General features: G+C 68.5%; 52 protein-coding genes and 12 pseudogenes (2 of these 64 only partly in view). 37 read left to right on the top strand and 27 right to left on the bottom strand.

Translation table 11 applies throughout. From position 1 onward, the window contains the following. A protein-coding gene (locus tag ACHMW8_RS11330; RefSeq protein ID WP_395445604.1) for a glycosyltransferase family 2 protein crosses the window boundary here: on the top strand, window positions 1-559 show its 3' portion. It extends 281 nt beyond the left edge of the window; 559 of the gene's 840 nt are visible here — the last part of the coding sequence; the start codon falls outside the window, past its left edge; the stop codon is at window positions 557-559. A gap of 167 nt (window positions 560-726) precedes the next feature. Here the strand turns inward: ACHMW8_RS11330 and ACHMW8_RS11325 are convergent, their stop codons facing one another. Further along, a complete protein-coding gene (locus ACHMW8_RS11325; protein WP_395445603.1) occupies window positions 727-930 on the bottom strand; it encodes a hypothetical protein in 204 nt (67 codons plus the stop codon). Window positions 931-1,076: 146 nt separating this feature from the next. Between ACHMW8_RS11325 and ACHMW8_RS11320 the strand changes: the two genes are divergently transcribed. Further along, window positions 1,077-1,349 carry a hypothetical protein gene (locus ACHMW8_RS11320; RefSeq protein WP_395445602.1) on the top strand — a complete coding sequence of 91 codons (273 nt, stop codon included), beginning with the start codon at window positions 1,077-1,079 and terminating at the stop codon, window positions 1,347-1,349. Between the two features lie 8 nt (window positions 1,350-1,357). Here ACHMW8_RS11320 and ACHMW8_RS11315 read toward each other — a convergent pair whose 3' ends face one another. Next, window positions 1,358-1,483: a hypothetical protein gene (locus ACHMW8_RS11315; protein WP_099581400.1), complete on the bottom strand. Its 126-nt coding sequence runs from the start codon at window positions 1,481-1,483 to the stop codon at window positions 1,358-1,360. Between the two features lie 92 nt (window positions 1,484-1,575). Next, window positions 1,576-3,025: pseudogene (locus tag ACHMW8_RS11310) on the bottom strand (protein adenylyltransferase SelO). Between the two features lie 289 nt (window positions 3,026-3,314). Here ACHMW8_RS11310 and ACHMW8_RS11305 point away from each other — a divergent pair. From ACHMW8_RS11305 to ACHMW8_RS11295, 3 genes and pseudogenes are all read left to right on the top strand, one after another. Further along, entirely contained in the window at window positions 3,315-4,295 is a 981-nt protein-coding gene (locus tag ACHMW8_RS11305; RefSeq protein ID WP_395445601.1) for a TonB-dependent receptor, read from the top strand. Next, entirely contained in the window at window positions 4,207-5,703 is a 1,497-nt protein-coding gene (locus ACHMW8_RS11300; RefSeq protein ID WP_395445950.1) for a TonB-dependent receptor, read from the top strand. The genes ACHMW8_RS11305 and ACHMW8_RS11300 overlap by 89 nt, the downstream gene beginning before the upstream one ends. 191 nt (window positions 5,704-5,894) lie before the next feature. Then, a pseudogene (locus ACHMW8_RS11295) lies at window positions 5,895-8,312 on the top strand (M28 family metallopeptidase). Between the two features lie 4 nt (window positions 8,313-8,316). Here ACHMW8_RS11295 and ACHMW8_RS11290 read toward each other — a convergent pair. From ACHMW8_RS11290 to ACHMW8_RS11280, 3 genes are all read right to left on the bottom strand, one after another. Beyond that, window positions 8,317-10,179 (bottom strand): AMP-binding protein, encoded by a 1,863-nt coding sequence (locus ACHMW8_RS11290; RefSeq protein ID WP_395445600.1) that lies wholly within the window; start codon window positions 10,177-10,179, stop codon window positions 8,317-8,319. Window positions 10,180-10,267: 88 nt separating this feature from the next. Then, a complete protein-coding gene (locus tag ACHMW8_RS11285; RefSeq protein WP_125159212.1) occupies window positions 10,268-10,531 on the bottom strand; it encodes a hypothetical protein in 264 nt (87 codons plus the stop codon). After that, window positions 10,528-10,737 (bottom strand): hypothetical protein, encoded by a 210-nt coding sequence (locus tag ACHMW8_RS11280; protein WP_125159213.1) that lies wholly within the window; start codon window positions 10,735-10,737, stop codon window positions 10,528-10,530. The genes ACHMW8_RS11285 and ACHMW8_RS11280 overlap by 4 nt, the downstream gene beginning before the upstream one ends. A 298-nt stretch (window positions 10,738-11,035) precedes the next feature. Between ACHMW8_RS11280 and ACHMW8_RS11275 the strand changes: the two genes are divergently transcribed. Continuing rightward, the gene (locus tag ACHMW8_RS11275) at window positions 11,036-11,281 is read left to right on the top strand and encodes a hypothetical protein (protein WP_395445599.1); all 246 of its coding nucleotides are present in this window, start codon (window positions 11,036-11,038) and stop codon (window positions 11,279-11,281) included. Window positions 11,282-11,325: 44 nt separating this feature from the next. Here the strand turns inward: ACHMW8_RS11275 and ACHMW8_RS11270 are convergent, their stop codons facing one another. The 4 genes from ACHMW8_RS11270 to ACHMW8_RS11255 form a co-directional block, all read right to left on the bottom strand. Beyond that, a complete protein-coding gene (locus tag ACHMW8_RS11270; protein WP_010918311.1) occupies window positions 11,326-11,508 on the bottom strand; it encodes a DUF3606 domain-containing protein in 183 nt (60 codons plus the stop codon). Next, on the bottom strand, window positions 11,508-11,699 hold the full coding sequence (locus ACHMW8_RS11265) for a hypothetical protein (RefSeq protein WP_125159214.1): 192 nt from the start codon (window positions 11,697-11,699) through the stop codon (window positions 11,508-11,510). The genes ACHMW8_RS11270 and ACHMW8_RS11265 overlap by 1 nt, the downstream gene beginning before the upstream one ends. 977 nt (window positions 11,700-12,676) lie before the next feature. Continuing rightward, window positions 12,677-14,116 (bottom strand): aldehyde dehydrogenase family protein, encoded by a 1,440-nt coding sequence (locus ACHMW8_RS11260; RefSeq protein ID WP_395445598.1) that lies wholly within the window; start codon window positions 14,114-14,116, stop codon window positions 12,677-12,679. 89 nt (window positions 14,117-14,205) lie between these two features. After that, a complete protein-coding gene (locus ACHMW8_RS11255) occupies window positions 14,206-14,676 on the bottom strand; it encodes an NUDIX domain-containing protein (protein ID WP_395445597.1) in 471 nt (156 codons plus the stop codon). A gap of 90 nt (window positions 14,677-14,766) precedes the next feature. On the opposite strand from ACHMW8_RS11255, the gene ACHMW8_RS11250 reads away from it, so the two are divergent. The 9 genes from ACHMW8_RS11250 (at window position 14,767) to ACHMW8_RS11210 (ending at window position 19,760) form a co-directional block, all read left to right on the top strand. Next, entirely contained in the window at window positions 14,767-14,847 is an 81-nt protein-coding gene (locus ACHMW8_RS11250) for a hypothetical protein (protein WP_125157318.1), read from the top strand. Between the two features lie 3 nt (window positions 14,848-14,850). Continuing rightward, on the top strand, window positions 14,851-15,237 hold the full coding sequence (locus tag ACHMW8_RS11245) for a dihydroneopterin aldolase (RefSeq protein WP_395445596.1): 387 nt from the start codon (window positions 14,851-14,853) through the stop codon (window positions 15,235-15,237). Beyond that, window positions 15,234-16,004 carry an SDR family oxidoreductase gene (locus ACHMW8_RS11240; RefSeq protein ID WP_395445595.1) on the top strand — a complete coding sequence of 257 codons (771 nt, stop codon included), beginning with the start codon at window positions 15,234-15,236 and terminating at the stop codon, window positions 16,002-16,004. The genes ACHMW8_RS11245 and ACHMW8_RS11240 overlap by 4 nt, the downstream gene beginning before the upstream one ends. Window positions 16,005-16,193: 189 nt before the next feature. Beyond that, entirely contained in the window at window positions 16,194-16,709 is a 516-nt protein-coding gene (locus ACHMW8_RS11235) for a 6-pyruvoyl trahydropterin synthase family protein (protein ID WP_395445594.1), read from the top strand. 14 nt (window positions 16,710-16,723) lie between these two features. Further along, window positions 16,724-17,146, top strand: coding sequence for a dihydroneopterin aldolase (gene folB / locus ACHMW8_RS11230; RefSeq protein WP_395445593.1), 423 nt, complete (start codon window positions 16,724-16,726; stop codon window positions 17,144-17,146). Between the two features lie 3 nt (window positions 17,147-17,149). Next, window positions 17,150-17,701 carry a hypothetical protein gene (locus ACHMW8_RS11225; protein ID WP_395445592.1) on the top strand — a complete coding sequence of 184 codons (552 nt, stop codon included), beginning with the start codon at window positions 17,150-17,152 and terminating at the stop codon, window positions 17,699-17,701. Between the two features lie 119 nt (window positions 17,702-17,820). Further along, window positions 17,821-18,207 carry a DUF4870 domain-containing protein gene (locus ACHMW8_RS11220; RefSeq protein WP_125156664.1) on the top strand — a complete coding sequence of 129 codons (387 nt, stop codon included), beginning with the start codon at window positions 17,821-17,823 and terminating at the stop codon, window positions 18,205-18,207. 4 nt (window positions 18,208-18,211) lie between these two features. Then, window positions 18,212-18,616 carry a hypothetical protein gene (locus ACHMW8_RS11215; protein ID WP_125156665.1) on the top strand — a complete coding sequence of 135 codons (405 nt, stop codon included), beginning with the start codon at window positions 18,212-18,214 and terminating at the stop codon, window positions 18,614-18,616. 175 nt (window positions 18,617-18,791) lie between these two features. Further along, window positions 18,792-19,760, top strand: coding sequence for a tetratricopeptide repeat protein (locus ACHMW8_RS11210; RefSeq protein WP_395445591.1), 969 nt, complete (start codon window positions 18,792-18,794; stop codon window positions 19,758-19,760). A gap of 61 nt (window positions 19,761-19,821) precedes the next feature. Here ACHMW8_RS11210 and ACHMW8_RS11205 read toward each other — a convergent pair whose 3' ends face one another. The 5 genes and pseudogenes from ACHMW8_RS11205 to ACHMW8_RS11185 form a co-directional block, all read right to left on the bottom strand. Further along, complete coding sequence (locus ACHMW8_RS11205) at window positions 19,822-21,228, bottom strand: glycoside hydrolase family 30 beta sandwich domain-containing protein (RefSeq protein ID WP_395445590.1); 1,407 nt, start codon at window positions 21,226-21,228, stop codon at window positions 19,822-19,824. Further along, window positions 21,228-23,532, bottom strand: a pseudogene (locus tag ACHMW8_RS11200) (beta-glucosidase). Before ACHMW8_RS11200 ends, ACHMW8_RS11205 begins: the two are co-directional and overlap by 1 nt. Window positions 23,533-23,554: 22 nt before the next feature. After that, window positions 23,555-25,084 (bottom strand): tryptophan halogenase family protein, encoded by a 1,530-nt coding sequence (locus ACHMW8_RS11195; protein ID WP_395445589.1) that lies wholly within the window; start codon window positions 25,082-25,084, stop codon window positions 23,555-23,557. A gap of 113 nt (window positions 25,085-25,197) precedes the next feature. After that, complete coding sequence (locus ACHMW8_RS11190; RefSeq protein WP_395445588.1) at window positions 25,198-28,062, bottom strand: TonB-dependent receptor; 2,865 nt, start codon at window positions 28,060-28,062, stop codon at window positions 25,198-25,200. Window positions 28,063-28,280: 218 nt separating this feature from the next. Then, a complete protein-coding gene (locus ACHMW8_RS11185) occupies window positions 28,281-29,321 on the bottom strand; it encodes a LacI family DNA-binding transcriptional regulator (protein WP_395445587.1) in 1,041 nt (346 codons plus the stop codon). A gap of 481 nt (window positions 29,322-29,802) precedes the next feature. Between ACHMW8_RS11185 and ahpC the strand changes: the two genes are divergently transcribed. Both ahpC and ahpF read left to right on the top strand, forming a co-directional pair. After that, a complete protein-coding gene (ahpC, locus tag ACHMW8_RS11180) occupies window positions 29,803-30,366 on the top strand; it encodes an alkyl hydroperoxide reductase subunit C (RefSeq protein WP_395445586.1) in 564 nt (187 codons plus the stop codon). 142 nt (window positions 30,367-30,508) lie between these two features. Next, window positions 30,509-32,095 (top strand): alkyl hydroperoxide reductase subunit F, encoded by a 1,587-nt coding sequence (gene ahpF / locus ACHMW8_RS11175; protein WP_395445585.1) that lies wholly within the window; start codon window positions 30,509-30,511, stop codon window positions 32,093-32,095. A 31-nt stretch (window positions 32,096-32,126) separates the two neighbouring features. Here ahpF and ACHMW8_RS11170 read toward each other — a convergent pair whose 3' ends face one another. From ACHMW8_RS11170 to ACHMW8_RS11155, 4 genes are all read right to left on the bottom strand, one after another. After that, entirely contained in the window at window positions 32,127-32,657 is a 531-nt protein-coding gene (locus tag ACHMW8_RS11170) for a helix-turn-helix transcriptional regulator (RefSeq protein ID WP_395445584.1), read from the bottom strand. Between the two features lie 10 nt (window positions 32,658-32,667). Continuing rightward, window positions 32,668-33,291, bottom strand: coding sequence for a cytochrome b/b6 domain-containing protein (locus ACHMW8_RS11165; protein ID WP_395445583.1), 624 nt, complete (start codon window positions 33,289-33,291; stop codon window positions 32,668-32,670). After that, entirely contained in the window at window positions 33,278-33,538 is a 261-nt protein-coding gene (locus ACHMW8_RS11160) for a hypothetical protein (protein WP_395445582.1), read from the bottom strand. The genes ACHMW8_RS11165 and ACHMW8_RS11160 overlap by 14 nt, the downstream gene beginning before the upstream one ends. A gap of 120 nt (window positions 33,539-33,658) precedes the next feature. Next, window positions 33,659-34,549, bottom strand: coding sequence for a branched-chain amino acid aminotransferase (locus tag ACHMW8_RS11155; protein ID WP_125156676.1), 891 nt, complete (start codon window positions 34,547-34,549; stop codon window positions 33,659-33,661). A gap of 80 nt (window positions 34,550-34,629) precedes the next feature. Between ACHMW8_RS11155 and ACHMW8_RS11150 the strand changes: the two genes are divergently transcribed. The 3 genes from ACHMW8_RS11150 to ACHMW8_RS11140 are packed head-to-tail and all read left to right on the top strand — an operon-like array spanning window position 34,630 to window position 37,191. Next, window positions 34,630-35,133: a MarR family winged helix-turn-helix transcriptional regulator gene (locus tag ACHMW8_RS11150; protein WP_395445581.1), complete on the top strand. Its 504-nt coding sequence runs from the start codon at window positions 34,630-34,632 to the stop codon at window positions 35,131-35,133. A 12-nt stretch (window positions 35,134-35,145) separates the two neighbouring features. Then, on the top strand, window positions 35,146-35,847 hold the full coding sequence (locus ACHMW8_RS11145; RefSeq protein WP_125156678.1) for a response regulator: 702 nt from the start codon (window positions 35,146-35,148) through the stop codon (window positions 35,845-35,847). Between the two features lie 3 nt (window positions 35,848-35,850). Continuing rightward, the gene (locus tag ACHMW8_RS11140) at window positions 35,851-37,191 is read left to right on the top strand and encodes a HAMP domain-containing sensor histidine kinase (RefSeq protein ID WP_125156679.1); all 1,341 of its coding nucleotides are present in this window, start codon (window positions 35,851-35,853) and stop codon (window positions 37,189-37,191) included. A gap of 140 nt (window positions 37,192-37,331) precedes the next feature. Here ACHMW8_RS11140 and ACHMW8_RS11135 read toward each other — a convergent pair. The 5 genes and pseudogenes from ACHMW8_RS11135 to ACHMW8_RS11115 form a co-directional block, all read right to left on the bottom strand. Next, window positions 37,332-37,883: pseudogene (locus ACHMW8_RS11135) on the bottom strand (TetR family transcriptional regulator); the annotation flags it as partial. Window positions 37,884-37,923: 40 nt separating this feature from the next. Further along, window positions 37,924-38,707: pseudogene (proC, locus tag ACHMW8_RS11130) on the bottom strand (pyrroline-5-carboxylate reductase). 154 nt (window positions 38,708-38,861) lie between these two features. Further along, the gene (locus ACHMW8_RS11125; protein WP_395445580.1) at window positions 38,862-39,212 is read right to left on the bottom strand and encodes a YbjN domain-containing protein; all 351 of its coding nucleotides are present in this window, start codon (window positions 39,210-39,212) and stop codon (window positions 38,862-38,864) included. Continuing rightward, window positions 39,107-39,367, bottom strand: coding sequence for a YbjN domain-containing protein (locus tag ACHMW8_RS11120; protein ID WP_395445579.1), 261 nt, complete (start codon window positions 39,365-39,367; stop codon window positions 39,107-39,109). Before ACHMW8_RS11120 ends, ACHMW8_RS11125 begins: the two co-directional genes overlap by 106 nt. A gap of 132 nt (window positions 39,368-39,499) precedes the next feature. After that, window positions 39,500-39,766: an accessory factor UbiK family protein gene (locus ACHMW8_RS11115; RefSeq protein WP_395445578.1), complete on the bottom strand. Its 267-nt coding sequence runs from the start codon at window positions 39,764-39,766 to the stop codon at window positions 39,500-39,502. A 113-nt stretch (window positions 39,767-39,879) separates the two neighbouring features. Between ACHMW8_RS11115 and lgt the strand changes: the two genes are divergently transcribed. The 10 genes and pseudogenes from lgt (at window position 39,880) to ACHMW8_RS11065 (ending at window position 48,027) form a co-directional block, all read left to right on the top strand. Continuing rightward, window positions 39,880-40,794 (top strand): prolipoprotein diacylglyceryl transferase, encoded by a 915-nt coding sequence (lgt, locus tag ACHMW8_RS11110; protein ID WP_395445577.1) that lies wholly within the window; start codon window positions 39,880-39,882, stop codon window positions 40,792-40,794. Further along, window positions 40,781-41,857 (top strand): annotated as a pseudogene (locus tag ACHMW8_RS11105) (class I SAM-dependent methyltransferase). The gene lgt and the pseudogene ACHMW8_RS11105 overlap by 14 nt, the downstream one beginning before the upstream one ends. Then, window positions 41,854-42,641 (top strand): annotated as a pseudogene (pgeF, locus tag ACHMW8_RS11100) (peptidoglycan editing factor PgeF). The pseudogenes ACHMW8_RS11105 and pgeF overlap by 4 nt, the downstream one beginning before the upstream one ends. A gap of 128 nt (window positions 42,642-42,769) precedes the next feature. Beyond that, window positions 42,770-43,707, top strand: a pseudogene (locus tag ACHMW8_RS11095) (ribose-phosphate pyrophosphokinase). A 139-nt stretch (window positions 43,708-43,846) separates the two neighbouring features. Continuing rightward, window positions 43,847-44,902, top strand: a complete 1,056-nt coding sequence (locus ACHMW8_RS11090) for a hypothetical protein (RefSeq protein WP_395445576.1) — start codon at window positions 43,847-43,849, stop codon at window positions 44,900-44,902. Between the two features lie 157 nt (window positions 44,903-45,059). Continuing rightward, complete coding sequence (locus ACHMW8_RS11085) at window positions 45,060-45,659, top strand: 50S ribosomal protein L25/general stress protein Ctc (protein ID WP_395445575.1); 600 nt, start codon at window positions 45,060-45,062, stop codon at window positions 45,657-45,659. Window positions 45,660-45,749: 90 nt separating this feature from the next. Next, window positions 45,750-46,367, top strand: coding sequence for an aminoacyl-tRNA hydrolase (gene pth / locus ACHMW8_RS11080; protein ID WP_395445949.1), 618 nt, complete (start codon window positions 45,750-45,752; stop codon window positions 46,365-46,367). Window positions 46,368-46,369: 2 nt separating this feature from the next. Continuing rightward, window positions 46,370-47,119 (top strand): tetratricopeptide repeat protein, encoded by a 750-nt coding sequence (locus ACHMW8_RS11075; protein ID WP_125156691.1) that lies wholly within the window; start codon window positions 46,370-46,372, stop codon window positions 47,117-47,119. A 57-nt stretch (window positions 47,120-47,176) separates the two neighbouring features. After that, on the top strand, window positions 47,177-47,779 hold the full coding sequence (locus ACHMW8_RS11070) for a DUF2975 domain-containing protein (protein ID WP_395445574.1): 603 nt from the start codon (window positions 47,177-47,179) through the stop codon (window positions 47,777-47,779). Continuing rightward, on the top strand, window positions 47,779-48,027 hold the full coding sequence (locus tag ACHMW8_RS11065) for a helix-turn-helix domain-containing protein (RefSeq protein ID WP_395445573.1): 249 nt from the start codon (window positions 47,779-47,781) through the stop codon (window positions 48,025-48,027). Before ACHMW8_RS11070 ends, ACHMW8_RS11065 begins: the two co-directional genes overlap by 1 nt. 32 nt (window positions 48,028-48,059) lie before the next feature. Here the strand turns inward: ACHMW8_RS11065 and ACHMW8_RS11060 are convergent, their stop codons facing one another. Next, a complete protein-coding gene (locus ACHMW8_RS11060; RefSeq protein ID WP_395446089.1) occupies window positions 48,060-48,218 on the bottom strand; it encodes a hypothetical protein in 159 nt (52 codons plus the stop codon). Between ACHMW8_RS11060 and ACHMW8_RS11055 the strand changes: the two are divergent. Beyond that, window positions 48,192-48,653: pseudogene (locus tag ACHMW8_RS11055) on the top strand (alpha/beta fold hydrolase); the annotation flags it as partial. The gene ACHMW8_RS11060 and the pseudogene ACHMW8_RS11055 sit on opposite strands and share 27 nt — an antisense overlap. Before the next feature lie 263 nt (window positions 48,654-48,916). Here the strand turns inward: ACHMW8_RS11055 and ACHMW8_RS11050 are convergent. Then, on the bottom strand, window positions 48,917-49,747 hold the full coding sequence (locus ACHMW8_RS11050) for a pirin family protein (RefSeq protein WP_395445572.1): 831 nt from the start codon (window positions 49,745-49,747) through the stop codon (window positions 48,917-48,919). A gap of 131 nt (window positions 49,748-49,878) precedes the next feature. On the opposite strand from ACHMW8_RS11050, the gene ychF reads away from it, so the two are divergent. From ychF to ACHMW8_RS11020, 6 genes and pseudogenes are all read left to right on the top strand, one after another. Further along, window positions 49,879-50,979 (top strand): redox-regulated ATPase YchF, encoded by a 1,101-nt coding sequence (gene ychF, locus ACHMW8_RS11045; protein ID WP_395445571.1) that lies wholly within the window; start codon window positions 49,879-49,881, stop codon window positions 50,977-50,979. Between the two features lie 66 nt (window positions 50,980-51,045). Next, window positions 51,046-51,727, top strand: a pseudogene (locus ACHMW8_RS11040) (dienelactone hydrolase family protein). Then, a pseudogene (locus ACHMW8_RS11035) lies at window positions 51,727-52,406 on the top strand (dienelactone hydrolase family protein). Before ACHMW8_RS11040 ends, ACHMW8_RS11035 begins: the two co-directional pseudogenes overlap by 1 nt. A 31-nt stretch (window positions 52,407-52,437) precedes the next feature. Beyond that, window positions 52,438-52,956, top strand: a complete 519-nt coding sequence (locus ACHMW8_RS11030) for a histidine phosphatase family protein (protein WP_395445570.1) — start codon at window positions 52,438-52,440, stop codon at window positions 52,954-52,956. A gap of 101 nt (window positions 52,957-53,057) precedes the next feature. Continuing rightward, a pseudogene (locus tag ACHMW8_RS11025) lies at window positions 53,058-53,826 on the top strand (hypothetical protein). Beyond that, entirely contained in the window at window positions 53,766-54,296 is a 531-nt protein-coding gene (locus tag ACHMW8_RS11020) for a GNAT family N-acetyltransferase (protein WP_395445569.1), read from the top strand. The pseudogene ACHMW8_RS11025 and the gene ACHMW8_RS11020 overlap by 61 nt, the downstream one beginning before the upstream one ends. A 90-nt stretch (window positions 54,297-54,386) precedes the next feature. Here ACHMW8_RS11020 and ACHMW8_RS11015 read toward each other — a convergent pair whose 3' ends face one another. Next, on the bottom strand, window positions 54,387-54,727 hold the 3' end of the coding sequence (locus tag ACHMW8_RS11015; protein WP_125156702.1) for a cytochrome c1. Its footprint extends 514 nt past the window's final position; 341 of the gene's 855 nt are visible here — the last part of the coding sequence; the start codon falls outside the window, past its right edge; it ends in the stop codon at window positions 54,387-54,389.

Here is a 54,727-nt window from a genome sequence, read left to right as displayed (position 1 = left end):
CGAAACGATCGAGCGCGCCGACGCCGCCGATTGGTACCAGGTCCCGATCGACAACTATGTCGGCGACCAACTGGTCCGCCACGGCTGGGGCGGCTCGTTCGGCACCTCGTCGGCCGCCCGCCTGTTCCGTCGCGGCGTCAAGTCGTGGAAGGCCGAGCGCGTCCACCCGGGCGCCAAGCTGGACGGCGCCTATGGCGGCCGCCTGAACACGCCCCTGAACCACATGGTCGACGAGGACATCGCTGACATGTTCGCGCGTCTCGGCCGCTACACCGCCCTGAAGGCCCAGGACCTGGCCGACAGCGGCAAGATCAAGGGCGTCGGCGACGACGCCTTCCGCGGCGTGCGCCGGTTCTTCAAGTGCTACGTCTCGCGCAAGGGCTACAAGGAAGGCGACCTGGGCTTCCTGATCTCGCTGATGGCTGGCCTCTATCCGATCTTGTCGAACCTGAGGGCGCGCGAGATTCTGCGCGCGCGCGCCCAAGCGGCCAGGGGCGGACGTCCGGTGACCGCCCCCGCCCCGCTGCCGCTGCGCCGCGCCGAGGCCAACGGACAGTAACGCTCGGCGCCCGCATGTCCCGACCGCCGCTCGCCTTCCGCCTGATCCTGGGATCCGAGCTCGCGCTCTGGACCAATGCCGGTCACGCGCCGGTCCTGTGGTGGCGGGGACGACGACGCCCGCGCGGCGACCGAAGCGTTGGAGCGGCTGCTGGCTCTGTCGCGCCGTCACGACGCCCCATTGACCCTGGCGGCCATCGCCGGGCCCCACCTGTCGCGGCTGGCGCGCCGCGTCGAGACCGAGCCGCACGTCGAGCTGGCGGTCCACGGCTTCAGGCATGTCAACCGCCAGCCGGACGGCCAGGGCTTCGGCGAGATCATCGACAGCGACGACATCGACTGGGTCCGCGCCCAGCTGCGCGCCACCGTCATGTTTTTCCACCGCGCCGGCGTGAGGCCGACGCTGTTCGTGCCGCCGTGGAACAATATGCAGCCGCAGTTGCTCGCGGTGCTGCCCGAACTCGTCGATCACCGCGGTCTCGGGCTTCGACCAAGCCAAAAGCGTGCGGGACGGCGTCATGCGTCTCGACGCGCACCTGGACGTGCTGCGCTGGAAAGGCGGCGGCCGGTTCCGCGGAACCTGGCGCTTCCTGTCACGGATGCGGCGACTGATGGCCCAGAGGCGCAAGGCGGGCCGATGGGACGAACCGATCGGCCTTCTGACCCACCACCTGGATCACGACGAGGCGACCTGGCTGTTTCTGGAACGCTTCCTGGCGACGTTCCGCGTCACCGCGCGCCGTCAGCTGACGCGCGAAACGGCCGTCGAGCTGAAAGCGTTCAGCGCCTAGAGGCCCGGCTAAGCCAATTCGGGGCGGTCGCGCAGGCACTCGCCGATAGCGCGGGCGCAGCCCGGGATGCCGAGGGCCCCCACGAAGGACATGGCCACGGCGCAGACCAGCATGATCGGTTGGAAGATGCGCATCGGGGAATCTCCACGCGGGCGTTCGTCGGAGGCACTGTGCCGGAACTGTAAGACGGAAACTTGACGGTTGTTCCGCGCCCGAATGAAAAAACTCAGGGTGCGGCGTTTTTGTCGCCGTTCTGTCCAAGGGCGTAGGCTAAGCGGGCGGCCTCGATCCGGCCAAGCTTTTCGGTGAGCGGTCCCCAATCGTCGCTCTCCGCGATCGGCGCCCACAGGGCCTCGACCTCCTCAACGATCAGTTCCTCCGGCTCCGGGCGTTGGAACATGGGATCGGCCAGGCGCTCCGGCCGGTCGGGCTCGAAGTCGGCCAGCCGGCGGCGGAACGTCTCGAACGTCTCCGTGCGGTAGAGATCGGCGCGCGGACCGTCCAGGGCGCGCGCCGTCGAGGTTTCTCCGCCAAACCAGTCGAAGAAGAACGGTTCCCAGCGCAGCGCCTCGCCGCCCTCGGCCAGGGCCCGGAACGCGGCGTTGACCAGGGCGACATCCTCATCCGCCCCCCTGCTCCTGACGGCCAGGCGGTCCAGCATCGCCGCGCGAAGAGCCAGGCGATAAGCGTCGGAAAAGCCGTTCAGCGCCGCCAGCAGACCGGCCTGGTCGGCGACCAGGGTCAGGCAGGCGGCCAACTGCTGCAGATTCCAGAACACCGCCTCGGGCTGGCGGCCGAAGCTGTAGAGCCCCTGGTGGTCGAAATAGGCGGCCGTGAAGTTCGGGTCGTTGCGCGGCAGGAACCGCCAGGGACCGTAGTCGAAGCTCTCGCCGGTCACGACCATGTTGTCGGTGTTCAGCACCCCGTGCACGAAGCCCGCCGTCATCCAGCGCGACAGCAGCCTGGCGCTGGCGCTCACCGTCGCCTCCATCAGCGCCGCCGCCCGGTCGGGCGCGTCAGCCAGCCAGGGGAAGTAGGTCTCGATGACGTGATCGACCAGTTGAACGATCAGATCGCGCTGGTCGAAATAGGCCAGTCTCTGGAGGGTCCCGAAGCGGATATGGCTGTGCGACAACCGGGTCAGCACCGCCGAGCGGGTCGGGCTGGGCTCGTCGCCGCGCGTCAGGGCCTCGCCGGTCTCGACCAGCGAGAAGGCGCGCGAGGTGGGAACGCCCAGGGCCTCCAGCATCGACGCGGCCAGGATTTCGCGCACCCCGCCCTTCAGGGTGAGACGGCCGTCCCCGGCCCGCGACCAAGGCGTCTGGCCCGAACCCTTGGTGGCGAGATCCAGCAGGCGATCGGTTCCCTGCTCGCGAAGCTGGGCGAACAGGAAGCCGCGGCCGTCGCCGAGGTCGGGGGTTGTAAACGCGGAACTGATGGCCATGATAGCGCATGGCCAACGGGACGGGCTGGTTGTCCGGCAACGGCGCGAAGCGGCCGAAATGGCGGACCCAGTCGACGTCGGTCAGGTCGTCCAGCCCGACGCTGGCCGCCGCCCTCTGGTTGCGGAATCGCAGGATCGTTTCCGGAAAGTCGGCCGCCTCGACGGGATCGGCGAAATCGCGCCCCAGGGCCTGCAGGCGAGGATCGGGACGGTAGACGGGCGAGAGGCTCATGAGTGGGCAGATGAGACCCGTCGGCCGCGCGCGCAAGCCACTTTCGAATTTCGATGACGGCCGGCCAATGCTGTCGCTTCCCGGCAACAGAGATCGCTCGAACCTAGTCGCGATAAGGGATTTTGCTTGCCGAGCACGCTTGCGGCGCCTAACCCTTGGCTATCCATTCGAACAATCGTTCGGCGGAACAACAAAAAAAACGAGCCGGGGGCGGGCAAGCGCTGTCGGCCGACAACCGAGAGGTAGGAAATGCGCTTCACCCAGGTGCTTTGCGGCACTGCGTCCGCTGTTGTCCTCGCCAGCATGGGCGCCGGGCGCCGTCCAGGCCCAGCAGGCCACCCCAGCCCAGAACGACATCCCCACCGTCGACAGCATCGTCGTCACCGCCCAGAAGCGCGAGCAGAACCTGCAGGACGTGCCGATCGTGGTGACCGCGGTCGGCGCCAAGCAGCTGGAAGGCGCGGGCGTCAAGGACATCAAGGATCTGCAGATCCTGACCCCTGGCCTGAACGTGGCGTCGACGTCGAACGAGACCAACACCACCGTCCGCATTCGCGGCGTCGGCACGGTCGGCGACAACCCCGGCCTGGAATCGTCGGTCAGCGTCGTCATCGACGGCGTCTATCGCCCGCGCAATGGCGTGGCCTTCAACGACCTAGGCGAAATGGAACGGGTCGAAGTGCTGAAGGGTCCGCAAGGCACCCTGTTCGGCAAGAACACCTCGGCCGGGGTCATCAACGTCCTGACCAAGGCCCCTGAGTTCGAATTCGGCGCCGAGGCCGAGGCGACCTTCGGCAACTACGGCTCCAAGGGTGGTTCGGTCGCCGTGACCGGCCCGATCATCGCCGACAAGCTGGCCGGCCGCCTGTTCGCCGCCAAGCGCGAGCGCGACGGCTTCTACACCATCAAGACCGGCGCGGGTCCGCGCACGGCCACCGACGACGCCAACCAGGACTTCTACACCATCCGCGGCCAGCTGCTGGCGACCCCGACCGACGAGCTGAAGTTCCGCTTCATCGGCGACTACACCAAGCGTGACGAACGCTGCTGCGTCGGCGTGCAGATCGTGACCGGCCCGACCGGCCCCATTCTCGACGCCCTGTCGGCGGACTTCGGGCGTGTCCATTCCGGCCAAGCCGTTCGACCGCATTTCCTACGCCAACCGCCCGACCGATCAGCAGATCGAGGACAAGGGCGTTTCGCTGGAAGGCGAATGGACCACCCCGTGGCTGGGCGGCGCGACCCTGACCTCGATCACCGCGGCGCGTGAGTGGACGACCAACAACGGCCAGGACGTCGACTTCTCGACCGCCGACATCGCCTACCGCAACGGCGACCAGTGGCGCACGCGCTTCAAGCAGTTCAGCCAGGAACTGCGCTATGCCGGCCGCACCGAAAAGGGCGAATGGCTGATCGGCGCCTTCTACGCCAACGAGGACCTCGATCAGCTGACGCCGTTCCGCTATGGCTCGGCCTACGAGACCTATCTGGGCCTGCTGCTGTCGGGCGGGGCCAGCCCCACCTTCGTCTCGGCCCTGACCGGCCGCGCGCCCGGCACGTCCTACACGGCGGGCTCCGGTTCGCTGGACGCTTACGCGCAGAACTCCAAGAGCCTGTCGTTCTTCACCAACGACACCTATCACCTGACCGATCGGATCGACCTGACGATCGGCCTGCGCCACACGCACGAACTGAAGACCCTGGCGACGCAGTACACCAACCTGCCGGGCAACAACGGCTGCGCCGCCGCCCTTGGCCGCGTCGGGACGATCGTCGGCATCGTCGGCGCCGCCAACGCCTCGACCGTGATCGGCAACCTCTGCCTGCCGTGGACCGATCCGGGCTTCAACAACTACAGCTCCAAGCAGAAGCGCAACGAGAAGGAATGGACCGGCACCTTCAAGGTCTCGGCCAAGGTCACCGACGACATCATGTCGTACGTGTCCTGGGCCAAGGGCTACAAGGCCGGCGGCTTCAACCTCGACCGCTCGCGCATCGGCCTGGGCACGCCGAACCCGGACACCGACTTCGCGCCGGAAACGGTGGAATTGATCGAGGTCGGCTTCAAGACCAGCTGGCTGAACCGCCGCCTGTCCCTGAACTCGGCCTTCTTCCACCAGGCGTACAAAGGCTTCCAGCTGAACACCTTCACGGGCGTCAGCTACATCGTCACCTCGATCCCGAAGGTGGAATCGTTCGGCGTCGACACGGACCTGCTGTGGTTTACGCCGATCCGGGGCCTCAGCCTGCAGGGCGGCGTCACCTACGCCGAGACCGAGTACGGCCCGTTCATCGCGCCGACCGGCGTCTCGCCGCGCCTGTCCGACGCCCGTCTGTCGTTCGCGCCGCTGTGGTCGGGCTCGCTGGCGGCCAGCTACGAGCATGACCTGGGTTCGACGCTGCTGTTCCACGCCAACCTGAGCGCCAAGTACAGCTCCAGCTACAACACCGGTTCGGACCTGGCGCCGCAGAAGGTCCAACCGAAGATGACAGTGGTGAACGGCCGCATCGGCATCGGCAGCCAGACGGGGCTCTGGACGGTCGACGCCTGGGCCCAGAACCTGACCAACAAGAAGTACTATCAGGTCGGCTACGACGGCCCGCTGCAGAGCGGGACCTACGACGCCTTCCTCGGCGCGCCCCGCACCTACGGCGTGACGCTGAAGGCCAAGTTCTAGACGGCCAAGTTCTAGCCGGGAGGGGGAACCGACGGCGGCCTAGAGCCTCCGTCGGCTTTCGGAAGAGGGAAGGGCGATCCGGGCGACCGGATCGCCCTTTTCTTTGGTCGGAGCTTTTCGAGAGGGGTTTGCGATCTTGGCGCATCACCTCAGCATGGCCTCGGGGATTCGATCAGCGCCGGAGCCACGCCATGAAGACGATCCGCTTCCTGGGTTTCTGGATCTGCCTGGCCGTCGGCCTGGCGCTGGGCGTGTGGAGTCAGAGAACCCCCGCGCCCGTCCCCCGCCAGCGCCCCCGCCACGGCCTTCTCGGCCGACCGCGCCATGGCCGACGTCACGACCATCGCCCAGAAGCCCCACCCCACCGGCTCGGCCGAGATCGCCAAGGTCCGCGACCATCTCCGGGAACGGATCTCGGAGCTGGGGCTACAGGTCTCGATCCGTCCCGGCGAAGGCTTCTGGACCAAGTCCGACACCGGCCGAGCCCTGACCGTGGCCGCCGTGCAGAACGTCATCGGCGTCCTGCCCGGCAAGGATCCCAGCCTGCCGGCCATCCTGGTGATGAGCCACTATGACTCGGTGCACAATTCGCCCGGCGCCGCCGACGACGCCACGGGCGTGGCCGCCGCGCTGGAGATCGCCCGCGCGCTCAAGGCCGACGGGCCGCACGCCCGCGACGTCATCTTCCTGTTCACCGACGCCGAGGAGGCGGGCCTGCTGGGCGCCGACGCCTTCTTCAACCGCGACCCCACCCTCGAGCGCGTCGGCCTGGTCGTGAACCTGGAAGCCCGGGGCGACGCCGGCCGCGCGGCCATGTTCCAGACCGGCCCCGGCAACGGCGCCCTGATGAGCGTCTTCGCCCGTCAGGCCAAGGGTCCGTCGGCCAACTCCCTGGCCTCGACAGTCTATGAGAAGATGCCCAACGACACCGACTTCACTCACGCGGTGAAGAAGGGCCTGCCGGGGCTGAACCTGGCCTTCATCGACGACCAGCTGGCCTATCACACGCCGCTGGCCCGGCCCGACCACCTGGAGCGCGGCAGCCTGCAGCATATCGGCGACCAGGCGCTGCCGACCATTCGCGCGCTGGCCGACGCCGCGACCCTGCCGGCCAAGGCCCCGAACGCGATCTATTCCGACGTGCTGGGCCTGTTCATGATCAGCTATCCGCCGGCCGTCGGCTGGGGGCTGCTGGTCCTCGCCGCGGGCCTGATCGTCTTCACCGCCTGGCGCACCCTGAGCCTGGGCGCCGCCAGCGGCTGGGAGATCGCCCGCGGCGTGGCCGGCCTTCTGCTGACCGCCACCGCCGCCGCCACGGTGCTGCACCTGGCCGGCCGACTGCTGATGATCACGGACGTGCAGCGCTACTACGGCGTCCTGACCCGCTTCGACCTGCTGTTGTGGGGCTGCGGCCTGCTGGCCGTGGCGGTCGGCCTGGGCGTCGCCACCGCCCAGGCGCGGGGCGCGCGCCGGATCATCCCCTGCGCCGTCGCCCTGGCCCTGGGCGGGGCGTGCAGCCTGGTCGGCGGCTTCGATCCCATCGGCCTCGGCTTGGGTGTCGCCGCCTGCGTGCTGGCCGCCCTGTCCCTGGGCTTCAAGACCGACGTCCTGGGGGCCTGGATCGGCGGGATGATCGTGCTGCTGGTCATGGCCACGGCCGCCCAGGTCCTGGCGCCCGGCGCGACGGTGATGCTGACCTGGCCGCTGCTGGTCGCCGCCCTCGGCGCGGCCCTGATCATCGGCGTCGGCGGGACGCGCGACCGGCGGGTGGCGCTGGCCCTGACCTTCGTGGTCGGCCTCCTGGCCGTGCTGTCGACCGCCCAGCTGACCGCCTGGGGATCCTGGACCTTCGCCGGCGTCGGCATGATGGAGCCGGCCGTCCTGGCCCTGTTCGCCATGCTGGCCGCGCCGGCCCTGTCGCCCCTGGCCCACGACTTCGCGGCCACGCGCTGGGCCTGGCGCGCGGCCGGCGTGCTAGCCCTCGCCGGCGTCGCCCTGATCGCCAACGCCGCCCGCCTCGGCGGCGAGCCCGGCCGTCCCGCCGTGACCCAGGCCCTGCACGTCGCCGACCTGTCGACCGGCAAGGCCTGGCGTCTGACCGAGGCCCCGCGCCTCGACGCCTGGACCAAGGCCGTCCTGCCTGACGATGGCGGTTCGGATCCTAAGCAGCAGCCGCTGGCCCCGTTCTGGCGCAAGCCGGTCTGGATGTCCGAGACCCGCGCCGCGCCCGTCGAGGCGCCCAGCTGACCGTCGACCGCGCCGACGACCGGCTGCTGGTCCGGCTGATCCCCGCGCCCGGAGCCGAGATGGTCACCGTGCGCCTGCGCCCCAGCGGCCCGCTGGCCGCGCCACGCCTCAACGGCCGTCCGATCACCCTGAAGACCGAGGCCGGCCAATGGTCGGCCCTGACCTATCACGCCCCCGATCCGAACGGCGTCACCCTGAGCTTCACGACGCTGGGCCCCGGCAAGGTCGAGGTCGCGGCGCTGGAGTATCACGACGGCTGGCCCGCCCTGGCCAAGACCCCGCCGGCCAAGCCGGCCGACCTGATGGCCATCGGCATGTCGGACAAGACCGCCGTGCTGGTGCGCGGCGGGATGAGCTGGTGACGCGCTAGACGACGAACACGCCCTCGCCGGGCTCTTTGGCGTACAGCGCCTCCACCCGCTCGGCCCGGCGGTCCAGGGCGCAGCGCTGGTTCACATAGCCCTTGTCGGTGATTTCGCCGGCGTCGATCGAGGGCGGTTCGGTCAGGAGGGTGAAGCGGCCCACCCGCCGCGACGAGCCGCCGGCCGCCGCGTTGAACGCCGCCAGCCGGTCGCGCAGGATGGCCACCAGTTTCTCCAGCGGCGTCCCCGGCCCCGGATCGGCGACAAGGGCCGCGAGGCCGGCCGGCGAAGGCCACAGCATCGCGCCGATGAACGGCTTGTCCTGGCCGGTGATCACCGCGTCGTGGATATAGGGGCTGCAGGCCGCCACCAGGTCGGGGCGCAGCACGCCGACGCTGACCCAGGTGCCGCTGTCCAGCTTGAAGTCCTCGGTCACCCGGCCGTCGAAGACCAGGCCCTTGGCCGGATCGTCCGGATCGACGAACCGCGCCGCGTCGCCCAGCTTGTAGAAGCCTTCCTCGTCGAAGGCCGCCGCCGTCCGCTCCGGATCCTTGTGGTAGCCGGCCGCCACGGTCGGCCCCTTCACCCGGACCTCGTACTTGCTCCCGTTGGGCGCCAGCTTCAGGGCGATACCCGGCAGGGGCAGACCGACCAGACCGACTCGCTCGGTGATCCAGTGGGTGACGGTGACGCCCTGCGTCTCGGTCGCGCCATACATGGTGGTCAGCGGGATGCGCTGGCCGGTCTCGGCCACGGCCAGGGCCTGAATGCGGTCATAGACGTCGTTGGAGAGGGTCGCGCCGCCATAGCCCATGTAGCGCAGGTTCTTGAAGAACGAGCGCCGCAGCGCCGGATCGTTCTCCATCGCGTCGGCCAGCATCGAAAACGCGATCGGGGCCGAGCCGAACACGATCGGCGAAACCTCGTAGAGGTTCTTGATCGTCGTCTCGAACATTCCCGGCAGCGGCTTGCCCTCGTCGATGTGCAGCGTGCCGCCGGCCCAGATCACGGCGTTGAAGCCGATATTGCCGGCCGAGATATGGCTCCAGGGCATCCACTCCAGGCTCTGAGGGATCTCGTCGGTGGGCGCGTCGGCGCGGAGGCCTTCCTGGCCGGCGATGACGCCCGCCATCATGCCGTGGGTCTGGGGCACGGCCTTGGGCAGGCCGGTGGAGCCGGAGGTGAACAGGTATTTCGCCACGGTCGCCGGTCCCAGCGTTTCGCGGGCGGCCTCCACCGCCGCCGTCGGCGTCGCGCCCGCCACCTCGGCGAAGGCGATCGTCTCCGGCGCGCCGTCGGCCGTGATCACCGCGAGGGTCGGATCGAGGGCCTTGAGGGTCTCCAGCGCCTTGGCGAACATCGGCCCGCTCTGGGCGAAGACGACGCGCGGGGCGACCTTGTCGAAGCAGTGCCTCAGCTTGGCGTGGTCGGTCGACATCAGGCTGTAGGCCGGGCTGATCGGCGCGGCCGGCACGCCGGCGGCATAGGCGCCCAGGGTCATCAGGGCGTGCTCGATCGAATTGCCCGACAGGATCATGACGCTGTCGGCGCCCGTCAGCCCGCGATCCAGCAGCCACTGGGCTATGCCCTCGACCGCCCGCTGGGCCTGGCCGTAGGTGACCTCGCGCCAGGGACCGTGACCCGGCTCGCGCTGCCTCAGATAGGGTCGCTCGGGATGCTCCGCGGCCCTGGCGGCGATCAGGTGGGCGATCGAGCGCGGGCCCTCGCCCGGCGCATGGTTCGAGGTGATGACGATCGAGCCGTCCGGCCGCCGCTCGACGCTGACGTCGGGCCCCTTCATGGCCAGGGGCTTGAACGGAACCTTGGTGACGTCGCGCGAGGGCGACGCGCCATCCGGCGGCGCCATGGTCTCACTCCCTCAGGTTATCGTTGTTCTGTTGGAACCGACGGTAACGGAAAGCGGACGCGCGGCAAGGTTGCCGTTTGGGGAAGCCTCAGGCCCGGGGGGACTGGTCCAGGACGCTGACGGCGACGCCGCCTTCCAGAACGCGGACGCCCAGGAAATGCATCTCGCCGCCGCGATAGCTGATCTGCTCGAGCGGCACGGTGTCGTCGCGGCGCAGGCGGCGGCCGTCGTTCAGGGTCAGCCGCAGGGTCATCTTCTTGGCGGAGGCGCCGCCGGCGATGGCGGCCTCGATCTCGCGACGGAACAGGACCGACGGGGCTTGCGGCGGCTTTGGCGGGGACGTCTTGCTCACGAGCGACCTCCGAAGCCGTGTTCGCCGGTGATGCGGATCTGGCAGGCCTGGCCGGAGTCCTGCAGGGTGCGCGCACGGCGATGGGCGGCGGCCTTGGCGACTTCCTTGTCGGCCGACTGGCCGAAATGCTCGCCCGCCAGTTCGACGCTCCACGCGCCCTCATGTCGGGCGACAGTGAGAACGGCTCGATTGGTAATTTCTCGCATTCCAAACGATTAACACAAAATCGAACCGACCGGGGGATTAATCGTCCGCGATCGGAACCGGTCGATTTTCTTGACCGTCCAAAATATTTCGGCCGCAGAAAGTCTCGCGAAAACAGGCGGAAATCTTTGAATATCTTCCGAACCCGCCCTCCGTTTTCCGTCGAAAACCAGAAGCCCCGCGCCTCCCCGGCCAAAACGTGGTATGCTGACTGGGTTCATGTCGACCTGGCGGCTTCCCCCAGGCGCCCGGGCTTTCCCGGCCGATCGGCGGCTTCGATCACCGACGCATCGGAGCGACATGACCCAGGATCTCCCCGTCAGCGACACCCTGTCCGACAGCCAGCTTAACGCCCTGCGGAACCTGGCCGAACGCCAGCCGGGCCAGGACTCCAACTTCGTCAACATCAGCGCCGCCCAGGCCCTGACCCAGCTGGGCCTGGCGCGTCGCGGCGGCGGCGGCTGGGAGATCACGCCCCTGGGCCGCAATCACCTGCTGCGGGCCGTCTCGCGCGACGACGCCGACGGCGCGGCCAACGCCCGCTAGGCCCCGGCGCCGAACGAACGCGAAAGCTCAGCGTCGCCGGGGTTTCAGCGCTTCTTGCCAAGCTCGGCGGCGATGTCCTTGGTCATCCGGCCGACCTTGCGGTGGGCGGCGGTGATCTGGTCGCGGGTGACGCCCCAGCGCTTCATCCAGTACTCGACGGCCTGACGCTCGGTGAGATCCAGGCGGTCCTTGTCGATGAACCCGCGCTTGTCCTTGAGTCCGGCCATTACTTCTTCATCCAGGGCTTAGAGTCGCCCGCCGCGATGCGCGCGGACTGCTGTCGCTGAAACTTCCCGCCGCGCGGCGCCTTGGGCCGGGCGTCGAGCGCGGCCTGCTTGAGGCGCAGGGCGCGCTGCATGGGGGTCTCGTCGAGAGGCGCTTCGGGGAGCGCTTCGGGCGGCGGGGCGTCGGTTGTCATGGAGGGAGCCTAGCACATCTTACGGCGGGCGCCGCCGCGGACACATCCGATCGGCTTCACGCGGCGCGGCCGCTGAAGGCGTGTGGGGAGGCGACGGAGCGGCCGGGCGAACCCGGGGACCGTAGTGGTTTGTGTGTTTCGGCTCGCTGACCGCTCCGCCAGGCTGTTCTTGCCCGTGAGGTCGGGAGGCGTGAGCGTTGTCTGCTCGGGTCCCCGTTTACCCCCGGACGGGCGCGGACCAAGTCGATCGGCTACATCCGTCTCGACCCCGACGATCCACGATAGGCGGCTTGTACGATCACCGCCCTGTCGATCCGCTGAGGGCTTTGGCCCCGGAGACCGCCCGTTCGCCAACCGATCCGCCTAAAGAGTACGGACGGGGCGACTTTCGAGCCTCCGGGAACCGCCAGCGGCCCCGCTCAACCTACCCCCGCCGCCGTTTTCGGGCCGGATCCAAACGCCCTCCCCCGCGACGGGGATGCATTGATTATCGCGGCGGATTCAACGCGGATGATCCAGGGGCGTGAAAAATCGACAAGCGGTTGATTTCGTGTGGCTCTGTTCCGCGAACACCGGGGATACAGCGCCCTCAATCCCCGTAGATCCTCCCCGCGTTGCGGGGGAGGTGGCCCAGAGGGCCGGAGGGGGCCAACTGGACCTATGCCACGCTAGCCCCCTCAGTCGCTCCGCGACAGCTCCCCGCATCGCGGGGGAGCATCTGGGGTGCCCGCCCTCTTCCGCCATCCGCCCCCCGAGGTCGGAGCCATCCTTACATCTCACGGCGAGACGATCGCCGGGCTGTCCAGGTCACTCAAGGCCGACGCTCCGCGTCGCCGCGACGCGGTCGCCGGAGGCGAGCCTTGACTGACCTGGTCAGTCCGGCACGCTGCTGCCTTCAAGAGATGTAAGGTGATCACCGGGCGGAGCCTCCCGGCCCCGCCCTCTCCAAGTCCGACTAACTCAGTAGAAGCAGCCCCCTACTCCGCCGCCGCCTTCGCCGAGTACCCGAGGATCGCCTTCGTCTCCAGGAACTCGCCGAACGCGTGGTCGCCCCACTCGCGGCCGTTGCCGCTCATCTTGTAGCCGCCGAACGGGGCCATCAGGTCGGGGCCGGCGCCGTTGAGGTTGACCTGGCCGGCGCGCAGCTTGCCGGCCACCTTGCGCACCGTCTCCAGGTCGCCGCCCGAGACATAGGCCGCCAGGCCGTATTCGGTGTCGTTGCCGACGGTGACGGCTTCATCCACCGTGTCGTAGCCGAGGATCGAGAGCACCGGGCCGAAGATCTCTTCCTTGGAGATCGTCATGTCGGGCTTCACATTGGCGAAGACGGTCGGCTTGACGTAGTAGCCCTTGTCCAGGCCTTCCGGACGGCCGACGCCGCCGGTGACCAGGGTGGCGCCCTCGTCGATGCCCTTCTGGATCAGGCCCTGGATCTTGTTCCACTGGGTCTCGCTGACCACCGGGCCCATCTTGTGATTGCCGTTCGGGTCGCCGACCGTGTGGCTCTCGGCGGCGGCCTTGGCGATGGCGATGACCTCGTCCATGCGCTTGCCCGGCACCAGCATCCGGGTCGGGGCGTTGCACGACTGGCCCGAGTTCATCATCACCGAGGCCACGCCGCCGCCCACCGCGCGGGCGAAGTCGGCGTCGTCGAGGATGATGTTGGGGCTCTTGCCGCCCAGCTCCTGGTGGACGCGCTTGACGGTCGGGGCGGCGTTCTTGGCCACCTCGATACCGGCGCGGGTCGAGCCGGTGAACGAGACCATGTCGACTTCGGGATGGCTGGACAGGGCCGCGCCGACCGTGGGGCCGTCGCCATTGACCAGGTTGAACACCCCGTGCGGCACGCCGGCGGCGTGCAGGATCTCGGTCCAGATATGGGCGCTGAACGGCGCGATCTCTGACGGCTTCAGCACCATGGTGCAGCCGGTGGCCAGGGCCGGGGCGACCTTGCAGGCGATCTGGTTCACCGGCCAGTTCCATGGCGTGATGAAGGCGCAGACGCCGATCGGCTCCTTGACGATCCGGGTCGTGCCCCGGTCTTCCTCGAACCTGTAGTTCTTGAGCACGGCGACGGCGGTCTGGACGTGGCCGATGCCCATGGCCGCCTGGGCGCGCTGGGCCAGCCAGGCCGGAGCGCCCATTTCCTCGGTGATGGCCTTGGCCATGTCCTCGAAGCGCTTCTGGTACTCGGCGATGATGCGTTCGAGCACGTCGATGCGCTCCTCGCGGCTGGTCTGCGACCAGCTGTCGAACGCCTTGCGGGCGGCGCGGACGGCGCGGTCGACATCGACCTCCGAGCCCATCGAGATCACGCCGGCGACCTCTTCGTTGGCCGGGTTGATGACGTCGAGCGTCTTGGGTTGGGCCGGATCGACCCAGGCGCCGTCGATATAGAACTTGGTGTACTCGCGCATGCCGTTCTCCTGCCCTTGGATGTGGGATCCGCTCTGCGGGGCGGTTTCAAACAAGCATTTAATGTGATCGGCGTTCAGGTGGCTAGCCCTCACCACATCACATCTGGCTCCGCGTCGCCCAGAGCCTCGGCGATCCGCCGCCGGGTGGCCTTGGTCGTCTCCTCCGGCAGGTCGTTCGGATCGAACCAGCCGACCGCGTGGATCTCGCCCTCGGCGTCAGAGGCGCAAGGCTCCCAGGCCTCGATCCGGTAGAGCAGCACATGGTCGCCGGGGTGCAGAACCTCGTTGCTGTGGGCCGAGACGAGCCGAGGGCGCGACAAGGCGCGCACGCCGGCCTCCTCGGCCAGTTCGCGGATCACGGCGATCTCCGCCGTCTCGCCGCGCTCCACCCCGCCGCCGGGCAGGTACCAGCCCTTGATATAGGTGTGCTGGATCAGCAGGACCTTGCCATCGCTGTCCGTGACCAGCGCCCGGACGCCCAGGGTGAGGCCGCGCGTGACGCGGAAATAGGCGTAGACCAGGGGGCGGGTGAAGGGTTCGATGCGACGGCGCCAGAGCATGGACCCGTTCTAGCGCGGCTGCCGCTTGCGGTCAGCGGCGCCGAAGGCTAAAGCCGGCTCGATCTTGTTTTCTCTTTCCGGAGCCGCGCCATGATCGCGATCGGTGTCATCGCCATTTTCCTGGCTGTCATCATGGGCCTGAACTTCTTCGAATTCGGCCGCATCGACTAAGCGATGACGGGCCCCTTCGACTGGCGGACCGCCGCGCCGCATCAGGTCGCGGTGCTGGACGACGTCGAGGTTCTGGTCCGTTGCGGACTGCACCCGTGGGAGCGCCATCCCGAGCGCCCCAACCGGCTGCGCGTCAGCGCGCGGCTGTATTCCCGGACCGAGTTCAGCGGTCCGGGGACCTATGTCGACTATGATCCGCTGCGCGCCCTGATCGTCGGCTGGCAGGGCCGCGATCATGTCGACCTGCTGGAAACCCTGCTGCAGGAGGCCGTCGACGCGGCCTTCCTCGACCCGCTGGTCGACGCCTGCTGGGTTCGCATCGTCAAGCCGGAGATCTTCCCGGAGACCCGCGCGGCAGGCGTCGAATGGTTCAAGGTCCGGCCGGCTTGACGGCCGCCCCCCCGAAAGTCGCCCTCGTCACAGGCGCCGCGCGGCGCATCGGCGCCGTCCTGGCGCGCGCGCTGGCCGAGGCCGGTTACGCCGTCGCCCTGCACTATCGAAACTCCGCCGAGGACGCCCGGACGCTGGCCGACGACCTGCGCGCCGACGGCCATGCGGTCGAGCTGTTCCAGGCCGACCTGTCGACCGCCGCCGACGGCCAGGCCCTGGTCGCCGCCGTCCGCGCCCGGTTCGGCCGGCTGGACCTCCTGGTCAACAACGCCTCGCTGTTCGAGTACGACACCTTCGAGACCCTGACGGCGGAGCGCTGGGACCGGCACATCGCCACCAACCTGACCGCGCCCGTCTTCCTGATCCACGCCTTCGCCACGGCCCTGGGCGAGGCCGAGACCGGCCTGGTGGTGAACCTGCTGGACCAGAAGGTGCTGCGGCCCAACCCCGACTACTTTTCCTACACCGCCGGCAAGCTGGGCCTGGCCGCCCTGACGCCGGTGCTGGCCCAGGCCCTCGCGCCGAAGGTGCGGGTCTGCGGCCTGTCGCCGGGCGTCACCCTGCCCTCGGGCAAGCAGACGCAAGACGACTATGTCCGCGCCGCCCGCGCCACGCCGTCGGGCGTCAGCAGCACCCCGGCCGACCTGGCCCGCGCCCTGCTGTTCATCGTCGACACCCCGGCCTTCTCGGGCCAGACCCTGACCATCGACGGCGGCGAGAGCCTGCTGGGTCGGCCTCGGGACGTGGCCTACGATCCGGACGTCTAGCGGAGCGAGGCCTGGCGGGTTGGCGTGGCGCAACTATATTTTGCGCTGCACCCGCTGTTCATGATAAGGGCGCGGCTTCTTGAAGCGCCCGCTGTTCGTCACCGTCGCTTCGCCGAAACGACCTTCCACATTTGACGCGTTCCGCGCCGCGCTCGGCCGACCCCGGGGCGGCCGGTCCAGGTATTCCAGATGCTTAGCCTCGAATTCAATCGCCGGTACTCCATGGCCCACCGGCTGTTGAGTGACCCGTCGTCCAAGTGCAGAATCCCGCACGGCCACGACGAGTACGTGTTCATCCGCCTGCGCCCGGCCACGCGGCTGGACCTGGGCGGCTCGAACATGTCGGCCTCGTTCGAGCGGGCCAAGCGCGCCTGGCACGGCTGGATCGACAGCGCGGTGGACCACGCGTTCCAGGCCAATCTGGCCGACCCGCTGATCGGCTTCTTCCGCGAGCACGAGCCCGAGACCCTGGCGCGGGTCATGACCTTCGACGGCGATCCGACCACCGAGGCCCTGGCGATCGCCATGGCGCTGAAGGCCAAGGCTTTCCTCGCCATCGACGGCCTGTTCACGCTAGAGTCCCTCAGGATCCAGGAAACCCCGACCAACGCGGTCGGCCTGGACGCCACGGACATGGCCGGCCTCGCCGGTTGGGCGCCCGGTCAGTGGTGCCTGCGCGCGGACAACAGCATCAACGACTTCTAGCGAAACCGGATCGAATGGCCGCTCCCGCTTCCCTCGCCGACACCGCGCCCGCCGACGCTTCGGCCGATGCGCCCCTGGCGCGGATCATCGTCACCAAGGTCTTCGTCCGCGGCCTGAAGGTCGACGCCGAGATCGGCGTCTACGACCACGAGCACGGCCGCATGCAGCCGCTGGTCGTCGATGTCGAGCTGGACGTGGCCGCCAGCCACTGCGAGCGCCTGGGCGACACGGTGAACTACGAGACCATCGGCGAGGCCGCCCGCGCCATCGCCGCCGAGGGCCATATCGACCTGGTGGAGACCTTCGCCGAGCGGCTGGCCCAGGCCTGTTTCACCGATCCGCGCGTCACCCGCGCCCGCGTGCGCGTCGAAAAGCCCCTGGCCCTGGCCCCGCACGCGGCCGCCGCCGGCGTCGAGATCACCGCCGTCCGGAGCTGACGCTTGGAAGTCTCCCACCGCGCCCGACTGGCCCCCTTCCAGCCCGAGACGGTCTGGACCCTGGAGGCCGGCGTGCTGACGGAGACGCGCGGCAAGGTCGAGCGGCGCTTCCCGCTGTCTCGCCTGACCCGCTACAGCCTGGCGGTCGACAAGACCGGCGGCCGGCGGCGCAGCCTGCTGCTGACCTTCGGTCGTCGTCGCCTGAGCATCGCCTCGCAGAGCTATCTCGGCCCGGGTCAGTTCGAGGATCGGCTGACCAGCTTCTCGACCCTGGCCCGCGCCATCGCCGCCGTCGGCGCGGATCTGGCGCCCCGCGCCCGCTTCGGCCTGGCGCGGTTCGAGGCGCGCGCCGCCCTCACCTGGGTGATGGGACTGACCGCCTTCGGCGCGGCGGCGATGCTGCTGTTCTCGCTGACCGCCGGCATGGCCTCGGTCGGCGTCGACATGGCCGCGCGGATGAGCTTCGTGCTGATCCTGATGTTCGCCGTCCTGCCCTGGCTGAACCGAGGGACGCCGTTCGATCCCCACGACCCGCCGAGCGATCTGCTGCCCTGATCCAGTCCCCGCCGCGGGGAGCGTCCGGGTTACTTCGCCTTCATGACGCCACCTTCATTTGCATCACGCGGCGTTCGGCGCGACGATTGGTCCAACGACGTTCTCTTAGGCTCAAGCTCGTGCCCGACTCCCTTAGCGACCCTACCGCCATCGACCCCGACGTCCCGCCGCGCCTGCAGGATGACAAGACCCTGCCCGGCGTCGTCTACGGCCTGCACATCGCCGGCGTGGCCACCGGCGGCGTCACCACCCTGATCGGCGCGATCATCGCCTATGTCAGCCGCAAGGACGCGCCTGAATGGCTGGCCAGCCATTACGAATTCCAGATCCGGACGTTCTGGTTGGCGCTGGGCTTCAGCATCGTCGCCCTGCTGCTGACCCCGGTCGGGATCGGCATCGTCCTGTTGCCCGCCGTCGGCGTCTGGCTGGTCGTGCGCGGCGTCGTGGGCCTGTCGAACCTGCTGAAGGGCCAGCCCTATCCCACGCCCAAGAACTGGATGCTCTAAGACCATGACCGACACCACCGCCGTCACCTCCCCCGCGGCCGAAGAGGACAAGGTCCTGCCGGCCGTCGTCTACGGCCTTTATCTGCTGGGCTTCACCAACGGCCTGACCTGGATCATCGGCCTGATCGTCGCCTATGCGAACCGCGACGCGGCCGGGCCGATCAACGAAAGCCACTACACCTTCGCCATCCGGACCTTCTGGCTGTCGATCGCCTGGTTCCTGATCGGCGGCGCGCTGATCTTCTTCGGCATTCCGATGCTGATCGTGCTGGTCGGCCTGCCGATGATCATCGCCGGCGGCCTCATTCTGGGAGCGGTCGGCCTCTGGTTCGTGGCCCGCTGCGTGATCGGGATCTACTATCTGTCACGCGGCGAGGCATATCCGCGCCCGCGCGCGTGGTTGATTTAGAGGCGCCCTTTCCGCTGGGCGCCCACCGAGGAGTCATCCGGCCGCCCCGCTTCCCCTGCCAGTTGAGACGGCTCGACGGAAGCGGAGCCATCGGATGACTTGTGCGGCCTGGCGGCTGGGACGCCCCGTTTTTCGGGGTTTGCACCCGCCTTGGGTGAACGTCTGGGGGGACGTGATGCTGGCGCGACTGGTTGGGATCATCTTGGGGCTGATCCTAGCGACGTCGGGATACGTGGTGGCGGGTTGGGGCTCGCTGGGGAACTGGGCCACGAATCTCGATCTCGGACCATTCGAGCCGCATCGGCCCGCCGTCGGTGTGGCGGCGGCGATGGTGGGCGGGGCGCTCATCGTCGCCGCCCTGCTTCCCCGCCGCAAACCAAAGAAGCGCGCCGCGCCGATGGCCTTTGGCCTGGAGCTGGGGGCGCCGCAAGCCCAGCCCGTCGTCGCGACGCCAACCTTAACGCCTCCCGATCCCAAGCCCGAGTCCGTGGCCCCGCCGGTCATGTCGGTGGCCCCGCCCGCGGTCACGCAGCCCGCGCCAGCGCCCCGCCCCGCGACGTTCGCCGAACTGCGCGGCCGCCTGGTCTCGCTCAGCCGCGACGGGTCCTGGCACGAGGCCGCCCGCGCCCTTTCGGCGATGAAGACCACCGCGCAAACCGACGAGGAACTGGCGATCGTCTACCGCGACCTCGGCGACTTCGCCCGCGCCCAGGGCCAGATGGACGACGCCGCCGAGGCCTATGATGCGTCGGTTTCCTACGCCCGCCAGGTGCGACAGACGCGCGGCGACGACGAAAGCGCCGAACTGCTGGCCGGTTCGCTGTCGGGCGTCGGCGACGTGGCCGAGGCCGAGGGTCGCCTGGACGCCGCCCTCGCCGCCTTCGAGGAGGCCCTGGCCCTGCGACGCTCGCGCGGCGGCCGCGAGGCCGGCGACGCGGGCGCCCAGCGGGCGCTATCGGTGAACCTGGAACGTCTGGCCGACCTGCGCGAGGACCGGGGCCATCGCATGCGAGCGCTGGATCTCTACCGCGAGAGCTACGACATCGCCGGCCGCCTCGCCGCCGCCGACCCGGCGCGGTTCGGACCGGACCTTGCGGTGACGCGCGCGCGCCTGAACGAGCTGGAAGCCAAGATCTCGAGCTGAGCGTGGCAGCCGACTGTGTGAGCGGCTTCGGCTGCCACGCTCTAGATGCTTGAGATAGAGCCTACCAGGTAAAGGTCGTCGCCGCGCGCGGCGGGATGCTGGCCTTGAACCGCCGGCCGCCCTCGACGATGGCGAAATCCGCCGGCGTCTTGCCGGTGTTCAGCACCAGCAGCACCCGGCCGCCGTCGCGGTTCTGGAAGGCGACCGTTCGCAGGTCGCCGACCTTTTCCGGCGAGCCGATCCGCACCGCCCCGGGCTTCACGAAACGGCTGGCCTGGCCGAAGGCGTAATATTCCTGGGTGCGGGTGATCGCGCCGCTCGTGCTGTCGATCGTCACCACCGGCCGGCAGTCGCCGCAGCCGCCGGCGTGCGGGCCGAACTTCTCGTCCAGGGCCAAGTTCCACATCAGAACGCCGCGCGCGCCGCGCCGGGTCGCGCCGATGATCAACTGCTCGACCATCCACGAGAAGCTATCGTCGAACTTGGGAGCCCATTCGCCGCCCGAGCACTCGGTGAAGAAGACGTCCTTGTCCGGATGGGCCGCGCGCACCGTCTCCATGGCCTCGACCTGGCCGGCGTAGCAGTGCCAGGCGACGCCGGCGACAAAGGCCCTGGCCTTGGCGTCGGCGAGCACGGTCAGCGGCTGCTGCGGCTGGTCCCAATTGTGGTCCCAGTCGAGCACCTTGGTCGCGATCTTCTCGCGCTTGAACACCGGGGCCAGGTTCTCGCCGAAGAACCTGGCGCGGTCGGCGGGCAGCCAGCGCATGCCCGGATAGTTGTCCGGCTCGAAGTCGGGTTCGTTCTGGATGCTCAGATAGTCGGTGGGGACGCCCACCTTCCTGGCTTCCTTGATGTAGCGGGCGAAGAAGTCGGCATAGACCGGATAGGCCTCGGGCTTCAGTTGCCCCTTCACCAGCGAGCCGGTGGTCTTCATCCAGGCCGGAGCGCTCCACGGCGAGGCCATGACCTTCAGCTCGGGATTGATCTTCAGGGCCGCGCGGACGGTCGGGAAGACGTATTCCTGCGGCCGCTTCAGCGAGAAGCGCTGCAGCGTCGGGTCGGCCGCGCCGTTCGGCGTTTCGTCCAGGCTGTAGTGGTCCAGCGAGAAGTCCGAGGCGCCGATCGTCACACGCGTGAAGCTGAAGCCAAGACCGCCCTCCCCGCGCCCATAGAGCTCGCGCAGCAGGCCGTCGCGCTGGGCCGGGGTCAGCCTGTTCTGGATCAGCCAGGCCGAGGCGTCGGTGATCGCCGCGCCAAACCCGACCATGGTCTGGTGGCGCTCCTTGGCGTCGACCGCGACCACAGGCAGGCCAGCGATCGCGTCGGCCGCCACCGCGACCGACGGCGCCTGGGCGGCCAGGAGCTGGCTCTTGTCGCCGGTGGTCGTCCAGCTGTGCAGCTTGGGCGCGGCGTGGGCGGGGGCCGTCGCGACGAGCGCGGCGGCGAGGGTGAGGGAGAGGGTTCGCATTACGGCCTCCGCGACCAGGCCTTGAGGTTGGCCTTGCCGGTCAGGGCCATGTCCCTGGCGTGGCTGCCGACATAGAGCGGATAGGTCCCGGCCGGGATCGTCCAGCCGGGCTTGGCGACGTCGTAGTCGGCCAGCAGGCGCGGCTCGACGGTCAGGGTGACGCGCTTGGTCTGGCCCGGCGCCAGGTCGACCTTCTCGAAGCCCGCCAGGCGAACCATCGGCTTGCGCTTGCCCGCCGTGACGTAGAGCTGCGGGGTGTCGGCGCCGGCGACCTTGCCGGTGTTGGTGACGTCGAAGCTGACCTTCAGGCCCGCCGCGTCCTCGACCTTGAGGTTCTTGTAGGCGAAGGCCGTGTACGACAGGCCATAGCCGAACGGATAGAGCGGCTGACGCTTCTCTTGGGCGTACCAGCGGTAACCGACAGCGGTGCCCTCCGGATACTTTACGGCGAAGCCCTTGATGCCATCGACCTTCTGGCCGGCGCGACGGGCGTCGTCGATGGCGGCCTGCTCGGCGAAGCCCGGCGCGCTGCCGCGCGGGGCCTGGTCGGCGGACTTCGGGAAGGTCATGGCCAGGCGGCCCGACGGGTTCACGTCGCCGAAAAGGATGCGGGCGATGGCCTGGCCGCCGCGCTGGCCGGGATACCAGGCCTGCAGCACCGCCCCGACGCGATCCAGCCAGGGCATGGTCACCGGGCCGCCGGTCTCCAGCACGACAATGGAATTCTTGTTGGCCGCCGCGACGGCGTCGATCAGGGCGTCCTGGTTCTCGGGCAGGGCGATCGACGGCGCGTCCTGGGCCTCGGTCTGCCAGTGCCAGGCGAAGACGATGGCGACATCGGCGTCCTTGGCGGCGGCGGCCGCGGCGGCCGGGTCCTTGCCGTCGACATAGATCACTTCAGCGCCCGGCGCGGCGGCCTTGATCGCCTCCAGCGGCGAGGAGGCGTGCCAGGTGACGCGGACGAACGAGGCGGCCTCGCCGCCGTTCAGCGGGATCTCGACCGGCGCGCCGCCGACCGAACGCACCTGCGACGAGCCGCCGCCCGAGATCACGCCGACATCGGCATGGGCGCCGATCAGCACGATCTTCTTGGCCGTCTTGGCCAGGGGCAACAGGTTTCCGTAGTTCTTCAGCAGCACCGAGCCGCGCTCGGCCACGGCCTGGGCGACCTTGGCGTGGGCGGCGTAGTCGATGGGCTGGGCGGTGGTCGGGGTCGGGTTGTCCATCAGGCCCGAGGTGATCACGCCGTGCAGGATGCGGCGGACCATGTCGTCGACGCGCGCCTGGCTGACCTCGCCCTTGGCCACGGCGGCCTTGAGGTCGTCGCCGAAGAAGATCTGGGTGTCCAGCTCCTGGCCCGACTGCTGGTCGAGCCCCGCCAGCGCGGCCTTCACCGTGCTGTGCACCGCGCCCCAGTCGGACATCACGAAGCCCGGATAGTTCCAGTCGCGCTTGAGCACCTTGTTCAGCAGGAAGTCGTTCTGGCAGGCCCAGTCGCCATTGACCTTGTTGTAGGCGCACATGACCGAGGCCGGATTGCTCTTCTCGATCGCGATCTGGAAGGCCAGCAGGTCGCTCTCGCGCAGGTCCGCCTCGCCGATCTGGGCGTCCATCACGTGGCGGCCGGTCTCCTGGGCGTTGAGGGCGAAGTGCTTGATCGTCGAGACGATGTGGTTGGACTGCACGCCCTTGATCTGCTCGCCCGCCATCTCGCCGGCCAGCAACGGGTCCTCGCCGAGATATTCGAAATTGCGGCCGGCCCACGGGTCGCGGGTCAGGTTGACGCCGCCGGCCAGCAGGACGTTGAAGGTCTTGGCGCGGGCTTCGGCGCCGATCATCGCGCCGCCGGCATAGGCCAGCTTCGGGCTCGAAGGTCGAGGCCAAGGCCAGGCCCGACGGCAGGGCGGTGGCGACGTCGCCCTTGCGCTGCTCGACCTGGTTGGCCACGCCCAGGCTGGCGTCGCTTTCCCGCAAGGTCGGGATCTTCAGGCGCGGCACGCCCGGCACATAACCGGCCGACGGGATCATGTCGGCCGGCGCCGGCTTGGTGTTCGGCGGGAACAGGCCGTGCAGATACTGGATCTTCTCGTCCATCGTCATCTGCTTGACGAGGGCGTCGGCGCGGGCCCAGGCCGGGTCGTTGGCGCGCGGGGCCAGCGGGGCGCTGTCCTTGGTCGGCATGACCTGGGCGAGCGCCCCGGATCCAAAGGCCAGGGACATCGGGGTCAGGGCGAGCAACGCCACGGCGGCGGTGGTCCGGCACAGGATCCGCAGGGCGGATGAAGGCTGGGCGGCGGTCGTCATGGCGTTACTCCGTCGAAAACGTCTAGGGGACTGGAACAGGGGTCGCCGGCAGCGGCGGGGCCTGGCACGCGCGGGCCACGAACTCGGCGTGGCTGGGCATCACGTTCAGGCACTTGCCGATGACCGTCTGGATATTGCCGAGGTGGTTGGCGATGGCCTCGTCCGAGTGGACGCGGACCAGCGGGTCATAGCCGCGCGGGATCACGCCCTGGCCCAAGAAGACCTGGATCCAGCTCTCCTCGGTGAACAGTTCGTCGTCCTCGCGGAACACCCGGGCGTTGGCGCGGAAGAGGTCCATCTTCCGCTGCAGGGTGGCGGGGACCTCCATGTCGCGGCAGTGGCGCCAGAACGGCGTATCGTCGCGCTCGGTGGCCTTGTAGTGCAGGATAATGAAGTCGCGGATGCGCTCGTATTCGAAGTCGCTCTGGCGATTGAACTCGTCGACATTGGCCCGGTCGAAGCCGCCGTCCGGCAGCAGGCGGACCATGCGGATCACGGCCGACTGGATCAGGTGCAGGCTGGTCGACTCCAGGGGCTCCATGAAGCCGCTGGCCAGGCCGATCGAGACGCAGTTCTTGTTCCAGATCTTCTTGCGCTTGCCGGTCGTGAAGCGGATGCGCAGCGGGTCGGCGCGCTGGGCGCCGTCCAGGTTCGCCAGCAGGACGCGCTCGGCCTCGTCGTCGTCGATATACTGGCTGGAATAGACATGGCCGTTGCCGGTGCGGTGCTGCAGCGGGATCCGCCACTGCCAGCCGGCGTCGTGGGCCGTCGAGCGGGTATAGGGCGTGAAGTGCGCCGAGCGCTCGGTCGGCACGGCGATGGCCCGGTCAGCCGGCAGCCAGCGGGTCCAATCCTCGTAGCCGGTCTTCAGCGTCTGCTCGATGATCAGGCCCCGGAAACCCGAGCAGTCGACGAACAGGTCGGCGGTGATGACCTCGCCGTCATCCATGGTCACCGACTGGACGAAGCCGTCCTCGGGCCGCAGCGTCACGTCGACGATCTTGCCCTCGCGCCGCTGCACGCCGCGCGCCTGGGCGTAGGTCGACAGGTGCTTGGCGTAGAGGCCAGCGTCGAAGTGAAAGGCGTGAGCGATGTGACCGATCGGCGACTCGGCCATGTCGGCCCGGGCGCGCATGAACTTGTCCTGCAACGCCATGGCGTTGTTGATCGACAGGGCGTTGAAGTCCGGGGCCTGGCCCAGCTCGCGCATCCGCAGCCAGTACTGGTGTACGCGCAGCCAGCCCAGGTCCTGGCCCAGCACGCCGAAGCCATGCAGGTAGCTCTCGCCCTTGCGGAACCAGTTGCGGAACTCGATGCCCAGCTTGAACGAGCCCTGCGTCTTGCGCAGGAAGTCGTCCTCGTCGAGGCCGAGCAGTTCGTTGAATTTCTTGATGGCGGGGATGGTCGCCTCCCCGACCCCGACCGTGCCGATCTGCTCGGACTCGATCAGGACGATCTCATAGAGACCCTGGAACAGCCGCGAGCACAGCGCCGCCGTCATCCAGCCGGCGGACCCGCCTCCGGCGATCAGTATCTTCTTGAGCGGTTGCAACCACCCGCCTCCCGTTGAGCAAAGGTCGGGGACGCCTCAGGCGCCCCGCCTCCGTTGGTTCTTGCCTGGCGAGCCCAAGCCGCGGGGGAGCGCGGCTCGGCTCAGCCTTCTGCTTAGAACCGATAGTTCACGCCGAACAGGATCTGACGGCCGTACTTCTCGTAGGTCTCCGGCAGCGAACCGCCGCTCTGGGTCTTGGTGCCGCCGCCGTCGAGACCCAGGCGCGTGCGGTACGGCGAGTCCGTCAGGTTGTTGACCTGCAGCAGGATCCCGAGGTTCTCCAGCGGACCGTCGTTGAAGGTGTAGCCGATCTGGGCGTCCACCTGCTTGTCGGCCAGAATCTCGGTGAAGCCCCGGGTGGCGAACAGTTGCACCACCTCGCCCTTGAAGGCCGAGCGGTAGCGCTGGCTGATCCGGGCCTGGAAGCCGCCGCGCTCGTAGTAGCCGGTGACGTTGTAGACCGTGCCCGACAGGCCCGGGATGCGGACTTCCTGGGTGGGATCGGGGTTGCTGGTAGTGTTCAGGTTCGACTTGGTCAGCGACAGGCTGCCCTGCAGACCGAAGCCCTTCAGGACGTCGGCGAACTGACCCAACTCGACCGCGCCGCTGAACTCGACGCCCTTGACGACACCGCCGTTACCATTGGCCGGCAGTGTCAGTTGACCCTGGGGACTGATGGTCACGGTCGAGGGTAGGTTCGCTCCGACAGGGATCGGGACGCCCGTGAAGTCCATCACGCTGCTTTGGGAATAGATGTACGTGTCGAGTTTCTTATAGAAGCCGGCCACCGACACATAGGTCGCGGGGCTGACGTACCACTCGTAGGCCAGGTCGGCGGCCTTGGCTCTCCAAGGCTTGAGATGTGGGTTACCACCGCCGGCGGTCCACGGGTTGACTGTGGTGCCAGCCGCGCAACTGCCAGGCTTGCTGCAAACTAGCCCGTCGAACGATGGTGTCACGTTCGCCCGCAAGTCGTCCATACGCGGACGAGCCATGGTCTTCGACAGCGCGAGGCGGATGCGGTGGCCGCCGCCCAGATCATAGATCAAGTTCATGCTGGGCAGGACGTCAGTGTAGTCCTCCTTAGCGTTGACCTTGATGGGGACGATCGGCAGCTTGACGCCGTTCAGCGTCCCGCCGTCGTTGATCATCGTGCCGCTCGACTCCTGCTTCTGCTTGACCACCTGGACGCCGACATTGCCGCGCAGGTCGCCGCTCTGGAAGTTGGCCTTGGCGAAGAAGGTCGTGACCTCCTCGGTGATGTCCCAGTTCTTGTCGTAGTAGTTGGCGTCGAGGATCGGCGACGAGTTGTAGTACTTCTTCCAGACGTCGCCGATCTTGACCGAGAGGACGTCGCCGAAGCCGGCGAAGCCCAGATTGGTCGGCGAGACCAGGTCGGCCTGGTCGACATAGACCTGCTGGCGGCCGTTCTTCAGGAACAGGTCGTTGTCCGAGACGGTCTTGCCCTTGTTGCGCTTGGTGTAGTTCACGCCGCCCGACAGCTGGGTGATGAAGCCGTCCATCTCGTGCTCGAGCCGGATGTCGACGGCCTTGACGTCTTCCTTGACGCGCGGATAGCGGATCGCGCCGTCGTGACCCCAGCCGCCCCACGGGGCCCGGTCGCCCAGGGTGACCTTGCTGGCGTCGGCGTAGTTCAGGCCCTCGTCATATTGCGAGAAGCCGTTGTCGGCGACCTTGAAGCCGATGGTGTCATAGGTGCGGCCCACGTCCGCCGTCGACCCGGTGACCCCGCCCACGCCACGGCCGTAGCCGGCGTAGGTCTCCATGATCTGTTCCTTCCGCTTGTTCGACGAATAGGACAGGTCGGCGACCAGCTTGGTCCTTTCGGTCAGCTGGAATTCGTTGTTGAAGCCGGCCGAGAACAGCTGGTCCCGGCGCGTATTGTAGTCGTTGCGCACGATCGGCACGCCGTTGTTCAGCGTGCCGCCGGTGGCGAACTTCGAGCCGCCCATGTCGGCGGTCGTGACGTTCGAATAGGTCACGCCGTCGGCGTAAGGGTTCGAGAACCACTGGGCGCCGCGCGTCGTCTCCTTCTGATTGAAGGTCGAGTAGTACAGGTCCAGCGTCGAATGGATCCGGTCGTTCGGCTGGTACTCGAAGATGCCGATGACGGCGTCGCGCTTGTTGTTGCGCGAGACGGCCATGATCTCCTGGCCGTTCAGCATCAGGGCGCCGTCGGCGCTGTCCGGCGAGGTCGACTCAGGCGGGAAGGCCTCATAGCCATAGGCCTTGTAGCGCTTCACCTGCGAGGGCGAATCCAGGTGGGCGTAGCCCAGGGCCACGCCGATCGTGCCGTCGGCGAACTGGTTGATATAGCTGGCGCTGAAGCGGCCGCCCACGTTGTGGGAGTCATCGTTCAGCTTCTTGCCCGAGGTCTTCTCGCCGCGCAGGTTCAAGGCCAGGACGCGCTTGCCGTATTCCAGCGGGCGCACGGTGCGCAGGTCGGCGGTGCCCGACAGGCCCATGCCCGAGACCTGGGCGTCGGGCGTCTTGTAGATCACGACGCTGGACAGCAGTTCCGACGGATACTGGTCGAACTCGACGGCGCGGTTGTCGCCGGAGCTGGCTTGCTGGCGGCCATTCAGCAGGGTGGTGGTGAAGTCAGGCGCCAGACCCCGGATCGAGATCACCTGGGCTCGGCCGTTGACCCGCTGGGCGGCCAGACCCGGCAGGCGGGCGATCGACTCGGCGATCGAGACGTCCGGCAGCTTGCCGATGTCCTCGGCCGAGACGGCCTCGACGATCGAGGTCTCGTTCTTCTTGATGTTGATCGAGTTCTGGATGCCGGCGCGGATGCCCGTCACCACGATCGCGTCGACCGTGTCGTCGGCCTGCGAGGCCGGCGCGGCCTCTTGCGCCCAAGCCGAGCCGGCCAGGGCCAGGCTGATCGCGGCCGTGGACGCGGTGACATAGAATTTCTGGACGGACGGACGCGTCCCGCTCTTGCGGTTTCGCATTGTAGCTCTCCCCTCTGAAGCCGCTCCTGGGCGAGCGACCGCCTTATTCTCGTGAGACCAACCTTGGCCGTGGAAGCGCTTCCATGGAAGCGCTTCCAGTAGCACGCCGGGCGACAACGTTGTCAAGGCCGAAACCGGAAAGCGGGTATGGACCGCTAGAGCCCTTTCCGATCTGATTGCATCAATCAGATCGGATAAAAGAGCTCTATTTCAAAAGTTTAGCGCGCGGCCGTGGTCTGGCGGTGAACCACGGCGTGGTCAAGCTGCTGGAAGACGGGGGCGGAAGCGGTGTTGGCCCCGGTCAGCCGAGCCACCAGCATCTCGACGGCGCGTTGGCCCAGCACCTTCACCGGTTGATGCACGGTGGTCAGCGGCGGCCAGACGATGGCGGCGACGGGGGCGTCGTCGAAGCCCGTGATCGACAGGTCGCGCGGAATGCTCAAGCCCCGCGCGTGGGCGGCCGACAGCACGCCGGCGGCCATGTCGTCATTGGCGCAGACCAGGGCGCTGGGGTTTAGCGGATGGTCCAGCAGCTGCGGCGCAAGGTGCGCGCCCGAGCGGAAGGTGAAGTCGCCGCGCGCCATGATCCAAGCCTCCTGGCCCAGGCTTTCCTCGGCCAGGGCGCGCTCGAACCCCTTCATGCGTCGGTCGGCCGAGAGGTGGCCCTCCAGTCCGGCGATGAAGCCGAAGCGCCGGTGACCCAGGCGCAACAACTCCCGCGCCATGTCGTAGCCGCCGGCCTCGTCGTCGACGCCGACGCCGTCGGCGATCCCGCGGCCCGGTCCGCCCGGCGAGACCGTCACCACCTTGCAGCCCTGGGCCAGGGCCGCCTGGATCAGCGAGACGTCGTCGCTATAGGGGGGCGACAGGATCAGACCCTCGCAGCGCTGGCTGGTGATCAGGTCCAGCACCCGCTTCTCGCGGTCGGGGGTCTGCTGCGGGACGTTCTGGACCAGCACCTGGTAGCCCAGCGTCAGGCAGGCGCGCAGGGCTCCCAGTTCCAGGGCGGATTCATAGTAGGAGTTCGGATCGTTCTCGAGGTCCGAGGCGAAGACAAAGGCCAGCAAGCGGCTGGCCCCGCCCGCCAGACTGCGGGCCTGCGGATTGACCTTGTAGTCCAGCTGCTCGATGGCCCGCATGACCCGGGCCCGGACCTCGTCGCGGACATTGGGGCCGCCGTTCAGCACCCGAGACACCGTCACGCGCGCCACGCCCGAAACGCGGGCGACGTCGTCGATGGTCGGCCTCTTTCCGGTCAAAGCACACTCCACTGGATGCGGGACCATCGTCGGGAAGCCCCGTCCGCACAAGCGATACGCGTCTTCATGGCGAAGGGTTCGCAGCCTACAGGTCTCACAGGACGGCCTAGCCGATCAACCAGATTGGTCTGACCAAATAGGCGAGCGGACAAGCCGATCCTGCTGAACGCACCCACGCGTCTGGCATGCGCGGAAAAGGCCTGCATCTTAAAGTTTGCTCATCTCGAAGCCTGTCGGCGGCCTTGGCGAGGCCTGCTTCAGAAATTTTTGCGACAGGGCGCCGTCGACGCACCGCACAAGGGAGCATACTCAATCTTCAATAACCCCCCGGCCGATCAGGTTGCGCGTGGGCCTAACAGCGGACCCATTCCGCTTTTGCGAAATTGATAGATCCAATCTATCCCGACGAGAAGTTTTATCAATTTGCTCAATCACGAGTCGGACCTGTAACACAGCGCATCTCTTCCAACCGGAGCGCCTCATGTCGCTGATCAACACCGAGATCAAACCCTTCACCGCCCAGGCCTACAAGGACGGCAAGTTCGTCACGGTCAGCGAAGCCGACACCAAGGGCAAGTGGTCGGTCTTCTTCTTCTATCCCGCCGACTTCACCTTCGTGTGCCCGACCGAGCTGGAAGACCTGGCCGACAACTACGACACGTTCCAGAAGCTGGGCGTTGAGATCTACTCGGTGTCGACCGACACGCACTTCTCGCACAAGGCCTGGCACGACAGCTCGCCGGCCATCGGCAAGATCAAGTACACCATGATCGGCGACCCGTCGGGCGTGGTGACCAACAACTTCGAGATCATGCGTCCGGGCGTCGGCCTGGCCGACCGCGGCACCTTCCTGGTCGACCCGCAAGGCGTGATCCAGTTCATGGAAGTCACCGCCGAGGGCATCGGCCGCAACGCCGCCGAACTGCTCCGCAAGATCAAGGCCGCCCAATACGTGGCCAGCCACCCGGGCGAAGTCTGCCCGGCCAAGTGGGAAGAGGGTGAAAAGACCCTCGCTCCGTCGCTCGACCTGGTCGGCAAGATCTAAAGCCTAACGACTACCCGGACCGCCGGCCGTTCATTCGGACCGGTCGGCGGCCCGGCCCTTGATCGTACGCCGCGTTCGATCCTCCTCCCCCCGAAAATCGAACGCCACCTTTCTCTCCCCCTAGCCTTTTTGGGAGCGCGCCATGCTGGACGCCGGTCTGAAGACCCAGTTGACCACCTATCTGCAGAACCTGCGCCAGCCGATCGAACTGGTCGCCTCCCTCGCGGATGACGCCGGTTCGAAGGAGATGCTGGCCCTGTTGGAAGACGTCGCCGCGACGTCGGACAAGGTCACCCTGAACCTGTCGGGCGACGACGCCCGCAAGCCCTCCTTCGCCATTACCCGCGCCGCCGGTGACGCTTCGGTGCGCTTCGCCGGTCTGCCGCTGGGTCACGAGTTCACCTCGCTGGTGCTGGCCCTGCTGCATGTCGGCGGCCACCCGCCGCGCCTCGACGCCGAGGTCATCGAACGGATCAAGGCGCTGGACGGCGACTACCGCTTCGAGACCTATTTCTCGCAATCCTGCCAGAACTGCCCGGACGTGGTGCAGGCTCTCAACACCATGAGCGCGCTCAATCCGCGCATCAGCCACGTCGCCATCGACGGCGCCCTGTTCAAGGACGAGGTCGAGGCCCGCCAAGTCATGGCCGTGCCGACCATCCTGCTGAACGGCGAGGCCTTCGGCCAGGGCCGCATGGATGTCGAACAGATCCTGGCCAAGCTGGACGCCGGCGCGGGCGACCGCATGGCCGAGAAGATCAAAGCCAAGGACGCCTTCGAGGTGCTGGTCATCGGCGGCGGCCCCGCCGGCGCGGCCGCGGCGGTCTACGCCGCCCGCAAGGGCATCCGGACCGGGGTCGCGGCCGAGCGCTTCGGCGGCCAGGTGCTGGACACCATGGCCATCGAGAACTTCATCTCGGTCCCCCACACCGAGGGTCCGAAGATGGCCGCGGCGCTGGAGCAGCACGTCAAGGAATACGACGTCGACATCATGAACCTGCAGAAGGCCGTCGGTCTGGTTCCGGCCAAGACCGCGGGCGGCCTGATCGAGGTCAAGCTGGAGAACGGCGCCAGCCTGAAGTCGCGCACCGTCATCCTGTCGACCGGCGCCCGCTGGCGGAACGTCAACGTCCCCGGCGAGGCCGAGTACCGCAACAAGGGCGTGGCCTACTGCCCGCACTGCGACGGCCCGCTGTTCAAGGGCAAGCGCGTGGCGGTGATCGGCGGCGGCAACAGCGGCGTCGAGGCGGCCATCGACCTGGCCGGCATCGTCGCCCACGTGACGCTGATCGAGTTCGACAGCCAGCTGCGCGCCGACGCAGTGCTTCAACGGAAACTGGCCAGCCTGCCGAACGTCAAGATCGTCACCTCGGCCATGACCACCGAGATCCACGGCGAGAACGGCAAGGTCTCGGGCCTGTCCTACAAGGACCGCAACCAGGACAGCGTCCACCGCGTGGACCTGGAAGGCGTCTTCGTGCAAATCGGCCTGGTCCCCAACACCGAGTGGCTGAAAGACTCCGGCGTCGCCCTGACCAACCGCGGCGAGATCGAGGTCGACTATCGCGGCGAAACCTCGCTGCCCGGCGTCTTCGCCGCCGGCGACGCGACGGTCACGCCCTACAAGCAGATCATCATCGCCATGGGCGAGGGCGCCAAGGCCTCGCTGTCGGCCTTCGACTACCTGATCCGCCAGGTTCCGGCGAACGAAGAGGCGGAGGCGGCCTAAGGCTCGCCCCAGCGCGGGCGGCGGCGACCGGCTACGGGTCGCGGCGCCGCTCGTTCGCGTCTCCCTCGTCGTCGGCGGTCTCCACCAGTTCCTCCATGAACAACGCCATCAGCGCGGATTGCGAGCGCACGCCGGCCTTGGCGTAGACCCGAGCCAGTTGGGCGCGCACCGTGCCGGCGGCCGCGCCGCGAAGGGCGGCGATCTCGGCGACGTCACAGCCCTTCAAGGCGAAGAGGGCGACATCCGCCTCGGCCCCGGTCAGCCGCCAATCGGAAAAGCGCAGGCGCGCGAGGTCGGCCAGGGCGCCCTTGGCCGCGGCCACCGCCGCCTCGTCCTGGCGCGCGCGCAGGACGAGCCAGCGCACCTGGGTCGCGCCGAACAGGACGCCGACCAGCAGGGCCAGCGCCGCGCCGCCCTCAGCCAGCAGGTGCGAACCCAGTGCGCCGGCGCGCAGGTCGCCCGTGAAGTCGACCAGGAAGAAGATGGTCGCGGCCAGCTGCAGGATCACGATGACCGCGATCATCGTGATCCTGTGCTCGAGGGCTCGACGTCGATTGATCATCGCCAGAGACTTAGCGCCGCCCGGGAAGCATCGCCAAGACTATCCGCCGTCCGCTCCGCCGCGTTTCGAAGACGACGCCCGCGATGTGCAGGACGATCAGGCCGTAAAGCAGGTTCACCGCGGTCTCGTGGATCTCGGTCAGCGGACCCTCCTCGTGCTCCTCGCCCGCCTCCCCCAACTCTTCGCGCTCATCCCCGTCGCGATCGAGCGTCGCGACCATGGCGACCGGCGAGGCGGCGGCGCGTTCCGGCGTGTCGGGGGCGCTGACCATCAGCAGACCGGTCACGACGATGACGGCCAGGACGCTCCAGATCGCATAGACCATCAGCGCGCCGAGCGGATTATGCGAGGCGTGCTCGGTGCGTCGACCGGCGACGATCTCCCGGATATGCGCCAGGGCGCGGCGCGGGCTGGGCGGAAAGGCCGAGAACCGCGCCTCGGCCGGACCGATGACGCCCCAGATCAGACGCAGGACAAGAGTGGCGGCCAGCGCATAGCCGACCCACAGGTGCGGGGTCGAGCCTGCCTCGGTGATCAATCCGTTGGCGACGACGGCGGCGACAACGGTCCAATGCGTCAGCTTGACCACCGGATCCCAGCGGCGGGACGCCGGTGTCGTCTCAGTCGCGGTCATGGCGGCGCTCCGCGTCGTGCTTTTCGCCCCGCTCGGCGTGGTCGCGCTCAACCGATTTGGGGCGAGCCTTGTGGCGGGCGTCGTCCGGATCCTCGGCCTTGGCCGGCGCCGGCTTGGGGGCGGCCGAGGCGGGCGAGACGACCTTGGCCCGAGGAAGCCTGGCCTCCTCCGCGAGGGCGAGGGCGGGGGCGGCCAGGGACAGGATCAGGAGGCTGGCGCCGAATATGGCGAACGACGGTTTGGTCACTTGCGGTTCTCCCGTGCTTGAGACGAGAGAAGGGGTGAGCCGCGCCAGCCCGCGCCGCCATAGGCGGAAGGCTTACAGGCGCCGTGATAAGCGCCTGCTTACGCCCCTCAGTCCGGAGGCTTACGCCTCGGCCATCGCCTGGCCGCGCACCAGCGCCGCATAGGTGTCCATCAGGTCCAGCGACAGCTTGCCGGGCGTGAACCTGAACTCGCCGATCTCGGACACCGGGGTGACCTCGGCGGCGGTGCCGACGATGAAGCACTCGGTGAAGGTCGCCAGCTCTTCCTTCTGGATGTGGCGCTCGACGACCTCGATCCCCTTGTCCTTGGCGATGGCGATCACCGTGCGGCGGGTGATGCCGTCCAGGAAGCAGTCGGGCTTGGGCGTGTGCAGCACGCCGTCCTTGACGAAGAACACGTTCGCGCCGGTCGCCTCGGCCACATAGCCGCGATAGTCCAGCATCATCGCGTCGGCGTAACCGTCCTTCTCGGCGGCGTGCTTGGAGATGGTGCAGATCATGTAGAGGCCAGCGGCCTTGGCCGCGACCGGAGCGGTCTTGGGGTCCGGACGCTGGTACTTGGCCCAGGTCAGGCGGATGCCCTTGGCCTTGGTCGCCGGATCGAAGTAGCTGGGCCACTCCCAGACGGCGATGGCGACGTGGATCTTGGTCTGCTGCGCCGAAACACCGATCATTTCACTGCCCCGCCAGGCGATCGGGCGGACATAACAATCCTTGAGGTTATTCTTGGCCGCGGTCGCCTTGCAGGCCTCGTCGATCTCGGCCACCGTGTAGGGGATCTTGAAGTCGAGGATCTCCGCCGACTTGAACAGGCGCTCGGTATGCTCGGTCAGCTTGAAAATCTCGCCGCCGTACATCCGCTCGCCTTCGAACACGGACGAGGCGTAGTGAAGTCCGTGGGTCAATACGTGCACCTTCGCCTCGCGCCAGGGAACGAACTGGCCGTCCAGCCAGATCCAACCGTCACGATCGTCGAAGGGAACCAGAGACATCGGCCCAAGACCTCCTTATTGGAAACCCGGCTCTTAGACGCCCCGAGGACGGGGGCGTCAAATAAAATGGACTCCGCGCGATGATAGCCCCGCTGCAGCCTGGTTCGGACGATCCCCGTCTGATCCTCCGCGAGGAAGAGCTGGACGGCGGGCTGGAACTCATCCTGCTCGCAGAGGCCTCGCTGTGGGCCGCCGTCGACGCGGCGCTGGAGGCCGAGACCCTGGGCCTGGGCCGCTCGCATTGGCGCGCGACCTTCCTGCTGCGCCGTCGACCGGGCATCGGCGTGCAGGATCTTGCCAAGCTGACCAGCCTGTCCAAGCAGGCCGCCAGCCGCACCCTGGCCGACCTGCGGAAGGCCGGCCTGGTCGAGCGCGGCGCGGGCGATCTGGACGGCCGTCGGCGTCCGGCGACCCTGACGCCCGAGGGGGTGGCCTTCGAGCACCGCACGGCCGAGCGGCTGCGGGCGCTGCTGGCCCGCGCCTATCGCACCGGAGGCCTTGACGGCGTGGCCGGCGCGCGGCGGATCCTGGCGGCCCTGGCCGGTCCGCGCCAGGGTGTCGGCGCCGCCCGACGCCAAACCTGATACGATGACGCCATGAGCCCCGAAGAACGCCGCGAGCGCCACATCCTGGTCGTCGACGACGACGACCGCCTGCGCAAACTGATCAAGGAATTCCTCAGCCGGGCGGGTTTCCGGGTCACCGCCGCCTCGGACGCGGCCGGGGCCGACCGCCTGTTCGGCGCCCTGGACTTCGACCTGATGGTGCTGGACGTGATGATGCCCGGCGAGGACGGCTACGCCTTCACCAAGCGCCTTCGGGGCCGGGGCGGCGAAAGCGGCCGCACGCCGATCCTGATGCTGACCGCCCGCGACCAGACCGCCGACCGCATCGAGGGGCTGTCCAGCGGCGTCGACGACTATCTGGGCAAGCCGTTCGAGCCGCAGGAGCTGCTGCTGCGCATCGAGGCCATCCTGCGCCGGTCGTCGGCGCGGCCGGTGGGGCCCAAGGCGCTGCCGCTGGGCCGCTGCACGTTCGAGGCCGATCGCGGCGAACTGACCTGCGACGGCGAAGTCGTGCGTCTGACCGAGGCCGAGGTCACCCTGCTGCGCCGCCTGGCCCGCTCGGCCCACGAGCCGGTCGACCGCCTGGAGCTGGCCCGCGACACCGCCGACGCCACCGGCCGCGCGGTCGACGTCCAGGTCACCCGCCTGCGCCGCAAGATCGAGCCGGACCCGAAGAACCCCCGCTATCTGCAGACCGTGCGCGGCGTCGGCTACCGGCTGGCGCCGGACTGATTGATGCGCCTGCGCACCAAGCTCTATATCCCGTTGTTCATCAAACGCTTGCTGCCGACCAGCCTGTTCGGCCGCAGCTTGCTGATCATCATCCTGCCGGTGGCGCTGATGCAGATCGCCGTGACCTGGGCGTTCTTCGACGCCCACTGGCAGTCGGTGACCAGCAAGCTGTCGGAAGGCCTGGCCGGCGATATCGCCTGGGCTGTGCAGTCCTATGAGGACGACCCCAGCCCCGCCGCCGTCGAGAAGCTGGCCCAGCGGGCCGAGGACTCGCTGTCGCTGTCGATCGCCTTCCAGAAGGGCCGCAAGCTGCCGACCGGCCACCGGCCTTCGCTGTTCGCCGCCCTGGATCGCTCGCTGGACAAGGCCCTGGACGACCGGCTCGACAACCCCTTCTGGTTCGACACCACCCGTTACACCGCCTATATCGACATCCGCGTTCAGGTGAAGGACGGGGTCCTGCAGATCTACGCCCTGCGCGACCGGGCCTACGCCACCCAGGGTCACATCTTCATCCTGTGGATGGTGGTGGCGACCATGCTGCTGACGGCGGTGGCCATCCTGTTCATCCGCAACCAGGTGCGGGCCATCGAGCGCCTGGCCGACGCCGCCGACGCCTTCGGCCGAGGCGAGGACCATGACTTCAAGCCGCATGGCGCGCGCGAGGTCCGCCAGGCGGCCATGGCCTTCATGGCCATGCGGGCGCGCATCGTCCGCCATATCGAGCAGCGCACCGCCCTGCTCGCCAGCGTCAGCCACGATCTGCGCACGCCGCTCACCCGCCTGAAGCTGGAAATGGCCATGTCCGAACCCAGCGAACAGCTGGAGGCCATGAAGGGCGACCTCTCCGAGATGGAGCACATGATCGACGAGTACCTGGCCTTCGCCCGCGGCGAGGGCGGGGAGGCGGTTCAGGAAATAAGCCTGTCGGAGCTGGTCGAGGGGGTGGTCGCCGACGCCGAGCGCGGCGGGGCGATGGTCGAGACCGAGATCACCCGCGACCTGCAGGCGCGACTGCGGCCCCTGGCCTTCCGCCGGGCCTTGGCCAACCTGATCGACAACGGCGTCGCCCATGCCGACCGGGTGAAGGTCACGGCCACGGCCCGCCTGACCGGCGGCGTCGAGGTGGCGGTCGATGACGACGGCCCGGGCATTCCCGAGGATCGCTACGAAGAGGCCTTCAAGCCATTCTCGCGGCTGGACGAGAGCCGGAACCAGAATGAGAAGGGGGTCGGCCTGGGCCTGGCGATCGCGCGCGACATGGCGCGGAGCCTCGGCGGAGACCTGGTTCTCTCGCGATCGATGATGGGCGGGCTGCGAGCCTCGATCCGGTTGCCGGGGTAAGGCGGTAGCTCCTCCCCCGCGTTGCGGGGGAGGTGGCCCGGAGGGCCGGAGGGGGCGAGCTGGGTGTAAGCCGCACTAGCCCCCTCAGTCGCTTCGCGACAGCTCCCCCGCATCGCGGGGAGCATCGACGGGGCTAAAAAACCCGCCCCGATCTTCGCCAGCCGATCGGCCATCTGCTTCAGGCGCTTGTCCAGCTCGGCCATGGTCCGGTTCAGCGCGCCTTCGTCGTCGCGCCAGACCTGGACGACCCGGGCCCAGACCGCGGTCATGGCGGCCAGACGCGGGGCGGTGGCCTCGACGCCGGCGGCCTCCAGCACGGCGCGGGCGATGCGGGGGAAGCGGCTCGCCGAAACGAGGACGCCCTCGGCCTTGGCGATGGCGATCAGGGCGGCGCGGTGCGGCTCCATGGCCTCCAGCCGGGCCATGGCGGCGTCGAACAGGCGGTCGTGAACATCGGCGGTCTCGGCGTAGTCCACGCCCAGCGCCGCGCGGTCGAAGCGGGCCGACAGATGGGCCAGCACCGCGTGCTTGCTGTCGGCCAGGCCGTAGAGCTCGGCGAACGGAACCTCGGCCTTCACGGCGATGTCGCGCAGGGCGATGGCCGGCCACGGCTTGTCGGCGACCAGGGCGAGAGCCGCGGCGGCGGCCCGGTTGAGGATGTCGTCGTCAGCGGAGATTGGGGCGTCGGTCATGGGAGTCACATGGCGGCGGAAAGCGACGGGAGCAAGACGCTTAGCCGCCAAGTTCCTTCGAGCGCGCCACGGCGGCGTCCAGCGCCTTGGGCAGCAGGTCGCCGAAGCCGCCCTCGCCCATCAGCACCGCCAGCGCCGCGGCCGTCGTGCCGCCCGGCGAGGTCACCTGCTTGCGAAGCTCGGCCGGCTCTTCGCCGCTCTTCTCCATCAGGGCGGCCGCGCCGATGATCGTGGCGCGAGCCAGCCGGGCGCTGTCGGCTGCGTCCAAACCCTGGGCGGCGCCGGCCGCCTCCAGCGCCTCGACGAAGGCGTAGAGATAGGCGGGGGCCGAGCCCGAGACAGCGGTGGCCGCGTGCAGCAGATCCTCATTGGGCAGGTCGACCACCGTCGCGACCGGCGCGAACAGGGCGTGGGCGGCGACCCGGGCCGCGTCATTCTCGGCGAAGATCGACGCCGTCCCCCGGCCGATCGCCACGGCGGTGGTCGGCATCACCCGCGCCACGCTCCGGCCGCCGAAGGCCGCGGAGATGTCCGCCGCGCGGACGCCGGCGGCGATCGACACGATGACCGCGTCCGAAGCCAGATGCGGAGCCACGTCCTTGACCGCCTCGCGCCAGATCTGCGGCTTCACGGCCAGCAGAACCGTCTTGGCGGCGGACAGGGCTTCAAGCGGAGGATTCGACCAAAGCCCCGACGAACGCGGCGGCGTCGACATGAGGATCACGGACGATCAGGTCGGCGGCGGCGAAGGCGCCCGCCGCGCTCCAGCCTTCGATCAAGGCGCCGCCCATGCGGCCGGCGCCGAGGAGGAGAATGGGGGTCATGCTTCGCGTTCCACCTGATGTGTCATCCCGGACGCGCTTGCGGCGATCCGGCGCTCAGGGGCCACGCGCGGTGAGGTCGCCCCTGGGTCCCGGCTTTCCGCGCTTCGCGCTGCGGCCGGGATGACAACCCTAGGGGCTGGGCGCAAGCCTAGAATCAAGCCTGACCCACCGTCTCGAACATGCAGGCGGCCATGGCCTCGTCCGGGGTCTTGGCGCCCTGGAGCAGGAATTCGAAGGCCGGGAAGAAGCGGTCGGCGGCTTCCACCGCCGCGTCGATCATCGAGGCGGCCTGGGCCATGGTCGGGCGCTCGCCGGCCGGCAGGGCCAGGGCGTGGCGGAACACGACCTCGCCGTCCTCGGTCCAGACCTCGAAATGGCCCAGCCAGACGCGCTGGTTGATCAGGGCCAGCAGCTCGTAGGCGTTGGCGCGCTTGGACTTGGGCGCACGCAGATCCAGCGACAGACACAGCTGAGACAGTCGGCCTCCGGACGCCAGGCGAACCACAGTTCGTAGTCCTTCCAGTCGCCCTTCAGCGCGAACGCCAGATCGCCGTCTTCGGTGCGATCGAAGGTCAGGTTCTCGGCCGACAGCACGTGCTCGACCACCTCGAGGGGGTCTAGCGCCATCAGGACGTCGTCGTCTTCCGGTTGGGTGTCCATGAAAAACCTACGTCCCCGCCCGCGACGGCGAGGGTTGCCCCCGCCATGAATCGCTCACGCGCCATGGGACACTAATCTGCTTCGTGACGTTCGTCTCAACTCGCTTCACGCCGTGAGCGAGCGCCGAATCGCCTATTCGCCTGAAGTCGCGGTTTTTCCAGAAGCGCTTTTGGCGGGCGCCTTCTTGGCCTTCAGAGCCGCGACCTCTTCGCGCAGCGCCGCGACCTCGGCCTTCAGGGCCTCGAAATCGTCGCGACGGATCAGGTCGAATTCGGCCGCCAGACGATCGGCCTGGGCCCGCATGGCGGTCTTGGCCTCCTCGCCGGCCGTCTGGGCGATGCCCATGGCCGCCTGGGTGAGCTTGGCGAATTCGTCGAGGAAGGGGTTCTGGCTGTGCATCGCGGTTCCGAGTGGCCCAAAGAGTGGGCGACGCTCTTATATGGGAAACGGGGGATGAAAGCGAAGCCCGAAGGCTATAGGAGTGCGACCATGTGTCCCGCACGGAGCCGCGCGTGATTTTCCCGAACATCGACCCCATCGTGCATATCGGTCCATGGGCCCTGCAATGGGGTCCGCTGGCCCTGCGCTGGTACGCCCTGGCCTATGTGGCCGGGATCCTGCTGGGCTGGCGCTTCGCCGTCCGGATGACCCGGACCGAGCGCCTGTGGGGCGGCCGCGCGCCGACCGCCACGCCGCTGCAGATCGACGACCTGGTGCTGTGGATCACCCTGGGCATCATCCTGGGCGGCCGGCTGGGCTACATCCTGTTCTACATGCTGATGAACGAGGACCAGCGAATTTGGCTGTTCGCGCACCCGCTGGACCTGTTCAAGATCTGGGAGGGCGGCATGTCCTTCCACGGCGGCTTCCTGGGCGTCTGCGCGGCGATCGCCCTGTTCGCCCGCCAGCAGAAGATCGACATGCTGAAGCTGGGCGACCTGATCGCGCCGGTGGCCCCGATCGGCCTGTTCTTCGGCCGCATCGCCAACTTCATCAACGGCGAGCTGTGGGGCCGCCCCACCGACGGGCCGTTCGGGATCATCTTCTGCAACGAGACCATCAAGGCCGCCCATCCGCGGCACATCTGCCCCGCCGGCTCGTACCCGCGCCATCCCAGCCAGCTCTACGAGGCGGGGCTGGAGGGCGTGCTGCTGTTCCTGATCCTCGTCTTCGCCGTCTATCGCCTGAAGTGGCTGCAGCGGCGCGGCGCGATCGTGGCGACCTTCCTGATCGCCTACGGCCTGTTCCGCCTGTCGCTGGAGAACGTGCGCAATCCGGACGTCGGCATGCCCGACTTCCCGTTCGGCCTGACCATGGGGATGATGCTGTCGACCCCCATGATCCTGGTCGGCGGCTGGCTGATGTGGAAGGCGCTGCGCGAGCCTGCTCAAGTCGGTCCAGGCGAAGGCGGGCATGAGCCTGCTTGATCGTCTGAAGGCGCAGATCGCCCAGGACGGGCCGATCGGCGTTCCCGAGTTCTTCACCCGCTGCCTGCACGACCCGCGCGACGGCTATTACGCCATCCGGCCCGATCTGGGGGCCGGCGGCGACTTCATCACCGCGCCGCTGGTCAGCCAGATGTTCGGCGAGCTGATCGGCGTCTGGGCGCTGGAGACCTGGACCCGCATGGGCCGGCCCGCGCCGTTCCGCCTGGTCGAGATGGGCCCGGGCGACGGCGCGCTGATGAGCGACCTGCTGCGGGCGGGCCGGCTGGATCCGGACTTCCTGGCCGCCGCCGAGGTCTGGCTGGTCGAGGTGTCTGGCCCGCTGCGCGCGCGACAGGCCGCCAGGCTGGGCGACGGTCCGCGCTGGGTCGGTCGCCTGGACGAGGTCCCCGGCGGCGCGCCGATGATCCTGGTGGCCAACGAACTTCTGGACTGCCTGCCGGCCCGCCAGTTCGTCCGGACCAAGGAGGGCTGGGCCGAGCGGGTGATCGGGTTGGGCGAGGACGGGGCGTTGGCGTTCGGGCTGAGAGGCCTCGGCAAATCGCCCGACGCCGCGCCGCCACATCTGCCGGAAGCCGGCGAAGGCGGCATCTGGGAAATCCTCCCCCGCCCAGGCGGCGCTGGCCTCGGACATCGCCCACCGCCTGCTCGTCGACGGCGGCGCGGCGCTGCTGATCGACTATGGCCGCGACGCGCCGGAGGCCGGCGACACCCTGCAGGCCATCCGCAACCACCAGAAGGTCGACCCGCTGACCACCGCGGGCCTGGCCGACCTCACCGTCTGGGCCGACTTCCCTTCGGTGGTCGCCGCCGCGCGGGAGACCGGCGCCAAGGCCGGGCCGATCCTGACCCAGGCGCAGTTCCTGCTGGCCCTCGGCATCGAGGCCCGCGCCCAGGCCTTGGCCAGCGCCCGCCCCGATCGCGCCGAGCAGATCGCAAGACAGCTTGATCGTCTGGTCGGCAAGGCGCAGATGGGCGCTCTGTTCAAGGTCGCGTGCCTGACCGCGCCCGACCTTTCGCCCCCCTCTTCGAGGACGCGACATGACCAAGAAGCCTGACCTGCCCACCGTCCAGTCGCCGCTGCTGGCCAGTCTGCCCGGCATCAAGCACGCTTTCTTCACGCGCCAGGGCGGCGTCTCGAAGGGAATCTACGACAGCCTAAACGTGGGGCGCGGCAGCAAGGACGAGCCGGCCGACGTCGAGGAGAACCGCGCCCGCATCGCGCGCTGGTTCGGCGGCGCCCCGAGGATCTGAACGTCTGCTACCAGATCCACTCGACCATCGCGATCACGGCCGACGGCTCCTGGGGCGATGCGCGGCCGGAAGGCGACGCGGTGGTCTCCAAGACCCCGGGCGTCATCTGCGGCGCCATGGCGGCCGACTGCGCGCCAGTGCTGCTGGCCGACCCCGAGGCCCGCATCGTGGCCGCCGCCCACGCCGGCTGGCGTGGAGCGCTGGACGGCGTCGTCCAGGCCGCCGTCGACCGCATGGTGGCGCTGGGCGCCCGTCCCGAACGCATCACCGGCGTCGTCGGTCCCTGCATCGGCCCCAAGTCCTACGAGGTGGGGCTGGAGTTCCTGCACCGGTTCGAGGCCGATTGCCCCGGCTCGGGCCGATTCTTCAAGCCGGGCGCCGCGGACGACAAGCGCTTCTTCGACCTTCCGGCGTTCGTCCTGGACCGCCTGGAGACCGCCGGCGTCGAGCGCCGCGAGTGGGTCGGCCGCGACACCCGGGCCGAGGAGGAATGGTTCTTCTCCAACCGCCGCGCCTTCCTCAAAAACGAGGGCGATTACGGCCGCCTGCTGTCAGCGATCAGCCTGGAAGCGTGAGGCTTCCGCAACACGCGGGCGATGCTCCGGGTACGGAAGCGAAAAAGTTCGGCCGTTAACACTTGTGCCTGGGGCGATCGCTGCTAGAAGGCCCCGCATCGGCCGCCCCCCACCCCCGAGATATCCCCATGAAGCTGCTGTCCGGCAACTCCAACCGCCCGCTGTCCCAGGCGATCGCGGAGATCTCGACATGCCGCTGACCCGCGCCCAGGTGCGCCGGTTCGCCGACCTGGAGGTGTTCGTCACCATCGACGAGAACGTGCGGGGCGAGGACGTCTTCGTCATCCAGTCGACCAGCTATCCGGCCAACGACAACCTGATGGAGCTGCTGATCTGCATCGACGCCCTGAAGCGCGCGTCGGGCAAGCGGATCACCGCGGTGCTGCCCTATTTCGGCTATGCCCGCCAGGACCGTAAGACCGGCGGCCGCACGCCGATCTCGGCCAAGCTGGTCGCCAACCTAATCACCCGCTCGGGCGCCGACCGCGTCCTGACGATGGATCTGCACGCCGGCCAGATCCAGGGTTTCTTCGACATTCCGACCGACAACCTGCTGCCCTCGCGCCTCATGGCCGAGGACATCCGCCGGCACTACGCCATGGGCGACGACCTGATGGTGGTGTCGCCAGACGTCGGCGGCGTGGTGCGCGCCCGCGCCCTGGCCAAGCGCCTGGACGACGCCGACCTGGCCATCGTCGACAAGCGCCGCTCGGGCCCGGGTCAGTCGGAAGTCATGAACATCATCGGCGACGTCAAGGATCGCCGCTGCATCCTGTTCGACGACATCGCCGACTCGGCCGGCACCCTGTGCAACGCCGCCCAGGCCCTGATGAGCCACGGCGCCAAGTCGGTCAGCGCCTACATCACCCATGGCGTGCTGTCGGGCGCGGCCGTCGACCGCGTCGCCAATTCGGTGCTGACCGAGTTGGTGGTCACCGACTCGATCGAGGCCTCCGACCCGGCCAAGGCCTGCCCCAAGATCCGCTACGTCTCGTGCGCGCCGCTGATCGGCGAAGCCATCCGCCGCATCGCCAACGAAGAATCGGTGTCGAAGCTGTTCGACTGAGCCTGACGGGCGAGGCGCGAGCGCGAACTCGCCTCGCGCACGGCCACGCTTGTAAAAGTCTGGTTAACGGGGCGAAGTCACAATCTCGCCGACCCGGGCTGCTATGCGCGCCCCAAGACTTGATGGGGATGTTCAGAAAATGCGTTCTTTTTCGCGTACGCGCGTCGTTCTGACGACGACCGTCGTGGCGCTGGCCGCCCTGGTGGCGGCCTGTAGCTCGCCGCCGCCGCCGCCGCCGCCGCTCGTGCAGGCGCCGCCGCCGCCGCCGCCGATCACCCTGTCGGCCAGCATCGTCGAGCGGGCCAGCGCCTTCCGCGGCTACATGGCCCGCGCCGGCGCGGTGTCCCCCGCCTTCCAGAACGGCGAGCAGATCCAGGCCTCGCTGAAGATCGGCGCGGCCTATGAGACCAAGTCGTTCATGAACGGCGCGGTGGCCTATGCCGCCGTCCTGGCTCTGCAGGACCCCACCTTCGTCGCCTCGGTGCGCGAGGTGGCGGCCAACCCGACCCAGCGCCAGGAGATGATCACGAACATCTTCTCCAACCCCTCCTACGCGGCCGTGTTCAAGGGCAGCGACAGCGCCGCCGGCCTGATCATCGACACGATCGGCCGTGACGGCCTGAAGGTCTACATGGCCGGAAAGGCCGTGAAGCAGGCCGCCTATGACGTGCAGAAATCGACCTGGTCGAAGGGCTCGGTCGTCGATCGCGACGGTCGCCTGGCGTCCGCCAAGTCGCTGTCGGCGACCCCCGCCCTGGCCGAAAGCGCCGACGTGGCCGTGCTGCAGCAGGCCTCGACCGGCGGTCAGTCGCTGGGCCTGACCCCGCGCGCGGCCCCCGCCCCCTACCAGCCCGTGGTGATCCGCGGCCTGGCGGTCGCGGCCCTGGCCGCCCTCGGCGCGGCCGGCGACAACAACCTGGCTTCGATCGACGCCCTCAGCGCCGACTGGGCCACGGCCAACTGCCTGAACATGGCCAAGCTGAACCTCTACCAGTGCCTGGCCGTGTCCAAGCCGCACTACGAGGACATCTTCTGCCTGGGTCAGCACATCCTGATCGACACCGGCGCCTGCGTGGTCAAGGCCTCCGGCGCGACCCTGCCGCCGGAACCGCCCCCGCCGCCGAAGGCCGAGCCGGTCAAGAAGGCCGTGGCCAAGAAGGCGCCGGCCAAGAAGGCGGCCACCAAGAAAAGCTGATCCTTCCCCTGTTTCCAGCCGAAAGGGCCGGGCGTTGCGTCGCCCGGCCCTTTTGTGTATGTAGCGCGACCCCAAAACGACGCTGGCGAGCGTGGCAATCCAGCCATAGGCGCCGGGTCACAGAAGAGAGCATCCGGCTCTCTAGAAAGACACCACCATGGCCGAGATCATTCTGAACGTTGAAGTCCGTGAAGGCGCCGGCACCGGCGCGGCCCGCGCCGTCCGTCGCGAAGGCAAGGTCCCGGGCACCCTGTACGGCGGCGGCAAGGCCCCGGTGAACATCGCCGTGCGCGCCAACGAATTCCGCAAGTCGCTGTACACCGGCAAGCTGCTGGGCCACCTGGTCACGCTGCAGCACGGCGACGAAAAGCAATCGGTCATCGCCAAGGCCGTGCAATTCCACCCGGTCACCGACGAGCCGGTCCACTTCGACCTGTACCGCGTCGACGAGCACCAGCTGATCAAGATCGAAGTGCCGGTTCACTTCAAGAACCAGGACATCTCGGTCGGCATGAAGAAGGGCGGCTCGCTGGAAGTGATCCGTCACACCGTCGAACTGGCCTGCCCGGCCGACAAGATCCCGGAAGAACTGGTGATCGACCTGGCCAACCACGACATCGGCGACACCATCCGCATCTCGGAAGTGAAGCTGCCGGAAGGCGTGAAGCCGGCTGTGGACCGCGACTTCGTCATCGCGACCCTGAAGGCCTCGTCGGCCGCCCAGTCGGACGCCGGCGACACCACGACCGAGGCCTAATCGCCTCTCGGTCATCCGACCGAATTGTTTTACGGAACGGGCGGGCCTTCGGGTCCGCCTGTTTTCGTTTGAAGTCTTGAGATGCAAGCGATGCTGATCCTCGCCGGCCTGGGCAACCCCGAGCCCAAGTACGAGAAGAACCGCCACAACGTCGGCTTCATGGCCGTCGACGCCCTGGCGCGGAAATGGGGGACCGCCCCGTGGCGCGCTCGCTTCCAGGGCCTGGCCTGCGAGGGGCAGGTCACCACGCCCGACGGCCCGGTCAAGCTGCTGCTGCTCAAGCCCAAGACCTATTACAACGAGAGCGGCCGAGCGGTGGGCGAGGCCATGAAGTTCTTCAAGCTGACGCCCGCCGACGTCATCGTCTTCCACGACGAGATCGACATGGCCCCGGGGCGCTTCCGGATGAAGGCCGGCGGCGGGGCGGCGGGCAACAACGGCATCCGCTCGGTGACCAGCCAGGTGGGCGACGCCTTCCGCCGCGGCCGCATCGGCGTGGGCCATCCGGGCCACAAGGACGCGGTCATGCATTATGTGCTGGGCGACTTCCACAAGGTCGAGCACCAGTGGCTGGACCCGATGCTGGACGCCATCGCCGACGCCCTTCCCTTCGCCGCCGCGGGCGACGACGAGCGCTATCAGGCCGAGGTCATGCGCCTGGCGCCCGCGCCCAAGGCCGACCCGCGCAAACCCGCCAAGGACGACTGAAGATGTTCTCGCTTCCATTGCCGCTGATCGGTCTGTCGTTCCTGATCGCCATCGCCCTGTGCGTCCACGCGGTCCGCACCGGCCAGCAGATGTACTGGCTGTGGATCATCCTGGCGTTCCAGCCGATCGGCGGAATCGTCTATTTCGTCGCCATCATCGCCCCGGCCTGGTTCGGCGGCCGCACCGCCCAGAAGATGGGCCAGGCGGCGCGCAAGGCCATCGATCCGCGGCGCGAGTACCGCGAGGCCGCTCAGGCCGTCGATGACGCGCCCACCGTCGCCAACCGCGTGCGTCTGGCCGTCGCCGCCACCGAGCTGGGCAAGCACGCAGAGGCCGAAAAGCTCTATGCCGACAGCCTTACCGGCATGTACGCCGACGATCCTCAGCTATTGCTGGGACGCGCCAACGCCCTGATCGAGCTGAATCGCCCGGCCGAGGCCCTGCCGCTGCTGGAAAAGCTGGGCGAGACGCCCACGGGCGGGCGCACGGCCCACATCATGCTCGCGCTCGGCCGCGTCTATCACGCCCTGGGCCGCGAGGAGCAGGCCGAGACCGCGCTCTCCTGGGCCGCCGACAACTATCCGGGCTTCGAGGGCATCGCCCGCTACGCTGTCTTCCTGGCCCGGATGGGCCGCAAGGACGAAGCCCGCGCCCAGTTGGCCGAGATCGACAAGCGCCTGTCCAAGACCCACGCCCATTTCCGCAAGGAAGCCAAGACCTGGCGGGACTTCGCGGCCGCGGCGCTGAATTGATACATATCGATTGACAGAAAGTTTTTTAGAATCGAATGTGGCGTCACGGAGGACGTCATGGCCACGGTTCTGCATCTGAAACCGCTCTACCGCACGCCGGCCGCGCCGCCGGAGAGCCCGGCGCAACGCCGCGCGCGTCTGGGCAGCCAGGCCGCCGTCTGGGTGTTCACGGGCCTCTTCGCCCTGTCGGCCGCCATCCTGGTCACGGCGATCGCGGTCATGCTGTTCTACAAGGGCGAACTGGTCCGTATCGGGCCGGAAAATTGCTACATCGGCGACGGCCCCGCCAATTCGGTGGCGTTCGGGTCGCTGCCCCTGGTCCACCGCCTCGTCTATGTCGTCGTCGGCGTCGTGCGGGCCACCCCCATCCTGATGATCTTCTGGAGTCTGCGCGCCCTGTTCGGCGGCTATGCCCGGGGCGAGGTGTTCTCGCGCGATGCGGCCCGTCGGTTCGGCCGAACCGGCGGCTGGCTGTGCGCCTACGCCGTCTCGCCGTTCCTCTGCCACGTCGCGCTGTCGGCCACCGGCTACGAGATCGACAGGAACTGGGCGCACATGGCCAGCCTGCAGGCCTTTGTTCTGGGTCTGCTGGTTTTCGTGATCGGCCAGGTCATGCAGGTCGGGCGCGAGATGGAGGAAGACCGCGAGGCCTTCGTCTGATGCCGATCGTCCTGCGCCTTGACGTGATGCTGGCCCGCCGAAAGGTGCGCTCCAACGCCCTGGCCCGCGCCATCGGGATCACCGACGCCAACCTCAGCCTGCTCAAGTCGGGCAAGGTGAAGGGCGTCAAGCTCGAGACCCTGGAAGCGATCTGCGACTTCCTGGACTGCCAGCCCGGCGACATCCTCGAATACCAACCCGAGCAACCGCCCGACGTCGTGGGCGAGAGCGTCAAACGCGCCGGCTGACGGCGTCATTTCGGAGACCAGCCATGAGACTTTCAACGCCCGTCCGGGCGATCGCCGCCGGCTGCCTGCTGTTCGGCGTCCAGGCTCGCGCCGAGACCGGATTCGTCCAGGTTCCGGATGGCAGGCTGGCCTACGAGACCTGCGGCGCGGGAACCAGGACCATCGTGCTGCTGCACGACGGCGTCCTGCATTCGGCCGCCTATGACGACGTCTGGCCCGCGCTCTGCCGACGCTTCAAGGTGATCCGCTATGACCGGCGAGGCTACGGCGCGTCGCCGCCGGCCGCCCATCCGTACCGCCCCGTCGACGATCTGGCGGTGCTGCTGAAGGTGCTGGACACCCCGCACGCGACCCTGGTCGGCTCGTCTTCGGGCTCGGGACTGGCGGTCGACTACGCCCTGGCCCATCCCGAGCAGGTGGATCGAACTCGTGCTGGCGGGCCCCTGGATCAGTGGCTTCGACGCCTCGTTCGGCTTCATTTTCCGCGCCTTGAAGCTGCTCGTCCTCTTCAAGATGGGCCTGACCGACAGCGTTGCGCGCGACCCGTACATCCTGACGAAGAACGCCGCGCCCCAGCGCGAACGGGTCAAGGCCCTGCTGAAGGCCCACCCTGGCAACCTGACCGCCGGAACCCGGGAACAGCCGCCCGCCGCCCCGGCCAAGCCGCGCCTTGGAGACATCCGCGTTCCGACCCTGATCCTCGTCGGCCAGGTCGACATCAAGGACGTTCAGGAACAGGGCAAGGTCCTGGAGCACGCCATCCCCGGCGCGCGCCGCGACGTCGTGCCGGCCGCGGGACACTTCATGTACCTGGAGCGGCCGCGAGACTTCGCCGAGCGGGTGACGGCGTTCATGGAGACTCCCGCCAGACCCGTTCCCTGACGCCCCCTCAGAACCGCCCGCGCTGGAAATCCTCGAACGCCTGCACGATCTCCTCGCGGGAGTTCATCACGAACGGGCCGTGCCAGAAGACCGGCTCGTCGATCGGACGGCCGGCCAGCAGCAGCACCCGCGCGTCGGTGACGGCTTCGACCCGCACCGTGTCGCCACGCCCCAGGAAGACGCCCGACAGCGCGTCGATCGTGTCGTGGGCGACGCGAACCTGGCCTTCGTAGACCGCCAGCATGGCGTTGCGGTCGTCGCCGACCGGCTCCTCGAACACGGTCCCGGCCGGCAGCACGACGTCGAAATAGAGGGCGTCGACCGCGCCCCCGCCGATCGGGCCCGTGGTCCCGCCGTCGGTCACGCCGGAGATCACCTTGACCGAGACGCCGCCGTCGCGGGCCTCGACCGGGATCGCGTCGCTCTCGAACTCCTGGTAGCCGGGCGCGCTCATCTTCAGCCTGGCCGGCAGGTTCACCCACAGCTGGAAGCCGCGCATCCGGCCCTCGGCCTGCTCGGGCATCTCGGAATGGACGATGCCCTTGCCGGCCCGCATCCACTGGATGCCGCCCGGCCCGATGACGCCTTCGCGGCCGGTGTTGTCCTTGTGGCGCATCCGGCCTTCCAGCATGTAGGTCACGGTCTCGAAACCGCGATGCGGATGGTCGGGGAAGCCGCCCATGTAGTCGGACGCCTGGTCGTTGTCGAAGCAGTCCAGCATCAGGAACGGATCGAACATCTGGGCCTCGGGCGTGCCCAGCATCCGGGTCAGCCGCACGCCGTCGCCATCCGAGGCGGGCATGCCTTTCACGATCTTCAGGACGGGACGAACGCTCATGGGAAGCTCCTTTTCGCCTTTGATATCTGATCTGGTTGCAGTTCTTGCAAGAGGGCCCCATCCCCCGGGCAGGTTCGCCTTTCCCGACCATCCGTGCTAATCGCCCGCCCAACGAAATTCACGAGAGTTCCATGGCCCTTAAAGTCGCCATCGTCGGCCTGCCCAACGTCGGCAAGTCCACCCTGTTCAACGCCCTGACCCAGACGGCGTCGGCCCAGGCCGCCAACTATCCGTTCTGCACCATCGAGCCCAACACCGGCGAGGTCGCCGTGCCCGAGCCGCGCCTGGACGCCCTGGCCAAGGTGGCGGGCTCCAAGGAAATCATTCCGGCCCGGATCACCTTCGTCGACATCGCCGGCCTGGTGCGCGGGGCGTCCAAGGGCGAAGGCCTGGGCAACCAGTTCCTGGCCAATATCCGCGACTGCGACGCCGTGGCCTTCGTGGCCCGCTGCTTCGAGGACGGCGACATCGTCCACGTCGAAGGCCGCATCGACCCGATCAGCGATCTCGAGATCATCGAGATGGAGCTGATGCTGGCCGACCTGGAAAGCCTGGAAAAGCGCGTCCCCGCCCTGGAAAAGCGCGCCAAGGTCGGCGCCGACAAGGAAAGCGCCAACACGCTGCGCCTGGCCAATATCGCTCTGGCCCTGCTGCGCGAAGGCCGCCCCGCTCGCGCCGCCAAGATCGACGCCGAGGACGAGAAGGCGTGGCACATGCTGCAGCTCTTGACCTCGCTACCGGCCCTCTATGTCTGCAACGTCGACGAAGGCTCGGCCGACAAGGGCAACAAGTACAGCGATCAGGTCGCCGCCCGCGCCGCCAAGGACAACGCCAAGTCGGTCGTCATCTCGGCCCAGATCGAGAGCGAGATCGCCCTGCTGGACGCCGCCGAACGCGCCGAATTCCTCGAGACCCTGGGCCTGGAGGAGCCGGGCCTGAACCGCCTGATCCGCGAGGCCTACACCCTGCTGAACCTGCAGACCTACTTCACGGTGGGTCCCAAGGAGGCCCGCGCCTGGACCATCCATGTCGGCGACACCGGCCCGCAGGCGGCCGGCGTCATCCACACCGACTTCGAGAAGGGCTACATCCGCGCCGAGACCATCGCCTTCGACGACTTCATCAAGCTGGGCGGCGAAAACGGCGCCAAGGAAGCCGGCAAGATGCGGGCCGAGGGCAAGGACTACGTCGTCAAGGACGGCGACGTGATGCACTTCCGCTTCAACGTCTAAGCGTTCAGAACAGACCAGCGGCCGGAGCGGAAACGCCCCGGCCGTTTCTCATTGGGGAGCACGCCTATGTCCGACACCGTCACCCTGACCTCCGCCGTCGACGGCTTCGCGTTCACCGCCCTGCACGCCCAGCCGAACGGCGCACGCAAGGGCGGCGTGGTCGTGGTCCAGGAGATTTTCGGCCTCGACCAGTATGTCCAGGCCGACGTCGCGCGCTGGGCGGCCCTGGGCTTCGAGGTTCTGGCCCCGTCGATCTTCGACCGCGCCGAGCCCGGCTTCGTGGCCGAACACGATCCGACGGGTTTCCAGACCGGCGTCAGCTATGTTCAGAAGGTCGGGATCGACGCCATGCTGTCGGACATCCAGGCCTGCATCGACGAGCTGGCGGCGCGCGGCCCGGTGTTCGCGGTCGGCTACTGCCTGGGCGGCTCGCTGGTCTGGCTGGCGGCCGGCCGGCTGAAGGGCCTGGCGGCGGGTTCGGCCTATTATGGCAGCATGATCGCCGCCAACGCCGAGCTGTCGCTGAAAGGCGCCGGTGGTCGTGCACCTGGGCCGCAAGGACGCCCATATCCCGGCCGACGAGGTCAAGGCCAAGGTCCAGGCCGCTCATCCGGACGTGCCGGTCCACATCTATGAAAACAGCGGCCACGGCTTCAACAATGACGGCCGGCCCGACAGCGATCTCGCCGACGCCGAGTTGGCCCGCGCGCGGACCTTGGCGCTGTTCGTCGCCAACGGAGCCGCCTGATGGGCGAACGCATCGCCCTGGCCTGCAAGGAAGACGGCTCGCCCTTCGCCGCCTATCACGCCCCGCCCCAGGAGGCCCGGCGCGGCGGGATTGTCATGCTGCACGCCATCTGGGGCGTGACCCCGCATCTGCGCGGACTGGCCGACAGTCTGGCCGAGCAGGGCTATGAGGTCATCGTCCCCAGCCTGATGGACGCGGCCGACGCCGACTTTCCGGTCGAGGACCTGACGCCGGCGATCCTCGACGCCCGCATGGCCATGGGCAAGCTGACGGGCTGGGGTGCAACCACCCTGCCCCGCGTCCAGGCCTGCATCGACGCCCTGGACGGTCCGGTGTTCGCCATGGGCTTCTGCTATGGCGGCACGACGGCCTGGCTGGCGGCCTGCCGCTGCGATCGGCTCACGGCGGTCTCGGCCTTCTATGGCGGCGACATCGTCGCCTATCGCGACGAGACGCCCAAGGTCCCGACCATTCTGCACTTTGGGAAGACCGACAGCCTGATCCCGCTGGCCGATGTCGAGGCCATCCGCGACGCCCACCCGGACCTGCCGATCTATCTCTACGAGGCCGGCCACGCCTTCGTGCGCCCAGCGGCCACCATCCCGACAGCGCCCGCCTGGCGATGCTGCGAACCTTGCAGCTGTTCCAGCGCTCGGGCGGGGGCAAGGGCGAGGCTTGAGCGCGCGCCAAGCCCCGCCTAGGCTCGGCGGATGATCCGCTCACTGACCGTCGCCATTCTGTCGCTGCTGCTCGCCGCCTCGCCAGCCCTGGCCCAGACGGTGGTGATCGTTCGCCACGGCGAGAAGGTCTCGCCCAACGGCGATCCGGACCTGTCGCCGGCCGGCCAGGCCCGCGCCCGGGCGCTGGCGGCCAGCCTCGCCGGGTCCAAGGTCTCGATGGTGCTGGCGACACCGCTGAGGCGCACCCAGCAGACCGGCCAACCCACGGCCGAGGCCGCCGGCTTGAAGATCGTCCCGATCGCCCTGGACGGCGGCGCACCCGCTCACGCCCAGCGCGTCGCCGAGGCCGCCCGCGAGGCGCCCGCCGACGCCACGGTGCTGATCGTCGGCCACAGCAACACGGTCGCCGACATCGCCCGCGCTCTGGGCGATCCCGCGCCGGAGATCCTGACCGACTGCGAATACGACCACATGACCGTCATTCAGCTGGGCGGCGCGACGCCCAAGGCCATCCATGCCCGCTACGGCGCGCCGACCCAGGCCTGTTGAGGACTTAGGCAGGCTCACGCGCCGACAGGGTGACGGTGACGGCGATGGCGAGGGCGTCGAGACCATCGCGCGGACGTCATGGCTGCGCTACGCTGGCGCCCATGCGTTCTCGCGTAACCGCCCTGGCCCTGCTGCTTTCGCTGCCCCTCGCCGGCGCGGCGCGGGCCGGCGAGACGGCGTGCTGGTTCGAGAACGGGGCCGTGATCGTCCCGGCGGTGATCGCCGACATGGCCGGCGACTATGTTCTCGACCTCTCGGCCGCGCGCACCCTGCTGCATGAGACCAAGGCCCAGATGGCGGGCGTCACCGCGCCTGAATTGACTTTACCGGTCGAGGTCGCCGGGCTGAAGGTTCCGGCCGTGTCGGTCAAGGTCGCCGACCTGGACGCGCGCGGCGCCGGCTTCGTCACCCCGATCGCCGGGGTCATCGGCATGGACGTCCTGGCCGGCCACAGCGTCGAGATCGACTTCGCCCACTGCCGGGTGCGCATCGACCAGCCCTGGAAGGCCCGCCGTCAGGTCGTGTTTCCGGTTCGAGGTGATCGACGGCCTGCCGACCCTGGCCGCGGCCGTCAGCGATGGTCCCACGGCCCTGCGCGGAGCCTTCGCCATCGACACCGCCTCCAAGGCCATGACCCGCCTCTCCACGCGCGGGGCGGCCGCGACCGGAAAGCTGGATACGAACGCCCGCCACATCGCGCCGGCGCGGCTCCGCGCCTTGTCGATCGCAGGCGTGCTGGCCGAGAACGTCCCCGCCACCCTGGCCGACGATCTGCCCGAGGGCGTCGACGGAACCCTGGGAACGGCGCTATGGGCGCGCCACCGCCTGCGCCTGTCGGCCGACGCCCGCACCTTGTCGGTCGCGCCCTGATGCTGATCGAAGCCAAGCCCGACGACTTCGCCGCCCTGCTGCGCGGCGAAGCGCCAGCCCCCTATCGTCTGGCCGACAGCCCGGTGGCTCCACCGGAGGTGCTGGACATGCTGGCGCAACTGGCCGACCGGATTCGCGCGGTGTTCAGCCCCAGCGCCTGGATGATGGTGGAGGACGGCGAGGTCGTGGGCCTGATCTCCTCCGTCCAGCCGCTGGACGCGGCCGACCGATCCTTGCTGATCGGCTATGGCGTCGCTCCCACCCGCTGGGGCCGAGGCGTCGCCACCCGCGCCGTCGCCGATCTGGCGGCTTGGGCGCGAAGGGATAACCGCCTACTGGCCCTGACCGCCGAGACCTCGGTCGACAACCCCGCATCCCAGACGGTCCTGAGCCGCAACGGCTTCCAGGCTGTGGGCGAGCGCGAGGATAGCGAGGACGGGTCGCTGATCGTGTGGCGGCTGGACCTGTAATTCCCAAAGAAGAAGGGCCCGGTGTCGCCACCGGGCCCTTCGAACTTCAGAGCGACAGGATCGCCCGGAGCGCGCTGTCGCGCTCCGTTTTTAGTGCGACTCGTTGCGCCACACCGTCTTGTAGCTGGCGTACAGCAGGCCGCTCAGCAGGACGAGGTAGATCAGCACGGCGAAGCCGGTCTGCTTGCGCTCTTCCAGCTTGGGCTCGGCGGCCCACATCAGGAACGCCGAGACGTCCTTGGCCTGCTGGTCCAGGGTCGACTTGGTGCCGTCGTCGAACGTCACCAGGCCAGCCTTCAGCGGCGGGGCCATGGCGATGAAACCGCCCGGCGGGACATGCTCGTGGCTGCCCGACCAGGCCGACGTCAGGTCGCCCGGGAAGTAGGGGTTGTAGTGACCGCCGGTCGGAACCTTCAGGCCCTTCGGCGGAT

The sequence above is a fragment of the Caulobacter sp. UC70_42 genome (assembly GCF_044056025.1).
Lineage (GTDB): Bacteria > Pseudomonadota > Alphaproteobacteria > Caulobacterales > Caulobacteraceae > Caulobacter.
This window is presented reverse-complemented; position numbering and strand designations above follow the sequence as displayed.

Coding starts and splice junctions, on each gene's coding strand:
- ACHMW8_RS11235 (WP_395445594.1), top strand. CDS start 16,194: ATGCTTAGCCTCGAATTCAATCGCCGGTACTCCATGGCCCACCGGCTG.
- ACHMW8_RS11210 (WP_395445591.1), top strand. CDS start 18,792: ATGCTGGCGCGACTGGTTGGGATCATCTTGGGGCTGATCCTAGCGACG.
- ACHMW8_RS11270 (WP_010918311.1), bottom strand. CDS start 11,508: ATGGCCGGACTCAAGGACAAGCGCGGGTTCATCGACAAGGACCGCCTG.
- ACHMW8_RS11065 (WP_395445573.1), top strand. CDS start 47,779: ATGCCGATCGTCCTGCGCCTTGACGTGATGCTGGCCCGCCGAAAGGTG.
- ACHMW8_RS11070 (WP_395445574.1), top strand. CDS start 47,177: ATGGCCACGGTTCTGCATCTGAAACCGCTCTACCGCACGCCGGCCGCG.
- ACHMW8_RS11145 (WP_125156678.1), top strand. CDS start 35,146: ATGAGCCCCGAAGAACGCCGCGAGCGCCACATCCTGGTCGTCGACGAC.
- ACHMW8_RS11155 (WP_125156676.1), bottom strand. CDS start 34,549: ATGTCTCTGGTTCCCTTCGACGATCGTGACGGTTGGATCTGGCTGGAC.
- ychF (WP_395445571.1), top strand. CDS start 49,879: ATGGCCCTTAAAGTCGCCATCGTCGGCCTGCCCAACGTCGGCAAGTCC.
- ACHMW8_RS11170 (WP_395445584.1), bottom strand. CDS start 32,657: ATGATCAATCGACGTCGAGCCCTCGAGCACAGGATCACGATGATCGCG.
- ACHMW8_RS11020 (WP_395445569.1), top strand. CDS start 53,766: ATGGGCGCGCCACCGCCTGCGCCTGTCGGCCGACGCCCGCACCTTGTC.
- ACHMW8_RS11325 (WP_395445603.1), bottom strand. CDS start 930: ATGACGGTGGCGCGCAGCTGGGCGCGGACCCAGTCGATGTCGTCGCTG.
- ACHMW8_RS11255 (WP_395445597.1), bottom strand. CDS start 14,676: ATGCTCTGGCGCCGTCGCATCGAACCCTTCACCCGCCCCCTGGTCTAC.
- folB (WP_395445593.1), top strand. CDS start 16,724: ATGGCCGCTCCCGCTTCCCTCGCCGACACCGCGCCCGCCGACGCTTCG.
- ahpF (WP_395445585.1), top strand. CDS start 30,509: ATGCTGGACGCCGGTCTGAAGACCCAGTTGACCACCTATCTGCAGAAC.
- ACHMW8_RS11215 (WP_125156665.1), top strand. CDS start 18,212: ATGACCGACACCACCGCCGTCACCTCCCCCGCGGCCGAAGAGGACAAG.
- ACHMW8_RS11205 (WP_395445590.1), bottom strand. CDS start 21,228: ATGCGAACCCTCTCCCTCACCCTCGCCGCCGCGCTCGTCGCGACGGCC.
- ACHMW8_RS11165 (WP_395445583.1), bottom strand. CDS start 33,291: ATGACCGCGACTGAGACGACACCGGCGTCCCGCCGCTGGGATCCGGTG.
- ACHMW8_RS11260 (WP_395445598.1), bottom strand. CDS start 14,116: ATGCGCGAGTACACCAAGTTCTATATCGACGGCGCCTGGGTCGATCCG.
- ahpC (WP_395445586.1), top strand. CDS start 29,803: ATGTCGCTGATCAACACCGAGATCAAACCCTTCACCGCCCAGGCCTAC.
- ACHMW8_RS11030 (WP_395445570.1), top strand. CDS start 52,438: ATGATCCGCTCACTGACCGTCGCCATTCTGTCGCTGCTGCTCGCCGCC.
- ACHMW8_RS11315 (WP_099581400.1), bottom strand. CDS start 1,483: ATGCGCATCTTCCAACCGATCATGCTGGTCTGCGCCGTGGCCATGTCC.
- ACHMW8_RS11060 (WP_395446089.1), bottom strand. CDS start 48,218: ATGCAGGACGCCGTCGTGCAGCAGCACGATGGTCCTGGTTCCCGCGCC.
- ACHMW8_RS11050 (WP_395445572.1), bottom strand. CDS start 49,747: ATGAGCGTTCGTCCCGTCCTGAAGATCGTGAAAGGCATGCCCGCCTCG.
- ACHMW8_RS11250 (WP_125157318.1), top strand. CDS start 14,767: ATGATCGCGATCGGTGTCATCGCCATTTTCCTGGCTGTCATCATGGGC.
- ACHMW8_RS11280 (WP_125159213.1), bottom strand. CDS start 10,737: ATGCGAGAAATTACCAATCGAGCCGTTCTCACTGTCGCCCGACATGAG.
- ACHMW8_RS11075 (WP_125156691.1), top strand. CDS start 46,370: ATGTTCTCGCTTCCATTGCCGCTGATCGGTCTGTCGTTCCTGATCGCC.
- ACHMW8_RS11190 (WP_395445588.1), bottom strand. CDS start 28,062: ATGCGAAACCGCAAGAGCGGGACGCGTCCGTCCGTCCAGAAATTCTAT.
- ACHMW8_RS11115 (WP_395445578.1), bottom strand. CDS start 39,766: ATGCACAGCCAGAACCCCTTCCTCGACGAATTCGCCAAGCTCACCCAG.
- ACHMW8_RS11275 (WP_395445599.1), top strand. CDS start 11,036: ATGACCCAGGATCTCCCCGTCAGCGACACCCTGTCCGACAGCCAGCTT.
- ACHMW8_RS11290 (WP_395445600.1), bottom strand. CDS start 10,179: ATGGCGCCGCCGGATGGCGCGTCGCCCTCGCGCGACGTCACCAAGGTT.
- ACHMW8_RS11265 (WP_125159214.1), bottom strand. CDS start 11,699: ATGACAACCGACGCCCCGCCGCCCGAAGCGCTCCCCGAAGCGCCTCTC.
- ACHMW8_RS11120 (WP_395445579.1), bottom strand. CDS start 39,367: ATGGACACCCAACCGGAAGACGACGACGTCCTGATGGCGCTAGACCCC.
- ACHMW8_RS11140 (WP_125156679.1), top strand. CDS start 35,851: ATGCGCCTGCGCACCAAGCTCTATATCCCGTTGTTCATCAAACGCTTG.
- pth (WP_395445949.1), top strand. CDS start 45,750: ATGCTGATCCTCGCCGGCCTGGGCAACCCCGAGCCCAAGTACGAGAAG.
- ACHMW8_RS11085 (WP_395445575.1), top strand. CDS start 45,060: ATGGCCGAGATCATTCTGAACGTTGAAGTCCGTGAAGGCGCCGGCACC.
- ACHMW8_RS11320 (WP_395445602.1), top strand. CDS start 1,077: ATGCGTCTCGACGCGCACCTGGACGTGCTGCGCTGGAAAGGCGGCGGC.
- ACHMW8_RS11150 (WP_395445581.1), top strand. CDS start 34,630: ATGATAGCCCCGCTGCAGCCTGGTTCGGACGATCCCCGTCTGATCCTC.
- ACHMW8_RS11090 (WP_395445576.1), top strand. CDS start 43,847: ATGCGTTCTTTTTCGCGTACGCGCGTCGTTCTGACGACGACCGTCGTG.
- ACHMW8_RS11245 (WP_395445596.1), top strand. CDS start 14,851: ATGACGGGCCCCTTCGACTGGCGGACCGCCGCGCCGCATCAGGTCGCG.